The sequence below is a fragment of the Chromobacterium phragmitis genome (assembly GCF_003325475.1).
GTDB classification, from domain to species: Bacteria; Pseudomonadota; Gammaproteobacteria; order Burkholderiales; family Chromobacteriaceae; genus Chromobacterium; species Chromobacterium phragmitis.
On the sequence record NZ_CP029495.1, the window covers coordinates 3,035,896 to 3,093,345 of the forward strand.

Sequence of the window (57,450 nt, forward strand, 5' to 3'; positions counted from 1 at the left end):
ACCAGCGCCACGTTGCGGACGCGCAGCTATCAGGAGTACGCGGCTGAGCTGGCGGCTACGGCGGAGGCGGATATCGACTACCAGGGGCTGGCGCTGTGCGGACCGGCCAAGCGGGTGCGGCAACTGACCGGCAGCCTGGGTTTGCTGCGGTGAGGGGGGCGATATGATCTGGAGCTTCATTGCCGCCACCATTTTGGTCACGCTGTTGCCTGGGCCATCTTTATTGCTGATCGTCGGCGCAGCGATCCAGCGGGGATGGCGCGCCGGGGCCGCCGTTTCCCTGGGCGTTGTGCTGGCGGACGCCATCTTGTTGCTGGCGGTGCTGGGAGGATTGGGGGCGCTGGCGCGCGCCGAGCCGTTGGCGCTGTCGATTTTGAAATGGCTGGGCGCGGGATATCTTCTGTATTTGGGGGGAGCGCAGTTGTGCTTGGCTGGAGGCGGTGCGGCGGCCGACGAGGCGGGCGGTTTCCGCCGAGGCGTGGCGACCACGCTGCTCAATCCTAAGATCATCGGTTTTTTGGCGGTGTATTTTCCGCAGTTCATCCGACCGGATCAGGATGTGTGGCGGCAGATGCTGTGGCTGGGGCCATTATTTCTAGCGACGGTGCTGGCGGTGTTTCTGTTGTGCGCGGCCGCTGCGAAGATGCTGGCAGGCGTCTTGGGCGGGGCCGGCGGCGCTTGGCTGGAACGTGGATGCGGCTGCTGCTTGATCGCTTGCGGAATCTACTCCGCCATCGCCTGAGGCCGTGGGAGGTTGCGGTCAGGCAGGGCGCCGCTCGCAAGCATGTTCCAGCCAGCGCCAGAGTTCCGGGGCGTTGAAATCGGGGATTGCCGAGTCGGCGCCGGCTTCGAACAGCGCGGCGGGCGGCAGCGTGCCGGCGAGGGCGAAGGTGTGCAGGCCGGCCTGCTTGGCCGAGCGGATGCCGGATGGCGAGTCTTCGAAGGCGCAGGCGCGGGCGGCATCGCCGCCCAGGCGGGCCAGGCCGGCAAGATAAGGCAGCGGGTGGGGTTTGCCGTAAGCCAGTTCATCGCCTATCACCAGCGCATCCACCAGGGAGGCCAGGCCCAGGCGCTCCAGCATCAGCTCCGCGTTGGCGCGGGGCGCGTTGGTGACCACGGCTATGGCTGCGCCGCGGGACTGTGCCCAGTCGAACAGCCGCGGCGCTCCGGGTGTCGCTTCCACTTGGCCGAGCGTGGCGCGGAACAGCGCTTCCTTGCGCTCGGCTAGCTCGCGGTGCCGTTCCGGAAGGTGGGGCAGCAGCGCGCGCATGATGGCTTCATTGCTGGAGCCATGCACGTGCAGGAGATAGCTGTCGTGGTCCAGCTCGCGGCCATGTTCGGCCAGCAGGGCGCGGAAGGCGCGGAAATGGAGTGCGTCGGTGTTGGCCAGGGTGCCGTCCAGATCGAACAGCAGGGTGAAATCGGCTTGCGGCATGGCGGGCTCTTTCTTGATCCGCCGCCATGGTAGGCGGGCTGCTAGCCGGCTGGCAATCCATTTGGTCAAAACTTTGGCGGCCGCGAGGGCGCGACGCGCGGCCTGGAGAGATGGGTTCGACGCGTCAGCGCGGGGAGGGGGGCGTGACGCCCAGCCGATAGATGGTGGTGCTGCGGTAGGGGTGCTCCGGGCGCAATACGGCGCTTGGGAAGTGGGCGACATTCGGTGCGTTGGGGAAATGCTGGGTTTCCAGGCAGAAGCCGTCGGACTGCCGGTAGGCTCGGCCGGACGCGCCGCGGTAGCGGCCGGTGAGCACGTTGCCGCTGTGCAGTTGCAGTCCGGGCTCGGTGGTGAGCACGTCCAGCCGCCGTCCGCAGCCATCCTCCGCCACGCGTGCGGCCAGGCGCGGATAGGGTTCCGCGCCGTCGCGAGACAATACGTAGCAGTGGTCATAGCCGCGTCCCAGGCGAATCTGCGTATCGTCGGCGCGGATGTCCTGTCCCAGAGGCTTGGGCTCGCGGAAATCGAACACCGTTCCCTGGACCGCGCGGACTTCTCCGGTGGGAATCAATTCTTCCGTCACCGGAAGAAAGTGGTCGGCCAGGATGGCCAGCCGGTGCCCCAGCGCGCTGCCGCTGCCCTCGCCGGCCAAGTTGAAATAGGCGTGGTTGGTGGTATTGAATACCGTGGGGCGGTCGCAGCTGGCTTCGTAGCTGATCACCAGGTCGCCGGGTGGCCGCAGCGCGTAGCTGACGGTGAATATCAGCTTTCCGGGGAAGCCTTGATCGCCGTCAGGGCTGTCCAGCCGCAGCACCACCTCGGGCCGGTCCGGCAGGTCGATCACAGCCGCGACTTGCCACAGGCGGCGATCGAAGCCTTCCGGTCCGCCGTGTATCGCGTGGCTGCCTTCGTTCAGGTCCACCTGATGCCAGCGGCCGTCCAGCTGGAAGCGGCCGTTTTCGATGCGGTTGGCGTAGCGGCCCATGGTGGCGCCCAGCCTGCCGCCGGCCTGACGATAGTCGTCAAGCCGGGTGTAGCCCAGCACCACGGAGTCGAAGCGGCCCTCGCGGTCCGGGCAGCGCAGCGATTGCAATGTCGCGCCCCAGGCCAGGATGGCGGCGCTGAAGCCGTTGCCTAGCGCCAGCTCTAGCCGTTCGACGGTTTCGCCGCCGGGCAGGGTGCCGAATGCGGAGCGGGTGATCATCGTATAGCCTCCGTGCGGGTGCCGCGCGCGGCGCGCATGCGCATCAGCGCGTCGAAGCGTTGCAGAATGGCGGGCCGCTCCCGGCTGGCCCGCTCGGAGTTGATGGCGAATAGTCCAGCTTCGCGCTCTTCGCGCAGCAGCAGCTTGGCGTGATGGCGGTACAGCGAGGAGGCCTCGTCCGACATCACCCACTCCAGCACCCGCCGCGCCAGCGCCTGCTGCTTGCTGGCGGCCAGGATGCCGTAGACTTCGGCCTCGGCGCCTATGGCCTCGTGAGGCAGGGCCAGTTCCAGCGCCGGGTTGTCGCGGAGGCGGCGTCGAGCGGAGACGCGCACGGTGATGCCCAGCGCCGCTTCGCCTTCGCCGACGCGCGCCGCCGGCTCCCAGGCGGAGCCGGGGTAGTCGAGCACATTGCGGTCTATTTCCACCATCAGCCGCCAGCCGTCTTCGGAACCGTAGTATTGCAGGATGGTGGTCAGCGCCAGATAGCCTGCGCCGGAGCGGCGCGGGTCGGGAAACAGCAATGCGCCTTTCAGCGCCGGAGCGGCCAGATCGGTCCAGCGCGAGGGCAGGCCGATGCCGCGGGAACGCAGCAGCGCGGGGTCGGCGACAAAGGCCAGCGAGAAACCGGTGGGGCGGCAGAAGCCGTCGGCGTCGCAGCCTGCGCCGCGCGGCGGCGGGGCGATGCGGGGGGCGATGCCGGGGCTTTGGGCGGCGGTATCGGCCCAGCCCAGCACCAGATCGCCTTCCGCGCCGGCCAGCAGAAATGCCGTGAGGCTGGAGGTGGGCATGCGCCACACGTCGATGGCAACGTCCGGCATCAGGTGGCTTAGCGCTTCCAGATAGTCCGCGAGTTCGTAGGGCTCGAAGGCGCTGAAGGCTATCAGACGTCCAGCGGCGCCGCTGCCGGTGGCGGCATCGATGAGGACGGCGTCCGCGGGCAGGCCGGGGGGAGGGATGGCGGGGCTCATGCGCCGGACTCCTCTGCCACTGCGCGCAGCGCCAATCCATCCAGCCGGCTCCATAGGGCCGGGACGGTGAAGTCGGCGATCACTTCGTCCGCGCCAGCCTCCCGCAAGACGGCTGCAGGCAAGGCCGAACCGACGCCATAGGTGTGGATGCCCGCGCCGCTGGCGGCGCGCACGCCGGACAGCGAGTCTTCGAATGCCAGCGCGCGCTCGGCCCGGCCGCCCAGCCGCTGGAGTCCGGTCAGATAAGGCAGCGGATCCGGCTTGCCGCGGGGCAACTCTTCGCCTATCACCAGCGCGTCTATGCGCCCCAGCAGCTCAAGCCCGGCCAGCATGCGTTCCGCATTGGTGCGCGGCGCATTGGTGACCACAGCGATGGGGACTTTGCGCGCCTCCGCCCATTCGAACAGCGCCAATACCCCGGGCGTGGGTTCCAGCGTGCCGATGGCGGCGCGGAACAGCTCCTCCTTGCGTTCCGCCAGGCGGCGATGGCTGTCGCGCGACAGGTCGGGAAACAGTTCGCGCATGATCGCGTCGTTGGAGGCGCCCATGATGCGCTCTTTATAAATCTGCATGGTGATGCTGCGTTTGTGATCGGCCAGCAGCGTCTGATAAGCCCCGAAGTGCAGGATGTCGGTGTCTACCAGCGTGCCGTCCAGATCGAACAGCAGCGAGAAGTCGGCTTGGCTCATCGTTTTCCTTTCTTATGCCAGTCTCAGGCCTTGTGCGGCAGGGCGTGCCGGTAGCCGGCCGCAAGGCAGGCGGCGGCCATCAGCAGAGGCAGGATGGTCAGCATGCCTATGGCATTGATCAGCCCCGCCACCTGGCCGATATAGCCCAAAACGATGGGTATCGCCAAGAGGGATATGCCAACGGCCTGAGTGGCGCCGACTGAAATCAGCTGGACATAGCCCGGCTCCAGACGAACGGCGTTGCTGATCAAAAGCGGAAAGAAATTGCCCAGGCACATGCCGGCCAATGCCAGCGCGGCTATGGTGACCGTGGGCACGCTGCTGGCCCACAGCGTGAAGATGGCGCCGCTGCCCAGCAGCGTGGCAGCCAGCAGCATGGCGCGGCCATCGAATTTGGCCAGCAGCCGGCTGGACACGACGCGGCCGAACACGGTGCCGCCGAAAAATACCGACATCAGGCTGACGGCCGGCGCAGGCCCCAGGCCCAGCCTGCCCTCCAGAAACTGGGCTCCCCAGAAGCCTATGCCCCATTCCGCGCCTATGCCCAGCAGAACGGAAGCCCAGCATATGGCCACAGCCAGCGGCACGCCGTCGCGGGAGGCTGCGCCGTCGCGGCGGGACTGGCGGGCAGGGCGGGCCTCGGGCGGGGGCAGCAGCATGACCAGCGCCAACGCCAGCGCGGCGGCCAGCAACGTCGCACGCCAGGGCAGGCCAAGCGTGGCCAACTGGCCAACCAGCAATGGGCCGGACAGCACGCCGGCGCCGGCGAAGATGAAGGCCTCCACCAGCGCGATGTCGCGGTGTTCAGCCTGGTGCCAGGCCAGGCCTGCCTGCACCGCAGACTGCAGCGCGCCGCCGGTCAGCCCCATGGCTGCCGCGGCGGCCAGCGTGCCGGCGAAGCCTCGCGCTTGGGTGATGGAGAGCACGGCCAAGACCATGGCGATGGCCGAACCCCGCAGTAACGGTCCCAGGCGCAATCGGGATAGCAGCCAGCCGCCAAAAAGACCGGATGCCACCAAGCCGGCGGCGTAGCAACTGAAGTGCCAGCCCACCTGGATCGGATCATAGCGGAACTCTCCTCGTAAAAAGGGGAGAGTGGAACCCAGCACCGATTGCTGGAAACCGAATACGGCCAGCACCAGATACAGGAACCAGGTGGGGCCGTCTCGGCGGAAGGGCGGAGCATGGTCCGGCATGGCGTTCTCCTGAGCGTGACCGGGCGGCCGCTAGTCCAGCAGCCTGTGCAGCTGCGCGTATTGCAGCAGCATGATGGTCTTGCCGTCGGCGATGTCGCCGCCGTCCACCATCGCCAGAGCCTGGCTCAGCGGCAGCTCCAGCACTTCCAGCTCCTCGCCGTCGGCCTCCACGCCGCCGCCATTTCCAATCTTGTCGCGCGGATGGTACTCGCCGACGAAGAAGAACAGCTTTTCCGTGACCGAGCCTGGGCTCATGAAGGCTTCGAACACTTTGCGGACGTTGTCTATCCGGTAACCGGTCTCTTCCTCGGTTTCGCGGCGGATGCAGGTTTCCGCGTCATCCTGGTCCAGCAGGCCGGCGCAGGTTTCTATCAACATGCCGTCATGGCCGTTGACGAATGCGGGAAAACGGAACTGGCGGGTCAGGATGACGGTGCGGCGCGCGCGGTTGTACAGCAGGATAGTCGCGCCGTTGCCGCGGTCATAGGTTTCGCGCGACAGCGTTTGCCAGCTGCCGTCGCGTCGCTGGTAGTCGAAGGTGGTCTTGCGCAGCACGTGCCAGTCGTCGGACAGCACTTCCACGCGTTGGATACGAACCCGTTCTTGGGTGGCGGCGACATCGCTCATGGGTCTTCCTTTTATTGATTGATCAATCGGTCTGCGTTGGGCGCGACGGTCAGCAGCCGCGCCAGCATGGCGGGGTCGCGCTGTTCGGGCGCGGTCATGATGGCGGTATCCAGCGCGCGGTCGCAACCGCAGCGGCAGCCGCCGGCATGGCGGTTCATTTTTTGCACCGCGTCCTCCACCAGTTTGCGAGCGCTGTCGCCGATTTCGGCCATCCGCTCCGCTACCAGCGCAGCGTTGACCGGCTGCTGCGATTCGAGCCAGCAGTCGTAGTCGGTGGGGATGGCCACCAGCGCGTAGCAGAGCTCGGCCTCGCGGGCGAGTTTGGCTTCCGGCATCGCCGTCATGCCTATCACGGTGCCGCCCCATTGGCGGTAAAGACGGGATTCGGCGCGGGTGGAGAACTGCGGCCCCTCCATCACTACATAGGTGCCGCCGTTTTGCGCCGGCACGCCCATGGTTGCGGCGCTGTCGGCCAGCGTCTCGCGCATGCGGCCGCAGACAGGGTCGCCGAAAGGCACGTGGCCGACCAAGCCGGGGCCGAAGAAGGTTTTGTCGCGCATCAGCGTGCGGTCGATGAATTGGTCGATCAGCACGAAATGGCCGGGCGGCACATCTTCGCTCAGGCTGCCCACCGCGCTCATCGACAGGATCTGGGTGCAGCCCACGCTGCGCAGCGCGGCGATGTTGGCTTTGGCGTTGATCGCAGCGGGCGGTATGGTGTGGCCGGGACCATGCCGCTGCAGGAAGGCCACCGGCACGCCGCACAGATAGCCTGTGATCACTGGCGATGACGGCGCGCCGAAAGCGGTGGCGCAATGATGGGCGCGCGAGTCGGTGAGGCCTAGCAGCCGTTGGAAGCCGCTGCCGCCAATGATGCCGATGCGCGCCGAGTGAATTTCATTCATGACGTAGTCCTTGGGTGGGGAGTCGGCCGGCCAGCGGCGCGGCCACCAGCCGTTCGCGCAGCTCGGATAGGGCCGACGGCGCGTGGCCGCTGCGGAACAACAGACCCTCGCTGGCTTGGTCGGTGTAGCGAGGGTCGTGGATTTTCAGGTGCCGGTCTATCGCCGGCAGGTAGTTCCAGCGCACGCCGGGATACAGCGAGTGGGCGAGGTGGTAGGCGTCAGAGGTGGGGGCGATGAACACCCGGACCAGCCAGCCGCCGATGCCGGAGTAATCGGTGGGGCGACCCATCAAATACTCCAGCTCCAGCCGCTCCAGCGGGAAGCCGGGCACGAACCAGCGATGCTCGGCCAGCAACGACACCCAGGCGAACACGGCGTATGAGGTGAACAGCGGCAGCAGCCAGCCGAAGGCGACTCCGGGCCAGCCGCCGGCCCAGTAGAGCAGGACGCAGACGGCGAGCAGCGCGATGCAGCGGGCGAGCGCAGTCGCTCGCGAGTGGTTGAGCAGGCTGTTGCGGGTCATGGTGACGAGGTTGTTCCAGAATCCGGCGGGGCTCAGTGGATAAAACAGCCGGGCGAGAAAGGCGAAGTCGGACAGGCCGGATGCGTAGCCGCCGGCGAATACCCGCGCGCGGTTGGGGTCCAGCTCCGGATGGTTGGGCTTGCGGTGATGGTCGCCGTGGGTTTTGTGCCGGCTGTGCATGTCGCGTTTGAACACCGGGAATTGGTAGAAGATGTCGCTCAGCCACCATTGCCAGGCATGGGATGGACATAGCGCGAAATGGACGGCGTTGTGGCCGAACTCCTGCAGCGCGCGCATGCGGCCGCCGCTCCACAGCGTCACCAGCGCCCAACCGACGGCGGAATCGGCCAGGGCGGCCGCCATCACTGCCGCTACGATGTCCAGCCAGGTCCAGACGAAGGGCAGCGGCGCGAGCCAATTGTCGAGTGGACGGTAGTAGGTTTCCGGATTGTCGTTGACGCGAGGCAGCAGCCGCAGCCTGCGCATCACCGGTCCGCTGTCGCGGTAATAGATATAGACGATGCCGCGCATCGCCAGCGAGGCTGCCAGCATCGCCAGCAGGAAATCGAGGGAATTCATGAGGGTTCTCCCGCCTCGGCCGGCGCGGACAATGCCTGTACTAGCGCCGCCAGACTGGCGAAGACAGGCACGCCGCCTTCGTCGAGCCGCGCGCGGTCCTGGTGGCCGGTCTCCACCAGCAGCGCGCGCCAGCCCACATGCCGCGCCACCTCGCAGTCGTGCAGCGTGTCGCCGATGAACAGCGTATCTGCCGGCGGCAGCGCCAGCCGAGCTTGCAATGCCAGGGCTTCATCCCGTTTGCCCGAAGCGTGGGTGTGGTCCAGGCCGACCACGTGTTGGAAGCTGCCAAGCAGTCGCTTGGCGTCCAGCGTGCGCAACAGCACGCTGTTTTGCGATGCCGACAGCACCGATGCGCCGATGCCGCGGGCCGCGGCGAGCTCAAGAAGCTCCGCGACGCTGTCTTGCATGGGACAGCGCGCGACATAGGCGTCGAAATGCTCGAGGTAGACGGCGACGATGTCGGCGAACGGATGGCGATTGAAGTCGAAACCCAGTCGAGCGTAGAACTCGACGATCGGGAAGCCGAACTCGCGCCGGTAGCGCTCGCGTGTGACCGGCTCTGCGCCGAAGCGCGCGCAGCAGCGGTTCACCGAAGCCACTGCCAGATCAATGTCGTCGATCAGGGTGCCGTTCCAGTCGAACACCAGATGGCTGACCCCGTCCAGCCACGCCGCGCTCATGGGCGGTCTCCGTCGGGCAACAGCGAGCCGAGCAGGATGCGCGCGGCGATGGGCGGCGCGTACAGCCGGGATGGGCTGGCGATCAGGTTGCTGACGCCGATCTGGGCTTCCAGCGCGCCGCGGTGGTAGGCGGACAGACGCGTCAGGCCGGCGCCGTACCAGTGCAGGAAACGGGTTCGCCAGTCGCGTTCGCCCTCGGTTTCCGGAAAGCGCAGGTCTTCGGTGACCGCCATCTGCCAGGCGGGGTCCAGCACCCGGCACAGCTTTTCCTGCAACTCTTGGAAGCCGAGTCCGCCGGCCAGCAGCGCGTCCAGGTTCTGGCCCAGGCATTCGGCCTCCAGCGCGCACAGCGTCATGCCCTGGCTGTACAGCGGATTCATGCTGCCCAGCGCGTCGCCTACCGCCAGCAGGCCGTCCGGCCAGCGCGGCAGCTGGTCGTAATGGCGGCGCAGGCTGCCGGGCATGCGGAAGACGGATACGTCTGACAGCGGCTCGGCATCGCGTATCACTTGATGGATGTCCGGCATCGGCAGCGCGGCCAAGGCTTTCAGAAAGGCGTCGGGGTCGCGGTCCGGATAGTGGCCGAACCAGCCGCCGGTAGTCACCATCCAGCGGTCGCCTTCTATCGGGCTGATCACGCCCATCGCGCGCTGATGCGGCGGCGTGGCCAGCACCAGCAGCACCTTCCATTGCCCGGCGAACTCCGGGCGGCGGCGATAGATGCGCGAGGCGTAGCCTAGGTCGGTTTTCACCATGCTCTTTTCCACCGCGCCGCAGCCGGCCGTTTCCAGCCATCCGGGCAGACGGGTGCCGCGGCCGCTGGCGTCCACCAGCGCGTCGGCCTCCAGCTGCCAGGCGTGGTCGTCGTTGCGCAGGCGCGCGCCGCCGATAGCCAGGGCGTCGCCGTCGCGGCGAAGGTCCAACCCTTCAACCTGGGTATGCGACAGCACGGTCACTTGAGGCAGCCGCGAAACGCGGCGGCGCAAATGGGTATCGATCAGCCGGCGGCTGCAGTAATGAGCGTGGATGCCGCAGCGGTAGCGGTTTTTCCAGCGTTCCGCCTGGTACCACTTGACGTCGTGGCCCAGGTCGGCAACCAGCGCGCCAGCCTGCTCCAGTTCCGACAGGAAGCCGGGGAAGGTGGCCTCCATGATTTCCTTGCCCCGCTGCAGCAGCAGATGGACATGGTGTTCCTGCGGCACGCTGTGGCGCCCGCCGGTTTCGTCGTGAAAGTCGCTCTTTTCCACGATGGTCACCCGCGGATAACGGCGAGCCAGCACGGCTGCCGCCAGGCAGCCGGCTACGCTGCCGCCCAGTACCACCGCGTGGCGGCCTTCAGTTCGGGACGTAGTCATTCAATGTCCTCGCGATGTAGTCGAGGTCGCTGTTGTCCAAATCCGGATGCAGCGGCACCGTGGTCAGCGAGCGCAGCAGGCGGGCGGCGTTTGGACATTCGCGCCGGTAAGGCGCCAGCAGCGGCAGCTGGTACAGCGGCTGGTTGTCGTATTTGCCGATGTCGGACGGGATGCCGCGCGCCATTTGGTAACGCACCAATCGGCGGCCGTCATGACCCACTGCCTGCAGCAGCAGCGCGTAGCCGTTGGCTTCGCCGCCGGCAGGCTGCGGCAGTTCCCGGAACGCCGGGTTGTCCAGCGCGGAGAGCAGCCGTTCGCGGTTGCGCTGGCGGATGTCCAGATGGGAGAGCAGGCGACGGCTGCGCGATAGGCCCAGCGCGGCCTGCAGGCCGCCCAGCTTCAGATTGACGCCCACGCTTTCCCCGGTCAGATCGCCGAAGCGGGTGTAGGCGCGGATGCGCTCGGCCCGCTTGGCGGACGTGGTCATCACGAAGCCGCCCTCGCCGGTGGACATGAACTTGCAATCGTGGGTGCTGAAGCAGCAGATTTCGCCGACGCGAGCCAGCCACTTTCCGTTCAGGCGGGTCAAATGGCAGTGGGCCAGATCCTGGATCAGCGTGATGCCGCGTTCTCGCAGCAAAGTCCACGTCTGGTCCGAGCGCACCGGGTAGCCCCACATCGGCACTTCGATCGCGGCGCGGGTGCGCGGACCCAGGCAACGCAATAAATCATCCGGATCCAGGCCGAAACTATCCGGTGCCACGTCGCAGAATACAGGTACCAGACCCTGCGCCAGGATGGGCAGCACCGTGCAGATCGGGCAGGTCGGCGCCAGCACCACTTCGTCTCCAGGCTCGAAATCGATTCCGGCAAGCGCGGCATGGACCGAGGCGGCGCCGGAGGATACGGCGATCACATGCGGCACGCCGTAGAGCGCGGCCAGCGCCGCCTCGTATTCTGAGACGATGCCGGCGGTGCCGGACAGGCCGTTTCGCAGCGCGCGGGACAGCTCGACGATGTCGTCCGGCGCGTCGTGGATGCAGGTTTCCGGGATGCGCCGCGCTTCCAGCGAGAGCGCGCTCATGAGCGGACTCCTTCCTGCACCGCCTGCCACACTGCGGGGTCATCGAACAAGCGCTCCAGCATCCGGCGGAAGTTGTCGAACATGGGCAGCGCGTCCAGCCGCTCGCGGGGGAAAAAGCCGACCTCCACCGCTTCGCGGCCAGGCGGGCAGCGGCGTTCGGGCGTGGCACACAGGTAGATCAGGTCCAGGTGGTAGTGCGGGGTTTTCGGATCGGCGATGTACTCGCTCAGCATCCGGTAGGGGAGGCTCATCGCGGCGACGTCGGCCTCCCGGTCATCCAGCTCGGCGTCGCGCGCGCCCAGCATTCTCGCGTGGATGCCGGTTTCCTCGCGCACTTCGCGCAGCGCCGCCTCGTCCGGCGTCTCGTGTCGTTCCACATGGCCGCCCGGGTACAGCCAGACTCCCAGTTTGCGGTGGCGCAGCAGCAGCACTTCGCGGTGAGGATTGAGCACGAAGGCGGAGGCGGTGAAGTGCCGTTCCAGGCTGGCGCGCTGCATGTCGCGTTCGCTGATCATGGCGCCTGGTATCCATTGATGACTTCGGCCATGTAGTCCAGCTCTGCCTCGTTCAGCGCGGGATGGACCGGCAGCGTGGTCATGGCGGCCAGCAGCGCCTCGGCGTTGGGGCAGGCGCGGCGGTACTGCGTCAGCGCCGGGAAACGGTACAGCGCCTGGCAGCCGTAGCGCTTGATGTCGGAGGGGATGCCGCGCGCGTCCAGATAATCGATGAAGGCTCGGTTGTCGGCGAAATCCAGCTCCAGGTTCAGGAAGTAATAGTTGGGGTTGCCGCCGTCGATGATCCGCTTTTCCCGCACTTGCGGGTGGCGCAGGCGTTGCAGCAGATGGCGGGCATTGGCGCGGCGGCGGTCTATTTGTTCGGTCAGCGCGGCCAGGCGGCTGCGGCCCAGCGCCGCCGGCAGCGCGGCCAGCTTGTAGTTGAGTCCGAAATCGCTGCCGTTGAGATTGCCGAAGCGGCTGTAGGAGCGGCAGCGCTCGGCCAGCTCCGCGTCGTCCGTCAGCACGAAACCGCCTTCGCCGGTGGCCAGCGGCTTGCGCTCGTGGGTGCTGAAGCAGGACAGGTGGCCGTATGACGACAGGTGGCGGCCGCGCAGCGTGCTGCCGTGCGAGTGGGCCAAGTCCAGGATCAGCTTCAATTCCAGCGAATCGGCCAGTTCCCGCAGCGAATCGACCTCGGTGGGATAGCCCCACATCGGGATGTCGATCAGCGCAGCGGCGCGTCCGGAGACGCGGTCGCGCACCGAGTCCGGATCGGCGCCGAAGCCGTGCTCGCGGGTATCGACGAAAACCGGGTTGGCGCCGGCGGCGATGACCGGGAAAACGGTGCACAGCGGGCAGCTTGGCGTCAGCAGCACGTCGTCGCCGGGCCTCACGCCGGCTGCGAACAGCGCCACGCTGAGCGCGGCGCCGCCGGAGGATACGGCGATGGCTTCGCGGGCATCGAACCAGCCGGCCAGCGCCCGCTCGTACTCGACGACGGTGTCGCTGGTGCCGGACAGCGCGCCTTGCAGCGCCTGCTGCAAGGCCGGGAGGTCATCGGGGCATTGCGGCCGGTACTTGTCCGAGATGGCGATATCGGCGGCGTGGGATAGGGTGACAGTCATGTGGTTCCCCTTGGGTTCACAGCGGCATGGAGACTAGGCCGGTGCGTATCCGGTTGTGCGCGTTCTGCAGTCCCTGGGCCACGGCATCGGCGGCGCAGATTTCCTCGATCACGCGATAGGTGGGCAGCAGGCTGGCGAAGTCGGCCTCGAAGCGGCGGCGCTCGCGTATCGCCTGGAAAAAGTGGTGCAGCTCGCCGTGGTAGCCGCTGCGCTCGTAGCCGGAGTCCAGCGGCCCTGGCTGCCAGGCGCCGCGCCAGCGTTTGGCGGCGCCGGTAGCGCGGGTGGAGTGTTCCGGCTCGTGCAGCGTGATGTTCCACAGATTGTCCAGTTCCACCAGCGTGGAGCTGGAGCCGACCAGCTTCATGTCGAACTCGAAGTAGGGGAAGCTGGTGCCGGCCAGCAGGCTGGCGGTGGCGCCGGAGGAAAAGGCCATGTCTGCCTTGACGATCAGCGCGTCGCCGTGGCGCTGCACGCTGGATTGCGCGCGGCGCAGCTCGCCGTCGCCGAAGGTGATGGCCAGATCTATCGTGTGGATGGCCTGGGCCAGCAGGAAGGAGCGCAGCGTTGAGTCCAGCCCCCACAGCGGCGCGCGCGGCTTGTTGGCGTAGTGGTTGAGCTGGATGTGCAGCGTTTCGCCGAACTCCTCGGCCTGCGTCATTTCGCGCAATTGGCGCACCGGACGCGCGAACTTGAAATTCATGCCTACGCCGGTCGCCACCTGGCTGAGACGGGCGGCGTCGATCAATGTCTCCAGTTCCTCCAGCGTCGAGCAGGGCGGTTTTTCGACGAATACGTTGACTCCTTTCCCCATCGCCAGCAGCCCCATTTCGAAGTGCAGCTGGGGCGGCCCCGCCATCACGACCGCGTCCAGCGGGACGCGGTTCAGCAGCTCGGGCACGTTGTCCAGCACCGGAATGTCGGAAATGAAGCGATGGACGCGGCGCGCCCGTTCCAGATCGCTGTCGCAGGCGGCGACGATCCGGATGTCCTGCATCTGCAGCAGGGACGGCAGCAGGTTTTCCTGCATTTGCGCGCCGATGCCGACAAGGCCGACTCTGATCAAACTCATTGCGAATCTCCATGGCGGACGCCGCGTCTTGGACGCGGAGCGGCGCCTTGCTCGGGATGGATGAAAAAACTCAGCCCTGCGCAGGGTAAGCGCATGGCCGATTCATGCCCCAAAAAGGAAAAGACACGGCAGTTAGCGAGTTATTGTCGTGGGCATCGGATTCGCGGGACGCGACGCCCGGTGCGGGCGGGTAGGCTCTGGCGGCTTTGAGGAGACGGTTCGGGACCAGTTATGCGGCGAGTATGTGCCGCGCCGCACAACGGAGGGCGGAATACTGATAGAAAAGACAGGTCTGTTTGGGGTAGAACGGTCAGGGGGGAATGGTCTTGGCGGCGGAGGATGCTGTCCGGACGGGGCTCGCGCGGTGTGGCCACGCGCGCCACACGCAAAAAAACCGCCGGCCAAACCGGCGGTTCTCGGAGGGCGCTGCGCGGAGGATCAGGCTGCGTCGTCCACCCAGCGGATGGCCTGGGTCGGCACGACCTTGCTTTCCACCTTGATCTGCAGCGCGAGGCCGCCGCAGGAGGTTTCGCGGTACTTGGCGTCCATGTCCTTGCCGGTTTCGTACATGGCGGCGATCACCTTGTCCAGCGACACCTTGGGGCTGCTGACGCGGTGCATGGCCATGCGGGCGGCGTTGATGGCCTTGACCGCGGCGATGGCGTTGCGCTCGATGCATGGAATTTGCACCTGGCCGGCCACCGGGTCGCAAGTCAGGCCCAGGTTGTGCTCCATGGCGATTTCAGCGGCCATGCACACTTGCGACGGGCTGCCGCCCATCAACTCGGTCAAACCGGCCGCGGCCATGGAACAGGCCACGCCCACTTCGCCCTGGCAGCCCACTTCGGCGCCGGAGATGGACGCGTTCAGCTTGAACAGGCAGCCGATGGCGCCGGAGGACAGGAAGAAGCGCAGGCAGCTGTCGTCGTCCAGCGGCTGGATGAAGTGGTTGTAATAGGCCAGCACCGCCGGCACGATGCCGCAGGCGCCGTTGGTCGGGGCGGTGACCACGCGGCCGCCGGCCGCGTTTTCCTCGGACATGGCCATCGCGTACATATTGACCCAGTCCATCACGCTCATCGGGTCTTTGGCCACGGTCAGCGAGCTGGTCAGCATCCGGTGCAGCGCCGGGGCGCGGCGCGGAATGCGCATCGGGCCGGGCAGATTGCCCTCGGTGCGCATGCCGCGCTCGATGCTGCTCTTCATCACTTCCCACACGCGGCGGAAGTGCGCTTGCACCTCGCCCGCTTCGTGGAAGGCCTTTTCGTTTTCCATCACCAGCGCGGCGATGGACAGGCCGGTTTCTTCGCACATGTCCATCAATTGCTGGGCGGTGACGAAGTGGTACGGCACCGGGGTGTCGCTGCAGCTCGATTGGTTGAAGTGCTCCTCGTCGACGATGAAGCCGCCGCCGATCGAGTAGTAAGTCTTGGTCAGCACTTTTTCATCGCCGATGTAGGCGTGGATCTGCATGCCGTTTTCGTGCAGCGGCAGATTGGCGGTGTGGAAGTCCATGCCGAAAGCCACGCGCTGGTGGGTGCGGCCCAGCGTCAGCTGGCTGGTTTTTTCCACATCGGCCATCAGGTTGGCGGTGGCGTCCGGGTCCACGGTGTCCGGCAGGTTGCCGGCCAGGCCCAGGATGATGGCCTGGTCGGTGCAGTGGCCCTTGCCGGTCAAGGCCAGGGAGCCGAAGCAGTCCACATGGACGCGGTCGACTTGGTTGAATTTGCCGGTTTCCTTGAGCGCGCCAAGGAACTGGTGGCCAGCCTTCATCGGGCCGACGGTGTGGGAACTGGAGGGGCCTACGCCGATTTTGTAGATGTCGCTCATGCTGAACATGATGCTACCTCTTTGAAGCTAGTGCGGAAGGAGAACAGGCCGGCGGCTGCGAGCGCGCGATTGGGAGAGGTCTGGGAGGGCCCGGTTTTGCCGGGCCGCTCTGTTTCAGCGCTGGAATCCGCGGTCTGAGGACAGAGTCCCAATCCCCCTGCCCGGCAAGGGCGGGGGGCCTGTTGGCTTACGATCAGGCGATCAGATCGTAGAAGATGGCGGAGATGGCGATCAGGCCGATCAGCGTCACGAAGATGTTGCTGGCGGCGCCGGAGTACTTCTTCATCGCCGGCACTTTCTGGATGGCGTACATCGGCATCAGGAACAGCAGCATCGCGATCACCGGGCCGCCCAGGGTTTCAATCATACCCAGGATGGACGGGTTGATGGTGGCGATGATCCAGCAGGTCACGATCATGAAGATGGCGGTGTAGCGGTCCAGCTTGGAAGACTCAATGGTCTTGCCGTTCTGGCGCAGCTGCTTGATCACCAGGCCGTTGAAGCCTTCCTTGGCGCCCAGGTAGTGGCCCAGGAAAGACTTGCTGATGGCAACCATGGCGATGATCGGGGCAACCCATTCCATCACCGGGTTTTGGAAGTGGTTGGCCAGGTAGGACAGGATGGAAATGTTCTGGGCCTTGGCGGCGGCCAGGTCGGCCGGGCTCAGGCTGAACACGCAGCTGAACACGAAGAACATCACGGTCAGCACCATCATGGTGTGGGCGCGGATCAGCACGCGGCTGGATGCCGGCTCGGCGTCGTCGCCGTGCAGCTTGCGCTGGTCAACGGAGAAGGACGAGATGATGGGCGAGTGGTTGAAGGAGAACACCATCACCGGGATGGCCAGCCAGAGCGTCTTGTAGAAGGCGCCGCTGGACAGGGCGTCGCCCAGGCTGCCGGCGTGGCGGATGGCGGTGTCGCTCCATTGCGGGATCAGGTACAGCGCCAGCAGCATCAGCACCACCACGAACGGGTAAACCAGGATGCTCATCGCCTTGACGATCATCTGGCCGCCCAGGCGCACGATGGACATCAGGCCCAGGATCAGCGCCAGCGAGAACACGGCGCGGGTGGCGATGCCGGTGCCCACGTCGATGTGCAGCTGGTTGTTGAGGAAGGACAGCACCGTGTTGGTGATGGCCACGCTGTACATCAACAGAATCGGGTAGATCGCGAAGAAGTAGAGCAGGGTGATGATCTTGCCGGCGCCGAGGCCGAAGTGTTCTTCCACCACTTCGGTGATGTCCGCGCCTTCCTTGCTGCCGGACAACACGAAGCGGGTCAGGCCGCGGTGGGCGAAGAAGGTCAGCGGCAGGGCCAGGATGGCCATCAGCATCAGAGGCCACAGGCCGCCGATGCCGGCGTTGATCGGAAGGAACAGGACGCCGGCGCCGATGGCGGTGCCATAGAGGCCGAGCATCCAGGTGGTGTCGTGCTTGGTCCATCCGGACGAGCCGGAACGGGGAGCGGTAGAGGCGATTGCTTGAGACATGATGAGGTGCCTTTTACAAAACGAAATATTCGCAATTACTTGGGTCCGATGCCCTGCGTCGTTGTCAGTGGATTCAGGCCATCGGGAGAAAGCTGTTCTGGCCGGCGCGTTCCCGAGCGGTGGTAGCGTTGCCGGCTGACTTGCTGCTCATCGTAAGTGCTTTGTAGTCGGAAAGGTACACATTTAAGAACATCAGTTGATTCTAATCAAGATAAATTTGTCACCAAATGAACAAATGAACACGATAAAATGGCGGAAATCGAAAACATTAAGTTATTTGTTTGTCTTTTTATTGAAATAAAATTGCTTGATATTAAAATCAGTGAATCTTTAAACCTGTATAGTTTTAAAATTCAAAATTTATTCTAATTTTTCAAATTTCTCATCGTTTGCAATTTATAGCTGGCATCTTTCTCGAGTTGGAGTAATTGCTCGACAACAATTGTGCGCGATTCTCGATCGCCGCGGCCGCTGTGAGAGTGCTCAAATCGTCAGCTTCTCACTGCGCGAATTTCTGATTGATGGTTGGCTGTTTGGGTTTGTTTTGATGTAACGTATTGATATTTAATATGTTTTTACTGTCTTCGGCTCGGGGCCGCATAGGTGGCGTAGCGGGTGTCATTGCCGGTTCGCTTGTGGTTATAATTGTTCGAAATAGCATGGTCTACATGCGATAGACGTGCAAAATATTTTCGAAACTGAAAATTAATTATCAAAAATGAACATTCAAATTTTCGATTTAAGTGACTGCGCTGACGGTGGCCGCGAAAAACCAAGGCCTGGCGCGACAAGCGCGCCTTTCGGTTGGCTTGAGCGGGAGCGCTTGGCAGGGAGGTGGCAGGTTTTGGCTTTGTGAATGGCTTTCAAGATCAAAGCATTGGGCGATCTCGCCGCTGGTGGTCGATGCTGGGGCGGAGGCTTGGACTGGCGGGGCCGGCATGGCGGGCGGGCTGGTTCGCGATGGGATATTGTATTGATTGTTATCAAACACAAATTTCCTAAAACGAACATAAAATTTTCGTGAAGTCGCACCGGATGCGAAGCGCAAGCCTCGAACCGAACCGCGCCAGCTTACCCACTATTGAAGAGACAACACGAAATGAGCCACTCCTCTACTCTCGCCTACGTGGTCGACGAGGCCGCCAGCAAACAGAAGGTGCTGCTGTCCGAGCCCGGCCGCTACCTGCTCAGCGCGGCCATGGCCGGCGCGCTGATCGCCGTCGTCCTCGCCGTCAGCCTGAAGCTGGGCCAGGTATTCTTCGCCGCCGGGGATTCCGGCTATTACATCGCCACCTCCGGTTTCTTCGGCGTGGCGCTGGTCAGCATCATCGTCTGCAAGGTGGAGCTGTTCACCAGCAACGTGATGTATTTCACCGTCGGCCGCCTCAGCGGCCAGTGCCGAACCTGCAACCTGCTGCGCAGCTGGACGATGGTGTATGTCGGCAACCTGATCGGCGTGTTGCTGTTCGTCGCGGTGCTGGCCGGCGCCGGCGGCATGGGGGCTTTGCCGGCCGGCCACCTGTTGTTCAACGTGGTGGAGCACAAGGTGCACGCGTCGTCGATGGAGATCTTCTGGAAGGGCGTGCTGTGCAACTGGGTGATCTGCCTGGCGGTGTGGGTGCCGATGCGCCTGGCCAACGAGGCTGCCCGCTTGTTGATCATCATGTTGCTGGTGTTCGTGTTCTTTTTCTCCGGCTTCGAGCACAGCATCGCCAACATGGCATTTTTCGCGCTGGCCAAGCTGCAGGGCATGGCCGGGCTGGAGTGGGCGGATATCCTGCATAATATGGTGCCGGCCACGCTGGGCAATATCGTAGGCGGCGCCGTGGGCGTGGGCCTGGTGGTGTTCTGCCTGGAACGACACACGCTGGCCAAGGTCTGACTGTCAGGCGAACGCGCCGCGCGTTCGCTTTTCATCTGATTCAATGATGTTCGATTGTGAATGTAGTCGGCGCGGTACACGCGGTACGGCGCCGATTTTGTTGTAAACTATTGAAATGACAGGGCTGTTGAACGCATTCGGTTTTGTGCGGCGCACGATGGAAAGTGGCGGCAAGCCAGTCTCCAGTTGATGAATATCAAACAAGATTTTCGAATCCGAATGTACCATTTGTTCAATATCCAACACTTACTGGACTGAGCCAAGAAGGAGGCCCCAGATGGACGCCATCACTCAAAACGCTACCCAAGCCAACCCCTGGCGTGATTTCGCCGCCGGCGAATGGCAGAGCAAAGTCGATGTCCGCAACTTCATTCAGCTGAACTATCAGCCGTACGAAGGCGACGACAGCTTCCTGGCTGGCGCCACCGATCGCACCAAGAAGCTGTGGGACACTCTGGGCGAACTGCTGAAGCAGGAACGCGCCAAGGGCGTGCTGGACGTTTCCGCCGACCGCGGCTCCTCCATCACCGCGCACGACGCAGGCTACATCGACCAGGCCAATGAAGTGATCGTCGGCCTGCAGACCGACGCGCCGCTGAAGCGCGCCATCATGCCGAACGGCGGCCTGCGCATGGTCGAAAACGGTCTGGAAGCCTTCGGCTTCAAGCTGGACCCGATGATCAAGGAAGTGTGGGAAAAGTATCGCAAGAGCCATAACCAGGGCGTGTTCGATGTCTACACCCCGGAAATCATGGCTTGCCGCAAGTCCGGCGTGATCACCGGCCTGCCTGACGCCTACGGCCGCGGCCGCATCATCGGCGACTACCGCCGCGTGGCCCTGTACGGCACCGACTTCCTGCGCGCCGAGCGCCAGCAAGTGTTCCATGAACTGGACAATGTCGCCTTCACCGACGAAGTGATGCGTCAGCGCGAAGAGCTGTCCGAACAATTCCGCGCGCTGGACGAGCTGAAGCAGATGGCAGCCAAGTACGGCTACGACATCAGCCGCCCGGCCGCCAACGCCCGCGAAGCGGTGCAATGGGTGTACTTCGCCTACCTGGCCGCCGTGAAGGAACAAAACGGCGCCGCCATGTCCTTCGGCCGCGTGTCCACCTTCCTGGACGTGTACATCGAGCGCGACATCGCCGCCGGCGAGCTGAGCGAAGAGCAAGCCCAGGAAATGATCGACGATCTGGTGATCAAGCTGCGCATCGTCCGCTTCCTGCGCACTCCGGAATACGATCAACTGTTCTCCGGCGATCCGACCTGGGTGACCGAATCCATCGGCGGCATGGGCCAAGATGGCCGCACTCTGGTGACCAAGAACAGCTTCCGTTTCCTGAACACCCTGTACAACCTGGGCCCGGCGCCGGAACCGAACCTGACCGTGCTGTGGTCCACCCGCTTCCCGCAAGGCTTCAAGAACTTCTGCGCCAAGGTGTCCATCGACACCAGCGCCATCCAGTACGAAAACGACGATCTGATGCTGCCTTACTGGGGCGACGACTACGGCATCGCCTGCTGCGTGTCGGCGATGAAGATCGGCAAGCAGATGCAGTTCTTCGGCGCCCGCGCCAACCTGGCCAAGGCCATGCTGTACGCGATCAACGGCGGCCGCGACGAGAAATCCGGCGCGCTGGTGGCCAAGGGCTTCGAGCCGATCACCGGCGACGTGCTGACCTACGAAGAGCTGATGCCCAAGTTCGAGAAGATGATGGACTGGCTGGCCGCCACCTACGTCAAGGCGCTGAACTGCATCCACTACATGCACGACAAGTACGCCTACGAACGCATCGAAATGGCGCTGCACGACCGCGACATCGTCCGCACCATGGCTTGCGGCATCGCCGGCCTGTCCGTGGCCGCCGACTCGCTGTCCGCAGTCAAGTTCGCCAAGGTCCACATCATCCGCAATGAAGATGGCCTGGCGGTCGACTACAAGATCGAAGGCGACTACCCGGCTTACGGCAACAACGACGACCGCGTGGACGACATCGCCGTGTGGCTGACCCAGTCCTTCATGGACAAGATCAAGGCCCAGCCGTACTTCTACCGCGATTCCAAGCCGACCCAGTCGGTGCTGACCATCACTTCCAACGTGGTGTACGGCAAGAAGACCGGCAACACCCCGGACGGCCGCCGCGCCGGCGAACCGTTCTCCCCGGGCGCCAACCCGATGAACGGCCGCGACGTGAAGGGCTTTGTCGCCGCGGGCGCCTCGGTGGCCAAGCTGCCGTACGACTCGGCTCTGGACGGCATCAGCTGGACCGCTTCCGCCACGCCTGACGCGCTGGGCCACACCGCGGAAGAGCGCATCCTGAACCTGGCCAACTGCCTGGATGGCTTCTGCTCCGCGCACCCCACCGAGTTCAGCAGCGCCAACTGCACGCCGTTCGATTGCGAAGGCGGCGAGCGCAACATCGCCGGCGGCGGCTTCCACGTCAACGTCAACGTGTTCAAGCGCGAAACCCTGCTCGACGCGATGGAGCATCCGGAACTGTACCCGCAGCTGACCATCCGCGTGTCGGGCTACGCCGTGAACTTCATCAAGCTGACCCGCGAGCAGCAGATGGACGTGATCAACCGCACCTTCCACGGCAAGATGTAAGCTGAATTAGCCTCAAGCAGCAATGGGCGGGGCTTCCTCCTGGAACGCCCCGCCTTTTTCATGGATACACCGGAGATACGGCAATGACCCCACCCATCGCCGCAGACTACACCGCTCAAGCTGTCAGCACCGACACCCTAGGCTATTTGCATTCCACCGAAAGCGGCGCTGGCGTCGACGGCCCCGGCATGCGTTTCGTGTTCTTCACCTCGGGCTGTCAATTCCGCTGCCTGTACTGTCACAACCCCGACACCTGGAAGCTGCACAACGGCCGCCAGGTGACGGTGGAGCAGGCGCTGTCCGAAGTGGCGCCCTACGCGCGGTTTCTCAAGTTCGCCGGCGGCGTCACCATTTCCGGCGGCGAGCCGCTGATGCAGCACGAGTTTGTCGGCGAGCTGTTCCATGCGATCAAGCAGCGCTTCGGCCTGCATACCGCGCTGGACACCCAGGGTTTCCTGCACGAGCGGGTGTCCGACGAGTGGTTCGGCGACGTGGACCTGGTGATGCTGGACATCAAGCATTCCGACCCCGACAAATACCAGGCGTTGACTGGCCAGCCGCTGCAGCCGACGCTGGACTTCGCCCAGCGCCTGAAGCGGCTGGGCAAGAAAATGTGGATACGCTACGTGTTGGTGCCGGGGCTGACCGATGGCGACGCCGACATCGAGCGCCTGGCCGATTTCATCGCCGGGCTGGGCGATGTAGTGGAGCGGGTAGAAGTGCTGCCTTTCCACCAGTTGGGCAAGGACAAATGGGCGCAGCTGGGCATGGCGTACCAACTGGACGACACGCCTATTCCCACCGCCGAGCAGGCCGCGCATGCGCGCGAGCTGTTCGCCAGCCGGGGCATGAAAGTCACTTGAGCGCCTCTCCGTTCTCCCAAGCCGCCGCCGCGTTTCGCGCCGGCGGTTTTTTCATGCGCGCGGGCGTTTTAGGGGCGGGGTTGATCGGGAATGGGAAAAAGAAAGGAACGAAATGAGCAGCATCCTGGAAATCTGCGCCGGCTCGCTGGCGTCCTGTCTCGCCGCGCAAGCCGGCGGCGCCGACCGGGTGGAGCTGTGCGACAACCTGGGGGAGGGCGGCACCACGCCGTCCTATGGCGTGTTGGCGACGGCGCGCGACAAGATGGAGATCAAGCTGCACGCCATCATTCGCCCGCGCGGAGGCGACTTCCTGTACACGGAACTGGAGTTCGAGGCGATGGCGCATGATGTCGAAGCGTGTCGCCGCCTGGGGCTGGATGGCGTGGTGCTGGGCCTGCTGACCGCCGATGGCGACGTGGACCTGGCGCGGACGCGCCGGCTGGTGGCGCTGGCCGGACCGATGGCGGTGACTTTCCACCGCGCGTTCGACATGGCGCGCGAGCCGGCGCAGGCGCTGGAGGACGTGATCGCAGCCGGCTGCGTCCGGTTGCTGAGCTCCGGCCAGGCGGCGACGGCGCCGCAGGGGGCCGCTTTGTTGGCAGCGCTGCGCGGGCAAGCGGGTGAGCGCCTGGCGGTGATGCCTGGGGCGGGCGTGCGGGCGGAGAACATCGCCGAGCTGGCCGCCGTGAGCGGCTGCCGCGAATTCCACGCCTCGGCGCGCGGCGCGGCGGCGAGCGCGATGCGCTACCGGCGCGATGGCGTCAGCATGGGAGCGGCCGGCGATGAATTCGCGCGCGAGGAAACGCTGGCGGCCAAGGTGAGGGCATTGCGCGCCGCGCTCGATGGGGTCTGAGCGCGGGTCAGGCGGAGGCCGAGTCGGCGCCGTCGGCCATCCAGCGCAGGCGCTGCCGCAGCTCGCTGGCCGGCGCCGGCATCGCCAGGTAATAGCCTTGCAGCAGCAGGTCTGGATAGTGTTTGCGCAGGTAGGTGAAATCGTCCGGGTTCTGTACGCCTTCCGCCACCATGCGCAGTCCCAGCTGGCGGCCCATGTCAACCGTGGCCTTCAGGATGCTCCAGCTGCGGCGGTCGCGGTGGATGTCGTGAATCAAGGTGCGGTCCAGCTTCAATTCGGTCAGCGGCAGATCTCGCACGTGCTCCAGCGTGGTGTGGCCTGTGCCGTAGTCGTCCAGCGACAGCTCGAAGCCGCGCATGCGCATGCGCAGCAGCGAGGCCAGCGTGTTGCCCAGGTTGTTGAAGGCCAGCGTCTCGGTGATTTCCAGCACGATGCGAGAGGGCTCGATGCGGCGCGTCTCCATTTCCTGCAGCAGCCAGTCGAAGAAATCGCCGTCGTGCAGCAGACTGCGCGACAGGTTCAGCGAGACCCGCAAGCCGCGGGTCCAGGGCTGGCGGTCCAGCAAGTCCAGCGAGGTCTGCACCATGCGGCGCGTCAGCAGCATGATGGCGTCGTCATGCTCCAGTCTGCCAATGAAGAACTGGGGCCCCAGCAGGCCGTGAGCCGGGTGCTGCCAGCGCGCCAGCGCCTCCAGTTGCACAGCCTGGCGGCTGTACTGGTCGAAGATGGGCTGGTAGTAGGCGCAAAACTGGTTGTGGGCGAGACCGGACATGATGTCGGCCAGCGTGATGTGGATTTCCGGCCCTGTGCCGCCGGTTTGGCGCTCCAGCATCAGACGCAACTGGGCCAGCAGTTCATTCGGGTCCACCGGTTTGGCGCAGTGGCCGACATGGGAAAATCCCAACTCTTCCGCCGCCCGGGTGCAGCCGGACAGTAGCTCGGGCACATCGCCGCTGAGAAACATCAGCGCCGGCAGCGTCACTAGCCGGGACATCGCCTGCACCAGCGCGATGCCATCCATGCCGGGCATGTTGACGTCGGTGATCACCAGATCCAGCTGGGTGATCTGTTGCGCCAGTTGCAAGGCCCAGCGGCCATCCGAGGCTTCATGAACCTCAACGCCGGGAAGGCGGCGGCATAGCTTGGCCAGCAGTTGGCGCTGGCTAGGGCTATCCTCTGCGATCAGGATATGGTGAGGCATCGCGGCTCCATCCGGTTGGGACCTGCCGACGAGGCGCGAGCCTCCGCGTCGGCCTGCTCTGGCCCAGGCGCTGCTTTCGCCTGGCTTGCCGGCGGGAAAATCGCGTTTGGCGGCAAGCGTCTGTTTTTATTTATAAGACGTTTAGCAGGTTTCTCGCGATCTTTTTATTCAAACGTTATCAAAGTCCCGCGATGTATTTAATCATCGCGTTTGTCTTGAATCTGTGGCACATTTTCTTAACAAATGGCATAAGCATGGTAGGTCCGTTCTCTGGGAGGTGTGTGATGAGTGTGATTTTCCGATCCCGCAACGCGTTGCTTGGCGGTGGCCTATGGTTGATCTGCCTGCCGGTTCTGGCCGGCCAGGCGGCGGTAGCCGCCCCAGATCAGTACGGCGCCGATGTGGCGGCCCGTATTCTGAAGGCGGGCGGCAACGCGGTGGACGCGGCGGTGGCCACCGCCTTCACGCTGGCCGTCACCTACCCCGAGGCGGGCAATATCGGCGGCGGCGGCTTCATGACCCTCTACCAGGCGGGCAAACCGTATTTTCTCGACTACCGCGAGGCGGCACCCAAGGCGGCCAGCCGCGACATGTATCTGGACAAGAGCGGCAAGGTGGTGCCGGAAATGAGCCTGGTGGGCGCGCGCGCCGCCGGCGTGCCAGGCACGGTGATGGGCTTGTGGCAGGCGCACCAGCGTTTCGGCAAGCTGCAGTGGAAGCAACTGCTGGAGCCGGCGATAGGCTATGCCGAGCAAGGCTTCGTCGTGGCGCCGCGCCAGTACCAGTACCGCGACGAGGCGGTGAAGCTGTTCGAGGGGAAAACCAATTTCGCCCAGTACTTCGGCAAGATGAAGGGCGGCGAAACCTTCCGCCAGCCGGAGCTGGCGGCCACTTTGAAGCGCATCGCCCGCTTTGGCGCGGCTGAATTCTACCAAGGCGAAACCGCCAAGCTGCTGGTGGCGCAGATGCGGCGCGACAACGGTCTGATCAGCGCCGACGATCTGAACGACTACCGCGCCAAATGGCGGGAGCCGGTTCGCATCGATTGGCGCGACAGGGTGGTGTACACCGCGCCGCCGCCCAGTTCCGGCGGAGTGGCGCTGGCGCAGCTGCTGACCATCAAGCAGGAGCGCGCGTCGGATTTCACCGGCGTGGCGCTCAATTCCGCCCGCTACATCCATCTGCTGGCGGAAATCGAGAAGCGGGTGTTCGCCGACCGCGCCGACTATCTGGGCGACCCGGACTACGTCAAGACGCCGGTGGCGCAGCTGACCGACCCGGCCTATCTGAAACGCCGCGCGGCCGAGATCAACCCGACGGCCATCTCGCCGACGCCGGACATCAAGCCGGGGCTGGACCCGCGGCAGACCACCCACTTCTCCATTGTCGACCGCTGGGGCAACGCGGTGGCCAACACCTATACGCTGAATTTCGATTTCGGCAGCGGCGTGGTGGTCAAGGGCGCGGGCTTCCTGCTCAACGACGAAATGGACGACTTCAGCGCCAAGCCGGGCGTGGCCAACGCCTTCGGCGTGGTGGGCAAGGACGCCAACGCCATCGCGCCGGGCAAGCGCATGCTGTCGTCGATGTCGCCCACCATCGTCACCCGCGACGGCAAGGTGGAACTGGTGATCGGCACGCCCGGCGGCTCGCGCATCTTCACCTCCATCTTCCAGGTGCTGAACAATCTGTACGACTACAAGCTGCCGCTGAAGGACGCGGTGGCGGCGCAGCGCGTCCATCACCAGCTGCTGCCCAAGGACACCATTTTCTACGACCAGTACGCGCCGCTGGCCGGGCAGGCAGCCCAGGACCTGAAGGCGATGGGCTACACGCTGAAGGATCAGGGCTGGCGGATGGGCGACATCCAGGCGGTGAGGGTGAGCGGCGACAAGACCGAAACCGCATCCGATCCGCGAGGCCGCGGCGTGGGCATCGTGGTGGCGGAGTGAGATTCGGGCGCGCCCGCGCGATCAGCCGCGGGCGCGATGATTGACGACAACGACAAGAAAGAAAAGCAATATGCAGTACACAACCGTGCTGAGCGATGTGGCGGACGACACGGTCCGCGCGGCGATAGGCGTGCCCTTGCGGGCGTATAACGAGAGCCGGATGGGCGAACTGGACTATCGCCCGCTGGTTATCAGCGTGCAGAACGAGTCCGGAGAGATCGAGGGCGGTTTGTGGGGCTACACCTGTTTCGGCTGGCTATACACCCAGCTGTTGGCCGCGCCGACGGCGGCCAAGGGGCAGGGCCTGGGGCAGCGGCTGATGGAAGAAGCCGAGGCCGAAGCCAGGGCGCGCGGCTGCGTCGGCGCCTGGGTGGATACCCACAGCTTCCAGGCGCCCGGCTTTTACGAAAAACAGGGCTACCAGCGCTTCGGCGAACTGGACGACTACCCTCCCGGCCACAGCCGAATTTTCTACCGGAAGTCGCTGAAGGATTGATAGGGGGGCGGGCGATGTTGTTGGGCCGCTCCTGTCTGGTTATTAGTCTGATTCCAAACTAAAACGCTATGTACAACTACCGATATATAGGGAGCCTAGCGTGATATCCCTTCTCGCCCAATTCAGCATCCGCGCCAAGATTTTCGGCCTGATCGTGCTTGGCGTGCTGGCTTCGCTCATCATTGGCGCCAATGGCATTTTCGGCGCGTCCAGCATGTTCGACCTGACCCGCGGCATGCATGACAACGCGCTGGCGCCTGTGTATCTGCTGGGGCAGGCCAGCAAAATGGCGACCTATGTCAGCCGCTCAGACTATCGCTACATCTCCGAAACCGAGAAGACGGTGATGGATCAGGTCCTGGCCAAGCGCGGCGAGCAGGAGGCGGAAACCAGGCGCTACCTTGACTTGTATCGAAAGACGGATCTGACCCCGCCCGAAGTGGATGGCCTGAAGCGCTTCGACGCCGCCTGGGCGGCGATGGAGGTGCCGTGCAAGCAAATGAGGGAATTCAGCTATGCCGACACCGGCAATGGCGAGGGCAACAAGAAGGCGCTGGATGTGATGGCCAAACAGTGCAGGCCGGCGTTCCAGGCGGCGGATGACATTTTGAAGGACCTGTCGGCGATCAATCTGAAACTGGCCGACCAGGCGCTGGACAACGCCCAAGCCAAGTACCAGGCGCTGCGCACCATGTCCATCGCGGTGCTGGCGATCGGCCTGGCGGCGCTGGCCGCGCTGGGGCTGGCCATCCAGGCCGGCATTGTCGGCAGCCTGAAGGAAGCCTGCCGGGCGATGGAGAAGATGGGGGCCGGCGACCTGACCGGCGAGATCAGGGTAAGCGGCAAGGATGAAGTCGCCGACATGATGCGCTCGCTGTCCGATACCCAGCAGCGCTTGCGCAGCACCGTGGGCGAGATCGTGCGTTCCGCCGCCAGCGTGGCGGCCACTTCGGAACAACTGGCGGCCTCCACCGAGCAGGTCAGCGCCAGCATAGGCCAGCAGGTGAACGCCACCTCCAGCGCGGCGGCGTCGCTGGAAGAGCTGACGGTGAGCATAGACCTGTGCGCCAGCAACGCCGGCCAGGCCAACGAGCAGGCGGCGGAAGCCGGCCTGCAGGCCAAGGCCGGCAACAAGGACGTGCAGGACTCCACCACCCGGGTGAAGCGTGTCAACGAGAGCGTGACCAGCTCGGCCGACAGCCTGGAGTCGCTGTCCGACCAGGCGCAGCAAATCGGCAGCATCGCCACCGTGATCAAGGACGTGGCCGATCAAACCAACCTCTTGGCGCTGAACGCGGCGATCGAGGCGGCGCGGGCCGGCGAGCAGGGCCGCGGCTTCGCGGTGGTGGCGGACGAGGTGCGCAAGCTGGCCGAGCGCACCACCAGCTCGGCCCAGGAAATCACCAATATGATAGGCAAGATCCAGGACGGCGCGCGCGAGGCGGTGAGCGGCATGCGCAGCAGCCGGCAGATCGTCGCCGACGTGGTGGTGGCGGCGGAAAACGCGTCGGCCACCATCAGCACGGTGGAAGAGCGCGCGGCCGGCGTGGTGTCGGCGATCAACGAGATCGCGATGGCGGTGGGCGAGCAGCGCCAGGCTAGCACCGATCTGGCGGGGCGAGTGGAGGCCATCGCCGCGATGTCCAAGGAAAACGGCGTGGCGGTGGATGTGTTCTCGCAGGCGACGCGAGAGCTGGCGGTGGTGGCGGAAAAGCTGCAGCAGACCACGCTGGCCTTCCGCATGGATTGACGCCTACATCCGCTGGAACAGGTGGGCGTAGCCGCGGCTCACCTCCAGCGGGCGGGCGTGGCCGCGCAGCCGCAGCAGGAGGCCGCGCTCGTCGCGCCGCACCTCTTCGATGGCGGCCACCCGCACCAGGGTGGAGCGGTGCACCTGCCAGAATTCGTCCGGGTCCAGCTGCGCCAGCAGCTCCTTGATCGGCGTGCGGATCAGGGCTTCGCCGGCGGCGGTCTGCACCCGGGTGTATTTTTCGTCGGACTGGAAGAACAACACCTCCTCGATGGCGATCATCCGCACTGCGTTGCCCGCCGACGCGCGTATCCAGCGCAAGTAGGCCGGTTTTTCCAGCCGGCTGCTCAACTGCCGCAGCGCGGCCTGCCAGTCCGGCGCGGTCTCCGGCGCGCGTTGCATCCAGCGCTGGCGGGTGCGCGCCAGCCGTTCATCGTCCACCGGCTTGAGCAGGTAGTCGATGGCGCCTTCCTCAAACGCCTGGATCGCGTATTGGTCATAGGCGGTGACGAACACCACCGGGCACTGCCCGTCCAGCTCCATCGCCGCGGCGATGCCGGTCTTGACCGGCATGGTGATGTCGAGGAAGGCCAGGTCCGGCTGGTGTTGGCGGGAGAGCGCCACCGCCTGGCCGCCGTCGCGGGCCTCGGCGACGATGTCCAGCTCCGGCCAGACTCTCTGCAGCGCCGCGCGCAGCTGTTCGCGCATCAGGCGTTCGTCGTCGGCTATCAGGGCGGTAAGCGTGGGCATGGCTCTCTTTCAGGTCAGGGCGAAGGGCAGGGCGATGACGGCGAGCGTGCCGCCGGACGCCGGCGCCTCCAGGGTCAGCTCGGCTTGCTGGCCGTACAGCAGAGACAGCCGCTCGCGGATGTTGGCCAGGCCCATGCCTTGGCCGGGTTGCTCTGGAAAGCCGGCGCCGTCGTCGCGCACTTCCAGCCTGAGTTTGCCGTCCAGCACTTTGGCGCCGATGTTGATCGCGCCGCCGTCCGCCATCGGCTCCAGGCCGTGCTTGACGGCGTTTTCCACCAGCGTCTGCAGCATCATCACCGGGAAGCGCGCCGGCAGCAAGGCGTCCGGCACGGCGATAGTCACCCGCAGCCTCTCCTCCATCCGCAGCTGCATGATGTCCAGATAGGCGCGGGACAGCTCCAGCTGCATGCCCAGGCTGGTTTCGCCCGGCGAGTCGCGCCATTCCGGCAGCGAGGAGCGCAGGTAGCGGATCAGCGCCTTCTGCATCGCCAGCGCCCTGGCGGGCGAGTCCTCCATCAACTGGCACACCGAGGACAGGGTGTTGAACAGAAAATGGGGCTCGATCTGCGCCTGCAGCGCGCCCATCCGCGCTTCCGCCAATTGGCGGCGCAGCGCTTCCAGCTCCGCTTGCCGCTCGGCCTCCTCGCCGCGGGCGCGGGCCTGGCTCGCCGCCTGGTCGGCCTGATACTTGCCGCCGGCCAGTATCTTCACCAAGCCGGAGACCAGCACCGCGGCCAAGGCCAGCAGCGCCAGGCCCAGGATCGCGCCCAGCAGCAGCGCCAGCAATGCGGCCAGCGCCAGCCGGCCCCAGCCCATGCGCGCCACCTTGTCGACGAATAGCCACCAGTAGCGCTCCAGCGCGCGCAGCAGCCGGTCGGCGTCGCTGGGCGAGGCGACGCGGCGTGGATCATTCATGGGCGGATTCCTTTTCCGGTGCCGGCAGCGCCAGGCGGCGCGGCCGAACGAAGAATTTGGCGGCGGCGGATCCCAGGATCAGCCAGATCAGCAGTCCCGGCAACAGCAGCAGGCCGCAAACCAGGATGGCCAGCAGCGACAGCAGCGCGAAGCGGCCCCAGCCGACATCGGCCAGCCAGTCCAGATACTGCCGCCAGTAAACCGGTATTTTACGGCCAAGCGCGCGCAGGTCGTCCAGCGCCGATGGTGTGGTGTCGCGAGTCATGCCTTTCTCCTTGCGTTGGGGTGTGGGCTGACTGTAGCGGCCGCGATATTCCGCTGACAGCGGAATGCGACGAAACGCCGAATGCCGGTCATGAAACGCGGCAGGCGGGGACGAGCGGGACAAAAAACGGGGATGCCCGTTGCCGAGCGTCCCCGTCCCGTGTTTTTACAGGCCTAATGCTCGCTCCAGCGCGCGCATTTCTTCGCGCCAGGTTTGCTGCAGTTGCGGTTTCTGATGCTTGGGCTTGCGCGAAAGATCGGCGTTCAGCAGCGTTTCCAGCTCGCACAGCCTCTGCCATTGCGCGTCCTCGCCGCCGGCGCCTCCCGCCGATGCGTGGCGATCCGCCGGCCGCTCAGACGGCGCGGCGGCGGGCGCCGGCGCGGAGAACAGCGCGGCATACGCCGCGTCCGCGTCCGGCCACTCGGTCAGCCGGCCGTCGCGCAGCACCCAGAATCGGTTGCAGGCGGCCTCGATCAGCTCGCGGTCGTGCGAGACCAGCAAGGCGCCGCCGGGGAAGGCGGCCAGCGCCTCGGCCAGCTCGCGCTTGCCGTCCAGATCCAGGTGGTTGGTGGGCTCGTCCAGCCATAGCAGGTGGTGGCTGGCCAGCGACAGCGCCAGAAACAGCAGCCGCGCGCGTTCGCCGCCGCTGAGCGATTCCACTTTCTGGCCATGGCGCGGGTAGGCGAAGCCGGCGGCGATCAAGGCCTGCCGGCGCGCGGTTTCCGGCAGCGGCGACAGCGGATAGAGCGCGTCGATCAGCGTCGCCTCGTCGGCCAGCTGCCGTAGCGACTGGTCGTAATAGGCGATGCGGGCCGCCGGATGCCAGCGCCAGCCGGCGCGCGGCTCGCCGGTCTGGATGTCGGCCCAGCACTGGCGCAGCAGCGACGATTTGCCGGCGCCGTTGGCGCCCAGCAGCGCCACCCGGTCGCCGGGCCGCAGCCACAGCCCGGCGGCGGCGAACAGCGGCGGCAGGCCGGGCGCGGCCGACACCGGCAGCGACTCGAAGGCCAGCAGGCTGTCGGCCGACAGCGCCTGGCCTTGCAGGCTGAGCCGCCACGGGCTGCCGCGGCTGACGAAAGTCTGCTCGTCCTTCAGCCGGTCGACGCGCTTTTCCATCGACTTGGCCTTGCGTACCAGTTTTTCGTTGTCATGCTCGCGGCCCCAGATCGCCAGCCGCTTGCTGCTGGCGGCCAGGCGGTCTATCTCTTTTTGCTCGCCGGCGCGGCGCGCGCGCGCGGCTTCGTCGGCCTCGGCCAGCTCGGCCAGCGCCTGGCTGCACGGCAGATCGAAACGGTACAGCCGCGCGTCGCGCATCACCCAGCTGCGGCGGGTGGCGTTGTCCAGCAGCCTGGCGTCGTGGGACACCAGGATGAAGCCGCCCGGCCAGCGGGAAAGGAAATCCTCCAGCCATAGCAGCGACGGCAGGTCCAGGTGGTTGCTGGGCTCGTCCAGCAGCAGCAGATTGGGCTGGCGCAGCACGGCGCGGCCCAGCAACAGCCGGGTATGCTGGCCGCCGCTGAGGCCGGAGACCGGCGTGTCGGCTTGGGCTTCCAGCTCCAGATCGGCCAGCAGGCTGTCCACCCGCCAATGCTGGTCGGGCTCCACCGCCTCTTGCAGCGCCTGGCGGGCGCTCAATGCATACAGGCGTTCGGGCAGATGCTGTTCGACATGCTGCAGCCGGCAGGCGGCCGCGTATTGGATTTCGCCGCTATTGGGTTCCAGCTGGCCGGACAGCAGTTTCAGCAGCGTGCTCTTGCCGCAGCCGTTGTGGCCGATCAGGCCGATGCGGTCGCCTAGTTTGACGGTGAAGGAAAGGTCCTGGAACAACGGGCCGTGGCCGGCGTCCAGTTGGACGGACAAGGCGGAAATCAGGGTTGTCATGCTTGTGCTCTCGCTTGCTCGGGACGTAACAGTCCCTGTCAACAGGAGCGCTGGCGACAACGGGGATGAGTCGAGAAAGGACTCTGTAAAGAAGGGAGTGTGGCTTTGCTCGAACCCGCTTATCGCAGCGCGATGGTACGCAGGCAAGAGCTTTCAAATGTGCCGTACAGGCGAGCCAGCAGGATGGGGCGCGCAGAGAAAACCATATTTACCTCCTTTCTGTCGTGAGGTGGACGAATGAGCGGCAGTATAAGCCAGCGCGGGGAGGGCCGCCAGCGGCCGCCGCCCGCGCGCCCGAGGCTTCACTTCTGCCGGGTGACCCAGCTGCGCAAGGACACGCCGCCGGCGATGCCGCGGCATTGCGGCGCGTTTTCCTCCGACATCAGCTGGAATGCCTTGCCGGTCCAGGCCCAACTGGCGCCGCCGCCGCAATCGCCGATGCCGCGGCCCTTGGCGTAGCTGGACAGCTCTCCTTTGTCGAAGGAGGCGTTGACCAGGAAGCCTTCTTCGCCGTCGCTGTTGAGCAGTTTGGCTTTGCGGGGGCGGAAGGGCGGAGCGTCGTTGCTGATCCAGGCCTTGGAGCCGTTCTGGTAGGCGCCGCGGCCGCATTGGAGCAGCACCAGCAACTGGCTGGCGCTCAGCCGGTAGAGATCGGCTGTCGGTTGTTCCCCTTCCGGCTGCTCCTGCCAGCATTCCTCATCCATGGCGCGCAGCGGCTTTAGAATGGCGGGCAGCAGCGCCTGATCTCCGGGCCTGGCGGCGGCGGGCGGCGCCGGCATCAGCAGCGGCGCGGCCTGGGCGGCAGGGACGGTGGATTCCGGCTTGCCGCCTTTTTTCACCAGCGCGCCCGGAGTGCCTATCCGGCCCTGCAGATCGTCCATTTTCAGCAGCGCGGCCTTCAGGCCGGCCAGCGATAGCGTCCATTGCCGCTTGCCGTCGCTGAGCGCCACCTCATCGGCGTCCAGCATCGCCGGCAGCAGTTGCGTTGTTTGCGCCGGGCTGAAGGCGTGTTCCGGGCTGAGGCCGGACCATTTGATCTTGCCCACCTTCAGCGTGAGCTTGCCGACCTTGTCTCCATCCGAGGCATCGACAAAGAGCTGGGCGCTCAGCTTGCCGCCGGGGCCGGCTTCGCGGGTCAGCAGCAGGCTGACCGGGTTGTCGCCCTCCTCGGCCTGGGTGCCGTTGGCGTCGCAATGGCGGATGTTGTCGCAAGCGATGGCCCAGTCTTTGAATTGGTAAATCTTGGCCGAGGCGGGCAGGGCCGCCGCCAGCAGCGCGGCTGCGAGCAGGGTGCGTTTCATGTGGATTCCTTGTTTTGCATTGCCTGGATGGTGGGCGCGTGTCGTGTGCCGCAGAACGCGGGCTATCCGCCGAACAGCCCCGGCGGCGCGCTGCGCTCAAGCTCGAAACGCAGCAGCGCGGCCTTCAGCGGCAGGCCGCCGGCATAGCCGGTGAGGCTACCGTCCGTGCCCAATACCCGGTGGCAGGGCACGATCAGTGCGATGGGATTGGTGGCGTTGGCCCGGCCCACGGCGCGCGCGCCGTCCGGATTGCCCAGCGCGCGCGCCAGTTCGCCGTAGCTGACGGTATGGCCATAGGGGATCTCGCACAACGCCGCCCATACCTGTTGCTGGAACGGCGTGCCTTGCGGTGCCAGCGGCAGATCGAAGGCTTGGCGTTCGCCGGCCTGGTATTCCGCCAACTGGCGCGCCACCTCGGCCAGCGCCGCGTCGTCGCGCGGGCAGGCGTGAGCGGCCAGCTGTTCGGGCGTGGGGTTGAACAGCAAGCGCAGCAGCGCGCCGCGGATGTCCAGCCAGGCGGCCACCGGGCCGAAACGGGTATCGATCAGGCCGTGGCAGGCGGCAGTGGTCATGGGGCTTACCTTGAAGCAGGGCGGGATGGCGCGATTGTAGCGCCATCCCAACAGGGATTCGATATGGATCAGGCGGCCGACGGCAGCGCCAGCTTCGCGTTCACCATCGTCTCATCCGGCGCGTAAGCGCCAGCATGGCCAGCGGTGCAGGCGGCGGTGGCGGCGGCGAAGCGCAGGTGCTCCGCCATCGTCCGGGCCGGGTGTTTCAGCAGGCTGGCGATCAGGCCGCCGATGGAGGCGTCGCCGCAGCCTATGGTGTCCGTCACCTGAGCCGGCAGCGCGGCTTGTTCCAGCGTGCCGTCCGGGCTGATCAGGCTCATGCCGTCCGCGCCGCGGGTGAACAGGATGGCGGCCTGGGGCGCGAGGCGGCGCAGCGCTTCCAGCGCACAGTCTTGATCCCGCGCGGGAAACAGCTGCTGCAAATCCTCGTCCGAGGCCTTGATGTAGCTGGCCAGGCCAGCCAGCGCCTCGAAGCGGCGGCGGTAGCCGGCTTCGCTCATCGCGCTGCGCATATTGGGGTCGAAAGCAATGGCCACGCCGCGCGCGGCCAATTCATGCGCCAATTCCAGCAGCCGGTCGGCCAGCGGCGGTCTGGCCAGGCTGATGCTGCCGAAGTAGGCGATGCGCAGCGCGTCCAGCCCATCCGGCGGCAGCCGTGCCAAGTCGAAATGCAGGTCGGCGCTATTGTCGCCGACGAAAAAATACGAAGGCGGCTGGCTGGACGGCACCATCGCCAGCAGCGGCGGATAGGGCAGGGTCTGGAGGAAGCGGATGTCCAGGCCTGCGGCGGCGGACGCGTCCAGCAGCTGGCGCCCCAGCAGATCGTCGCTGACCGCGCCGGCGAATGCGGCGCCCACCCCCAGCCTGCCCACCACCCTGGCCACATTCCAGCCGGCCCCGCCCGGGCGGGACTGCCAAACATCGTTTTCCTGGCGGATGAAATCGGTCAGGGCTTCGCCAAAGGCGATGAACTGTGGGGGAGTCATCTTCTATGCTTCTCCAGGGCGCGCGCGATGTGTGTTGAGAGTCAAGACAGTGATGCGTCTAGACCCAGCTGGCGCGCATATTAAGTCAAAAGGCTGGTCCAAATCGTATCGGATATGATGGTGAATGCTTGAAGCGTCATTGTCCAGCTTGTCTTCGGCATATCGCATTGTTTTGGGTCAGGCTTTGGATGTTAGCCAGGGGCGACTGGGATGCTGTATTGGGCTTGAGAATAGGCAGTGGGAGGATTGAGGCGCGCCGCCCGCGGGAATGGTGAACGGCGCAGAGAGGGCTTACAGCAGTTGCTTGCGTAGGCTGGCGGGGATGGCGTTGTTCTTCAGGAAGTCCTTGCCTTCGGCTTTCAGCCATTCCCTCAGCGTGCGGGTATTGCCGTGCAGATCGCGCACTGCCGGCGCATCGGGCGACGCGCCCTGCTTGAGCAAAGCCTGGACGCAGTCGGGGTTCTTTTCCTGCAGTGCGGTGTACAGCGGATTGCCAAACGTCGACAAACCTTGTTGTTCCGGCATGCCGTTGATGTCGAGTCCGGCTTGCTTCAGCAGGACGATGCGCGCTTCCGCATCCGGGTCTGGCGCATTGGCGCGCGTCTTGAAGTAGCGGGTGCAGACGAAATGCATGGCGTTCTGGCCATTATTGTTCGGCTTTTTCACATCCGCTTTCGCGTCCAGCATCAGCTTGACGATGCCGAGATTGCTGGCACCGATCGATGTCAGCGGCCAGTCGCCATAATGATTGCGAGCGTTGGCATCCGCGCCTGCCTGCAGTAGGCTTTTGGCGTTTTCCAGATCCGGCGGGTACATCTGCACCACGCCGCTCGCCGTCATTAAGGCCGTGGTGCCGTCGTCCGCCGTTTTGACATTGGGACTCGCGCCATGAGCCAGCAAATCCTTGATGATGGCGCGGCGGGCTTCCCGTTCTTTCGGGGATATCTCCGGTGGCAACATCGCGTACATCATCGGCGGCATATTCATCTGAATGGAAACCGGTAGCGTCAGATCTGGCTTGGTTTCCAGAAACTTGTGAGTCAGCGTCGCGTCGTTGAAGTAGATGGATAGGCCTAGCGGGGTAGGAATCTCCATTGCTTCTTCTGCATCCATCGGGAAGGCGAAATGAGGTTTGGCACCTTGGGCGAGCAACTTGTCTATCGTCTGCATCTTCTTAGTCGAAGGCTTGTCGATATAAGTTGCTGTGGCATCCAGCAGTTTGTCTTCCAGAGACTTGGCATGGACAGAAATGGAGAATGCCAGTATGGCTGAGGCTGTGAGCGAAAGTAGGAATTTTTTCATTATGGAACTGTTTTCGTTTTTTAGGGACGGTGAAGTGATAATGGCTGCTTTTTGTCCTTAGTTAGTCGTTTGGCTGGTATTTATGGTTTTCAGGAGTTGATGGTAATGAATTCTTTATTGCAAATAATGTTTTCCATTGCCTTGCAAATATCGGATCCAATTTCGCAAAAGAAGTCATCATATCCGCCATAAATCGCACCATCATTAGACATGAGATAGGTTAGGTGTCTGGAATATCCTTGCCCTATTGGAAGTAATTTCTTTCCAATTAGAGGTTCGTAAACTTCAATAGCCCAAAGGCGATCAAAGCCTTTTGTGGCCAGTATGGAGTCAAAACATGACTCATCTTCGGATTCTCCACTTTTGGACGGGTGTTTAAAAGTGATTCCATCCAAGTTTTGTATGAAATCTAGTGCCTCTTGGAAAATATTATAACCTTCATTTTTCCAAGTTAAGACAATGTTTTGTATTGGAACTTTCCTGTCAGGGTGCCAACCATTTTTTATAAGCTCACTCTCTACTGTAGGTATAAAGCAGTAGTTCATTGTTTTTTTCCTGTTTTCACTTTGTCATATTTGAACGTGACAGAGCAGTTGGAACAGCATGGCATTGCGCTACCGTCTTTTGTTCTTACTGTTGCCATGTCTAGATCACTTCTTGATGATCCATCTTTTAGCGCTTGGTTCATTGCATCGACTTCTGCACAATTGTTTGTTGGCCAAGGCTCAAGACTTGTTTTTGGCAGAGTTGAGGCAAGCCTAGCGTCAATATTGGTTGGCTTAACTCCGCTTGTTCCGGTATAAACTTTCCCAGTTCTTCTATTAACTACGGCGCAAGTGGCTGTAGGTAGCCTACCACCATTATTTCTAATTCTTTCAGCTGCTTTTTGAGCTTCATCTAGCGCATCTGGACAAGACTTTCGAGTTAAACCCGTTGGGTCAATCCATAGCGTTGGATTCGGTGCGTATGCATGTGTGTTAATTCCTCCATGAAGTCCAATCGGATCCCGCGAAATAAACCTGCCGATTTCAGGATCGTAGTAACGATAGCGGTTGTAGTGCAGCCCGGACTCGTCGTCATGATACTGCCCTTGGAAGCGGAAGGGGTTGCGGATGCCGGCTTTTGAGGCGGCGTCGGCGATGACTTCGCGCGCCTGGCCCCAGGCTTGGTAGTCCATTTCCAGCGCCAGCGCGCCATGCTCGTCGGTCAGCGCCTGCGGCGTGCCCAGGTGGTCGGTGTGGTAGTAGTACACCGCCTTCGGTTCTTGCGGCTCAGGTCCGGCCTGACGCAGCGGGTCCTTGTCCGGGTCGTAGGGGTTGTGCTGGCTCCAGGCCGGCACTTTGACGCCGCGAATGGCGTCGGTGTGCACCTGGGCCAGCGGCACGAAGCTGTCCGGCTCGAACAGGTAGTGCACCGCTTCTTCGTCGCGGGTTTCGAAGGCCAGCACGTCGCCGTCCCAGCCGTATAGCGTGGCCTGGCCCTGGCTGATCTTGGCGATGCGGCGGCCCAGCGGGTCGTAGTGGTAGTCGGTGCGCTGGCCGTCCGGCGCGGTGAGGCGGGACAGGCGGTTGTGGCTGTCCCATTCCAGCTGGGTGAGGCTGCCGTTGACGCGTTTCTCCACCAGATTGCCGCGGCTGTCGTAGCGGTAGTGGCGGCCGGCGTACTGGCTGAGCAGGTTGCCGAGCAGGCTGTCGTCCTGATGGCCGTCGGCGGCCGGGGCGTTGTCCAGCAGGTTGCCGGCCGGATCGAAGCGGAAGCTTTCCACGCCCTTGGGGGTGGCGGCTTCCAGCAAGCGGCCGACCGGATCATAGCGGTAGTTCAGCTGGCCGCTGCGATTGTCGGCGATGCCGGTCAGTTGGCCGGCGGCGTCGTACTGGTACTGTCGGCTCCACTGGGTGGCGCCCATCAGCCGCTGGCTGGACAGGCGGCCGGCCTTGTCGTAGGCCAGGGTCTGCTGCAGCGCATTGCCCAGCACGCGCTGGGTTTCGCGGTGCAGCTTGTCGCGCTCCAGGTTGAAGATGTCGCGCTGGCCGAACCGCAGGCCATAAATTACGATAGATTACTGGGGTAAACAGCTTGTAAAAAGATGATTTATTCCATTTTTGTAGTTTTATGGTTTTGGCAGGGTAATATTATGTTTCTCAAGTATTATGATTATCTTTTCAATAAATTGAATGGGTAAGTCGGATGGAGCGCCATATAGGTCCACTATTCCGACCTCTACAGTGTAGTCTACCAGGTGAAGAAAGTCATTTTTAATATCCTTGCTTGGAAGGGCTTCGAGTTCTTTTGGAATTGGGTCTCCTCGGCCATTGAGTGGAAGCAAGGCTCCCTCGTGTTCCCATTGGGCTATATTTTGCGCATTTTCTATTGAATTTAAATGCGCAATCAATAGGTCTATGCTTGGATGTTGTAATGAATTTTCTTGGCAAAAAATGGATAGGCACTTTGCAGCATATAATTGCTTTTTCTTGCTGGGTAAGTTCTTAATTTTGGTGAGTAAAATTTTTTTATCCATGATGATTACACTTCTCAATTAATTCAAGGTTGAATTTCTTAAGTAAGGGATTGCATACGGAACATGGCGGTTTAGATGTCCCATGTATGCCACTGGTACTACCTTTGCCTCGTACATTGGCAACAGTTATGGTTGCCCCGTCTAAGTTTACTCCTTTGTTACGGGCTCTGGAAATGGCATTGACTTCCGCGCATTGAGCATCAAAGTCATTGGGAGGAATATCTTGGAGAGCACGCTTAACTTCATCATTTTCTACTCCTCCCTGATTTCTTCCAACTATGACTCTTCCATCCGATGTCTTAATGACAGCAACAGTATCGGGACGCTGAGATGCGGGTAGGCTCTGCGCTCGATCGGCTAGTCGAGCTGCGGGTGTTTTACTTGCTAATCCAAGTGGGTCTACCCACTCAACTGGGTTTGATGCATAGCTGTGGGTATTAATCCCACCCATCAACCCAATCGGATCCCGCGAAATAAACCGCCCGATCTCCGGATCATAGTAGCGATGACGGTTGTAGTGCAGCCCAGACTCGTCGTCATGATACTGCCCCTGGAAGCGGAATGGGTTGCGGATGCCGGCTTTACCTGCGGCGTCGGCGATGACTTCGCGCGCCTGGCCCCAAGCCTGGTAATCCATTTCCAGCGCCAGCCGGCCTTGTTCGTCGGTCAGCGCTTGCGGGGTGCCCAGGTGGTCGGTGTGGTAGTAGTACACCGCCTTCGGCGCTTTCGGCTCAGGTCCGGTCTGACGCAGCGGGTCCTTGTCCGGGTCGTAGGGATTGTGCTGGCTCCAGGCCGGTACCTTGACGCCGCGGATGGCGTCGGTGTGCACCTGGGCCAGCGGCACGAAGCTGTCCGGCTCGAACAGGTAGTGCACCGCTGCCTCGTCGCGGGTTTCGAAGGCCAGCACGTCGCCGTCCCAGCCGTACAGCGTGGCCTGGCCCTGGCTGATCTTGGCGATGCGGCGGCCCAGCGGGTCGTAGTGGTAGTCGGTGCGCTGGCCGTCCGGCGCGGTGAGGCGGGACAGGCGGTTGTGGCTGTCCCATTCCAGCTGGGTGAGGCTGCCGTTGACGCGTTTCTCCACCAGATTGCCGCGGCTGTCGTAGCGGTAGTGGCGGCCGGCGTACTGGCTGAGCAGGTTGCCGAGCAGGCTGTCGTCCTGATGGCCGTCGGCGGCCCGCGCGTTGTCCAGCAGGTTGCCGGCCGGGTCGAAACGGAAGCTTTCCACGCCTTTGGGGGTGGCGGCTTCCAGCAAGCGACCTACTGGATCGTAACGGTAGTTGAGGGCGCCGCTGCGGCTGTCGGCGATGCCGGTGAGCTGGCCGGCGGCGTCGTACTGGTACTGTCGGCTCCACTGGGTGGCGCCCATCAGCCGCTGGCTGGATAGGCGGCCGGCCTTGTCGTAGGCCAGGGTCTGTTGCAGCGCATTGCCCAGCACGCGCTGGGTTTCGCGGTGCAGCTTGTCGCGCTCCAGGTTGAAGATGTCGCGCTGGCCGAACAGCAGGCCGTGCACGTGGCCGCTGCCGTAGTTGAGCACGTTCACGCGGTGGCCGTCCGGCCGGACGGTGGCGATGCGGTTGCCCAGCTTGTCGTATTCGTGCTGCCAGCGATAGGTTTCCTTGACGCCGGCGACGTGGTAGCCGTGGTGTTCTTCTGAAACGTTGCCGACGGCGTCGTACACCCTGCGCAGGCTGGCATAGCGGTTCTTGGCCTGGAACAGGCGGCCGGCCCGAAGCTTTCCTTGCTGTTCGGCGCGCTGCGCTCGATCAGGCGGCCGGCGCGGTCGTAGCGGTAATCGGTGGTGACGTCGCCTTCCACTTGCTGCGCCAGGCGGCCGGCGTTGTCGTAGACATAGCGGGTCTGGTGGCCGTTGCGGAACGGGGGCTAGCTTTTTTGCAGGCGAGCTGCAAGCTGTTCGATCATTCCAACCAGCATGGTGCGATCTTCGTCCGCCAGTTTGGCCAGCAGATCGGTTATATACATGGCCTGATCTGTTGGACGATAGCTAGCTTCTTGTACCAAATCGGCTGTGGAGCATCCGAAAATTTCCGACAGCTGCATCATGCGCGTGATGGTTGGGATGACCACTCCACGCTCCATCCTAGACATGGCTTCCAAGCCAATTCCAAGCTTTTCTGCCACCTCCTCCTGTCTGAGCCCGATAGATGTCCGGCGTTTGGCAATGGCTTTGCCAACAGACTTGGCGAGTGCGTCTTCATTCTGCATCTAGTGTCCTCCATTCGACCTATATGGTCGAATGGCACCCCATTGACATGAAGGACCGTCAGGGTTGATACTCAACTTTATAAGTTGTTTGTCGGCATGATGGGTTGATCTTGCGATGAGGGCGGGGAAGAAAAGTTGATGCGTGTCCATGAGACTTGTTCTTATCGATGGAGGTATCGCGATGACGAAGATGAAATGTCCGGAGTGCAATGGTAGTGGGGAAGTTCCTTGCGACTTGGCTTTTGCTACGGAGAAACACCCAGTGTACTGTCCTGTATGCCAAGGTGATCCAGAAGTGAGGATTGATTGCCAGTTATGCGAAGGGGAGGGGAGTGTAGATATTTGATCTGATAAAGAAGATAGGCCTGCCGATTTTAAATTATTGGCAGGCCTAACTAATTGTGCTTTATTTAGAGCCGCTAACAAAACCTCTTGATGCCAGATGCGTATGCCCTCACCTGGCGAAGATGCAACGAAAAGTCATCAGCCAGAAGCTCTGGAAGTCATTGCAGCCGCTACTCTCTCCGCCGCCGCGTTCCCGCCGGGGTGGGAGGCCGCGGCTGGATGATTTTGCTGCCCTCAACGGCATCTTGTTTGTTCTCACTACCGGCATTCCTTGGGAGGACCTCCCGCAGGAACTCGGTTTTGGCAGCGGGATGACCTGCTGGCGAAGGCTGCGGGATTGGCAAGCGCAAGGCATTTGGGACCGCCTACACCTGGCTCTGCTGATACAACTGCGCCAACACGATCAAATTGATTGGAGCCGGGCCAGCATTGATGGGGCTAGCGTTGCCAGCCCCCGGGGGGCCAAGAGACCGGCCCCAACCCCACCGATCGAGGTAAATGCGGCAGCAAACGGCACATCATCGTAGATCGCCGAGGTTTGCCATTGGCGCTGAGCATTACCGGCGCCAATCGGCACGACTCCATGGTCTTCGAAACTTTGGTCGATGCGATTCCTGCCGTTCCTGGCTTGCCAGGACGGCCCAGACAAAAGCCTTACAAGCTGCATGCTGACAAAGGCTATGACTACCGCCGTTGTCGTGCACACCTGAGCCGACGCGGAATCTTGGTGCGAATTGCTCGGCGCGGGGTGGAAAGCAGCGAGAGACTAGGTCGCCACCGCTGGGTGGTAGAACGTACCCATTCTTGGCTAGCTGGCTTCGGCAAGTTGCGCATCCGCTTCGAACGGCGGCTGGATACGCATTACGCCTTGCTCAAGCTGGCTTTCTCATTGATATGTCTGCGATTTGTCGACAGGTTTTGTTAGCGGGTCTTAATGTGGTAAAGAAATTTTTCCATGTTGTGTGTAGCTTTTGCGATAAAGTAATTATGGATGCAATATGCTATCCATAAAGATATTCGAAAAGATTTGAACAGTAATCATGTCCAATAATAGGGGTAATTTTATTGAAAAAGTCTTGCAAAAATAAATCTTTTACAGTCCCATCATCATTGAATACATCAAATATTTGATATTTGCCGTAAACAATATCAATTGTTTCAGAAAGAGAATTTATAAAATCAGCCAGTGAGTCTGAGATTTTAACTGTTGAGCCCGGCTCGTATTGAGCTAGAATTGTAGTAGTTTCCTCGGATATTTCGGCAATAATAGGCTTTCCGCCGCCGATGTCATCCATGATAACAATTCTATTGCTAGGCCAATTGATTATTGCTTCTGTATTTCCTGATTTGTTTTTTTTGATGGCATAGCCGATTTGTGCATCATTTAGCTTTTCTAGGGGGTGAAAAGTCAGTGGTGTTAAACCTGTTTCAATTTCCACATCAACTGGATTAAAGTTATCGTATAGTTCTACTAGTTCTTTATTTGGTGATGTCGTAAATGGCCAATTTTGAATGGTTTGATTGCCAGTGGTGAAGTGACCATTTAGTGAATATTTTTTATGTAGGGAGATGATTTTTTTCATCTCGGTCGCGATGTTTGTCATGTCGGCCTCGGTTTAAGTTTTCAATTTGGAAGTTAGGTGTGATTAACTATAGTGGACAGCCATCTTGTCCCATTTGGGATGCTGTTGCTTTTCTATCAATTAATCGGCCTTTTCCTGGCGTATCGTAATTTCCTCGGTGTCCCTGATTTCCCATCAAGTGCTCATCAAACCCACTCGGGTGAGAGCCATTTTGTAGAAATACGATGTTCCGAGGGTCACCTTTCCATGCAGTGCCGAGCTCGCCATTTCCTTTCACACTGTTGATGTGATGGCCCGTATAGCCTGCTTTAGACATTATTGAAGACAGTTGCGCATTATTTTTTGTGTTCAAAATTGTTTCACGCTCACTTGCACTCCATTCTCGGCTACCGCCACCAGCTGCTACTAGTTCACGCTCTTCCCCCCAAGCACGATGAATTGCTGTGGCTCGTCCCCCTGGGCAAGGTTTGACACTACTTCTAGGTTTGTAGCGAACAAGCTGTGTAGGAGAGAGTCCTAATGGATCAATCCATATAACAGGGTTTAATGTATAACTATGGGTGTTGATTCCACCCACCAACCCAATAGGATCCCGTGAAATAAACCGCCCGATCTCCGGATCATAGTAGCGATGACGGTTGTAGTGCAGCCCGGACTCGTCGTCATGATACTGCCCTTGGAAGCGGAAGGGGTTGCGGATGCCGGCTTTTGAGGCGGCGTCGGCGATGACTTCGCGCGCCTGGCCCCAAGCCTGGTAATCCATTTCCAGCGCCAGCCGGCCTTGTTCGTCGGTCAGCGCTTGCGGGGTGCCCAGGTGGGCGGTGTGGTAGTAGTACACCGCCTTCGGTTCTTGCGGCTCAGGTCCGGCCTGACGCAGCGGGTCCTTGTCCGGGTCGTAGGGATTGTGCTGGCTCCAGGCCGGTACCTTGACGCCGCGGATGGCGTCGGTGTGCACCTGGGCCAGCGGCACGAAGCTGTCCGGCTCGAACAGGTAGTGCACCGCTGCCTCGTCGCGGGTTTCGAAGGCCAGCACGTCGCCGTCCCAGCCGTACAGCGTGGCCTGGCCCTGGCTGATCTTGGCGATGCGGCGGCCCAGCGGGTCGTAGTGGTAGTCGGTGCGCTGGCCGTCCGGCGCGGTGAGGCGGGACAGGCGGTTGTGGCTGTCCCATTCCAGCTGGGTGAGGCTGCCGTTGACGCGTTTCTCCACCAGATTGCCGCGGCTGTCGTAGCGGTAGTGGCGGCCGGCGTACTGGCTGAGCAGGTTGCCGAGCAGGCTGTCGTCCTGATGGCCGTCGGCGGCCGGGGCGTTGTCCAGCAGGTTGCCGGCCGGATCGAAGCGGAAGCTTTCCACGCCCTTGGGGGTGGCGGCTTCCAGCAAGCGGCCGACCGGATCATAGCGGTAGTTCAGCTGGCCGCTGCGATTGTCGGCGATGCCGGTCAGTTGGCCGGCGGCGTCGTACTGGTACTGTCGGCTCCACTGGGTGGCGCCCATCAGCCGCTGGCTGGAGAGGCGGCCGGCCTTGTCGTAGGCCAGGGTCTGCTGCAGCGCATTGCCCTGCACGCGCTGGGTTTCGCGGTTTTGAAATAATTTCGGTTGCTTCTTTTAATCTTCCTTCCAAACATCCTCAAACCCATGTGGATCCGTCATGAATTTATAGCCGGGCTCTAGGCAAAGAAATTTCATCACCTCTGGCAAGTATTCATTCAAATGAGAGGCATGCATTGGCTTGAAGAAATCTGGGGAGTCAGAGAATTCGCCGCAATAAAAAAACCACGAAATATTATCTCCCTCCCTTTTGAATACTCTAACGCCACGTATTGGTAGTTGGCCAATAGTTTCAAGAGCAATCGCGACCATTTCATTTTCATCCAAATCAATAACCTTGGACGAGTATTTTTTGCAAATTTCAATTTGCTCTTTGCTGCTTGTCATGTTTATATTCCTAGTTTTTTCTTCATGGCTCTTGTGAAGGCCGAAGCTCGGCCCCCTTGTTTTGAAGAGCATTTCAAACAGTGAGCCTGTACTGAAGCAGTGCTTGTTTGGTGAGTTACGTCATTTTTACCCGTTCTGTAGTATTCAACAGCTAACGGATCTACATGATCTGCAACTTGTGTTTTCCCTATGTTGCCACATACAACGCAAGGTTGACCTTGAACAATATTTTGTTGACTTGTGACTGGGCCTAGTGTTTTGTCGCGAACATATGGCTTTGTAATATTGGGGTTGGGCTGGAAAAGATTTCTATCGGGTATCCCGTAGTCGTCTGTTGGAACGACATTGCCTAGTCCATCAATAGTGGTCCCTGCTAGTCCTAATGGATCAATCCATTTTAGAGGATTGTTTGCATACTGATAAAGGTTTATACCGCCAGCTAATCCAATTATATCTTTAGAAATAAACCGCCCGATCTCCGGATCATAGTAGCGATGACGGTTGTAGTGCAGCCCGGACTCGTCGTCATGATACTGCCCTTGGAAGCGGAAGGGGTTGCGGATGCCGGCTTTGCCTGCGGCGTCGGCGATGACTTCGCGCGCCTGGCCCCAGGCCTTGTAGTCCATTTCCAGCGCCAGCGCGCCTTGTTCGTCGGTCAGCGCCTGCGGGGTGCCTAGGTGGTCGGTGTGGTAGTAGTACACCGCCTTGGGGGCCTCGGGCTCCGGCGAGGGCTGACGCAACGGGTCCTTGTCCGGGTCGTAGGGGTTATGCTGGCTCCAGGCCGGTACCTTGACGCCGCGGATGGCGTCGGTGTGCACCTGGGCCAGCGGCACGAAGCTGTCCGGCTCGAACAGATAATGCACCGCTTTCTCGTCGCGGGTTTCAAAGGCCAGCACGTCGCCATCCCAGCCAGCCGTACCGTGTGGCCTGGCCCTGGCTGACCTTGGCGCAGCGGGTCCTTGTCCGGGTCGTAGGGGTTGTGCTGGCTCCAGGCCGGCACTTTGACGCCGCGGATGGCGTTGGTGTGCACCTAGGCTAGCGGCACAAAGCTGTCCGGCTCGAACAGGTAGTGCACCGCTGCCTCGTCGCGGGTTTCGAAGGCCAGCACGTCGCCGTCCCAGCCGTAGAGTGTGGTCTGGCTAACCAAACTGTTAATTGTCCTGAAGCCTAAGCAGAAACCTTTTCTAAATGTAAGAGGCGCTTGAAGGATAGGAGATGATAGTGAAAATAACCGCTCTTAAAGTGATTCCGCAAGCTTCCATTTTTTCCCATCAGTAGAGAAATGTAATTTTTCAATCAACCATTTTGAGTCGTTTTCTTGAAGAGTATATCTGAAAAAATTTTCAAATCCACTGTTTTGTTTTGTTATGACGTAATTGTGTGTAGACGATATTTCTTCAATAATGGTTTGTTCGTAAGCCGGGGGGCGACCCACCGCCATAGTAGTTAAAGCGGCGTCGGCAATTTTATTTTGCTCGCCATCTTTGACATACTTCTCAAATATGATGCGCAGTCTTTCTCTTGCTATCTTTTTTGATTTTTCACGCTCGGTGGGATCAGTTTTATAAGCTTCACTTCTCTGTTCTTTGTAGAAGCTTATTTCCCAGTCGAGCATCTCTTTTAAATATTGTCCTATGGTTTCTTGGGGGGTCATTTTTTTTCTCCGCAACAACATTTTAAAGGATTGTCAAAGACTCTCGTAGTGGTTTTGCCATTTATTCTTGTTTGGTATAAAACAGAATGAGGCCTAGTGGAGCCCTTGTCATACTGTGGAACGACTCTGACAATTACATTGTCACCAGCTTTAACTTTTTCTGCAATTTGAGCTTCGTGAGTTCTATATTGGCCACGGTTAATGCCCAGAGTTTGGGGGAATACTCCATCATCACCACCAGAACCTCCTAGTCTATTCGCAATGGCATGGCCAGCATCATCGTGCGGGCAACCTAAACTACGGGCGAATGCTCTAGAGGAGGTGCTAGTCTTTGTGCCTGTATTCAAATCCTCGGGTCTAATTTTAGCAGTGGCACTTCTAATTTCACCGTTGGGGCCATATTTATACTTGTACTTGGCACCTGCTGCCCACAGACCTAGGGGATCAACCCATTGTATTGAGTTAGGTGCATAGTTATGTGTATTTATCCCACCCATCAACCCAATCGGATCCCGCGAAATAAACCGCCCGATCTCCGGATCGTAGTAACGATAACGGTTGTAGTGCAGCCCGGACTCGTCGTCATGATACTGCCCCTGAAAGCGGAAGGGGTTGCGGATGCCGGCTTTTGAGGCGGCGTCGGCGATGACTTCGCGCGCCTGGCCCCAGGCTTGGTAGTCCATTTCCAGCGCCAGCGCGCCATGCTCGTCGGTCAGCGCCTGCGGCGTGCCCAGGTGGTCGGTGTGGTAGTAGTACACCGCCTTCGGTTCTTGCGGCTCAGGTCCGGCCTGACGCAGCGGGTCCTTGTCCGGGTCGTAGGGATTGTGCTGGCTCCAGGCCGGTACCTTGACGCCGCGGATGGCGTCGGTGTGCACCTGGGCCAGCGGCACGAAGCTGTCCGGCTCGAACAGGTAGTGCACCGCTGCCTCGTCGCGGGTTTCGAAGGCCAGCACGTCGCCGTCCCAGCCGTACAGCGTGGCCTGGCCCTGGCTGATCTTGGCGATGCGGCGGCCCAGCGGGTCGTAATGGTAGTCGGTGCGCTGGCCGTCCGGCGCGGTGAGGCGGGACAGGCGGTTGTGGCTGTCCCATTCCAGCTGGGTGAGGCTGCCGTTTACGCGTTTCTCTACCAGATTGCCGCGGCTGTCGTAGCGGTAGTGGCGGCCGGCGTACTGGCTGAGCAGGTTGCCGAGCAGGCTGTCGCTCTGATGGCCGTCGGAGGTCGGGGCGTTGTCCAGCAGGTTGCCGGCGGGGTCGAAGCGGAAGCTTTCCACACCCTTGGGGGTGGCGGCCTCCAGCAGACGGCCCACCGGGTCATAGCGGTAATTCAGTTGGCCGCTGCGATTGTCGGCGATGCCGGTCAGCTGGCCGGCGGCGTCGTACTGGTACTGTCGGCTCCACTGGGTGGCGCCCATCAGCCGCTGGCTGGATAGGCGGCCGGCCTTGTCGTAGGCCAGAGTCTGCTGCAACGCATTGCCCAGCACGCGCTGGGTTTCGCGGTGCAGCTTGTCGCGTTCCAGGTTGAAGATGTCGCGCTGGCCGAACAGCAGGCCGTGCACGTGGCCACTGCCGTAGTTGAGCACGTCCACGCGGTGGCCATCCGGACGGACGGTGGCGATGCGGTTGCCCAGCTTGTCGTACTCATGCTGCCAGCGGTAGGTTTCCTTGACGCCGGCGACGTGGTAGCCGTGGTGTTCCTCTGAAACGTTGCCGACGGCGTCGTACACCCAGCGCAGGCTGGCGTAGCGGTTCTTGGCCTGGAACAGTCGGCCGGCCGGGTCGTAGCCGAAGCTTTCCTTGCTGTTCGGCGCGCTGCGCTCGATCAGGCGGCCGGCGCGGTCGTAGCGGTAATCGGTGGCGATGTCGCCTTCCACCTGCTGCGCCAGGCGGCCGGCGTTGTCGTAGACATAGCGGGTGGCGCTGCCGTCGAAGCCGGTTTCGGCCGTCAGGCGGCCGCCGTCGTCGTAGTCGAAGCGGTAGTAGCGGTGGTTCTCGTTGCGCAGCGCGGTGAGGCGGCCTAGCTTGTCGTACTGGTAGCCCAGGCTGTGGCCGTTGGCGTCGGTGCGCTTTTGCAGCCGGCCGGCCTTGTCGTATTCGTAATGGGTGCCGCGGCCCAGCGGGTCGGTGATTTTCAGCAGGCGGGCTTCGGCGTCGTGTTCCAGCTGGGTGGCCTGTCCGTCCGGCTGGACGATGGCTTGCAGCGTGCCGTTGGCGGCGTACTGATAGCGGGTGGCGTTGCCCATCGCATCGATGATCAGCAGCGGGCGGCCGCGTTCGTCGTACTGCCACTGGGTGGCGCTGCCGGAGCAGTCGGTATAGCTCTCCAGCAGGCCGTCCGGGCGGTAGGCTATCTTCTTGGCGCCGCCCTTGGCGTCGGTGATGGCTACCGGCAGGCCTTGCTCGTTGTACGCGTACTTGGTCTTGTGGCCGAGCGGGTCGGTTTCCTCTATCAGCTGGCCCTTGTCGTCGTAGGCGCGCAGCCATTTCTCGCCCATCGGGTCAATGATTTCGATTAGATTGTCCTGCTCGTCGTAGGTGAAGTGCACTTCGCTGCCGTCGGCGCGTTCGTGCCAGATCAGGTTGCCGTTGGCGTCGTAGTCATAGCTGTCTTGCGTGCCGTCCGGGCGAATATGGCTGAGCAGCTTCTTGTCGTCATCGAATTCAAACCACTCTTCTTTGTGGTCCGGATAGACGATGCGGTAGTTGTAGCCTTTTTCGTCGAAATAGTATTCGGTGGTGCGGCCATAGGCATCGGTGACATAGGTGAGATCGATGTTCTCGTCCCAGGCCAGGCGCACGTCCAGGCTGCCGTCGTCGGCGTATTCGCGAATGGCGCGGGCGTCCAGATGCGTGCCATCCCATTCCAGCGTGATGCCGCGGCCGGTGCGGTCGGTGTAGCGGGTGATCAGGTGATGCTGGTACTGGTAGCTCCAGCTTTCGCCGTTTTCATCGGTGGCGGCCAGCAGGTCGCCGGCATCGCCGCCCAGCTGCGGGATATCGCTGTAACGGTATTCGGCCAGCGTGCGTTGCGGCAGGCCGGTTTCCAGATTCTGCAGGGTAACGCGGGTGACGCGGCCAATGGCGTCGTGATTCAGGTCCACTGCGTAGCCGGCGCTGCTGACCAGCTGGCTGAGGCGGCCATCGCGGAAGTTCATCGCAATGCTGTTGCCGGCGCGGTCCTTGATCAGCGCCAGTCGGAAGCTGTCGCCGTGGCGCTCGTACAGCTGGATCAAGTCATGGCCAAAGGTCTGCGACAGCAGGGTGTCGGATAGGCGGGTGAGCGTAAAGCCCTCGATGCCGTCCTTGTGCGACTCGCCTTCCGGCAGCAGCGGATAGTCCAGCGTGCGGCCGCTGTCGTCGTGGAATTTCAGCTGCCCGCCTTCAATATCGAAGCGGGCGGCATAGGCAAGACTCCAGCGCGCGCCGAACTCGCCTTTTTGATCGTTGCCGCCAAAGTTGGAACGATATTGCCGTGTCCAAACAATAGGAAGAACACCCGGAAGGCTGAAGTCGGTGTGTTGTAGCGACTCGTCGCCAAAAGCGTATCCGATGGAGGCCTGGGTGCTAGCGCAAGCACATTTGGGCCCAGGCTTGGCGAGCTGCTTTAGCTTGGCGGCAACTTCCTTCACGGTCTGTTCGACCTTTTTCTTGGCGGTATTCACCGCCTTGGTCGCCACCGCCGCCGCTTTTTTCGGCAGGTGATTGAGGAAGGCTTTCAACAGCTTGTCCAGCAACGGCTTCAGGTGGCTGCTGTACATCTTCATCAGCATGTCCACCAGCATGCCCGCCCATTTGGCCATGGCCGCACCCAGGCGTTGCATCAGGCGCGCGGAAACTGTGCCTTTCAGGATGGAGTCGATCTGCTTGGCGGCGGCCACCGTCATGCCGGCGGCCGCTTCGGTGCCGGCATCGGCAGCGGCCTGGTTCAGCGAATGCAGGTGGGCGCTGACCGTGCCCCAAAAACCTTGGTCATTGGTTTTATTGAGGTTGTACCGGACGGGCGCATGCTTGACGTTCTTTTGCACATAGGCGCCGAACTTGCCGGTGCCCAGGCTGGTCAGCAGTTCGCCCATGCCGGCGATGATGGTGGCGCCTTTGGCGCCGCAGACTTTCAGCTCGTTCTGGATCTTGCCGTCTACATACTTTACCCATTCCGCCGGCGAGTTGCGGTAACTGGCCGGCAGCATGGTCACCAGCTTGGCCGCCAGGCCCGCTTCGATCTCGCCCTTGGCCCAGTCTTTGCCGGCGCGGCGCAGGCTGGTGGCGCACAACTTAAGCGTGGGCCGCGCGCCCATCTTGAACAGGCCGCCGGCCGCGGGGATCACGCCGATCAGGTCCACGCCCAGGAACAGCCAGTCGAAGACATCGACCTCCTGATTGGCGCGGGACTTGTTGGACATGTCGACGATGTCGACGATGACGTCGCCGATGGAAATCAGGTTGCCCACCACCGGCACTGCGGACGCGATGGTTTTCAGGCTCTCCACCGACAGATGGCCGTCGCTGATGCTGCGCAGCCATTTATCGAAGTCTTGGCCGGTTTGCTGCAGCGCCTGGGCTGCGGCTTGAGGCGTGGCGGGAATAACGGCTACGGGGCGTGCGAGGGCTGCGGTCGTCATGATGGCGAGTATCTTTTACAGTATTTTCTTGAGCAGATTGGCTGCGTTCGGGACGGTGGCGGCGGAAGAAGCCAGTTGCTTCACATCGCGCGCCTGCTGCAGCATGGCCTGCGCCTGGCCGGCCACTTGCTTGGCCTGGTCCAGCGTATTCTTGGCTTGGGACAGTTGGCCGGCGGCCGCGGCGACGCCGGGCGGCAAGGTCTTGCCCACCAGGCTGGAGAGCTGGCTCATCGCCTGCTTCTTCACCGCCTCTCCGCCCACCAGCTGTTTCACCGCTTCTTCCGGCTGTGGCACAAAGGGGAAGATGTCGGCCTTGTCCTTGTTCGGCCGGCCCAGGAAGTCGACCTGGGCGGGGCCCACCGGCAAGCCGTGCACCATCGCCTTGCCGGCCTCGTCCAGCACGCCCTTGTGTTTGACGCCCAGCGCGTCGGTGACGACGAACTTGCCCTGGTTCATCGAGACGCCGTTGGCGAACTCGTGGATGACCTGCAGATTGCCGGTGCCGGGCTTGGCGAATGCCGGGGTGGGGGTGCTGAGGCTGGCCGGGCCGCTCAGGCTATGGCTGGCGCCCTTGACGCTCACTTCGCTGGGGCAGTGGATTTCGATATTGCCGCCGGCGATGCGGATGTAGCCGCCGCCGCTGGTGAGCAGCACTTCCTGGCTGGCGGCGATCTGCACCTTGCCCTTGGCGGAGGTGATGGTCAGCTCCTTATCCGCCGTCAGCTCCATCGCGTCGCTCTGCGCCTGCACCTGCACCTTGCCCTTCGCCGCGATCAGCTTCAGCGCCACCTTGTCTTTCACCCCCGACACGAACAGGCTGATGTGCTGGCCGACGTTGTGCAGCCAGCGTCGGCCGGTCGCGTGGTTGGCGTCGCGCTGGGCGACCAGATTCAGGTTCTGGCCAGCGCTGAGGGTTTGGCTTTGCTCGGTCAGGGAGGCGATGCCTGCGGGTGCGGACAGGATCAGCAGCGGCTGCTGGCCGGCTTGGTCTTTCGCGGTTTTGCCGTCCTTGTCGGTGTTCGATCCCGCTTCCCAGGCCTTCAGCGCGTCGGCGTGGTGTTGCAGGTGGCCATCGCTCTTCTTGCCGGCCTTGACGTTGTCCGGGCCGATCTCGTCGGGGCCGGTCTCCATGGCGTCGGCCAGCTGGCCGGTGGCGGTTTCGGCCAGCGCTTGGCTGAGGGAGAGCGCGGCGTCGAGCTGGCTTTGCGCGTGTTCTCTGGCGAGCTGTTTGCCGCCGGCGCCGTTCTGCGCTTCGGTGGACAGCAGCAGGCCGTGGGCGGCGCGGATGGCGCCATGATTGTCGGTGCGCAGCTCGAAGCCGTCGCCGCGCGGCTGGGCCTTGCCGTTGCTGCGCGGATGGGCGAGGTAGCCCTGGTTGAGCTGGGTTTTGCCCGGTTCGCTGGACAGCTTGGCGCGCACTTCGCCGGGGGTGTCGTCGAACAGCAGCTCGTTGTAGCCGCCGCCCTGATGTTCTTTGGATTTGATGCCGGACAGGGTCTTGTTGGCGGGCAGGCTGCCGGCGCCGCTGAAGTCGGGCGTGGGGTGGCTGCCGTTGTACAGCACGCCGGTGATCAGCGGGCGGTCGATGTCGCCTTCGATGAAGTCGACCAGCACTTCCTGGCCGATGCGCGGGATGAACTGGTGGCCCCAGCCGGCGCCGGCTGATGGCATGGCGACGCGCAGCCAGCAGGAGGATTTGTCGTCGAGGCCGGCGCCGATGGCGGGGTGTTCTTCCGGCCGCTGCCAGTGGAACTGCACCTTGATCCGGCCCTGGGCGTCGGTGTGGACTTCTTCGCCGGCCGGGCCGACCACGGTGGCGGTCTGCACGCCGCGCGATTTCGGTTTGGCGTGTTCTGTACCGGCGTAGGCCGGGGTCAGCGGGATGCCGCGGCGCTGGGCCTGGATCTGGGTGCTAAATGGGGCGTCGGCGGGTTCGCCGGCCGGCAGGATGGCTTTCAGGTCGGTCGGCAGGTTGTTGCGCGCCTGGAGGCGTTGGCCGGTGACGACGAATTCGCGCTGCTCGTGGCTGTCGCCGTCGTGCGCCGGGTGGTCGTCCAGGCGGAACCATTGGCCGGCGGTGAGGCCACGGATGGAGCCGGCGCCTTCGAATTGCTTGGCCAGCCGGTCGTGCGCCTGCTGCCGCAGCCGGGCGTAGTGGCTGAGCTGCTCGGCGTCGCCGGCGTAGTAAAGACTTTGCGGGTCGTAGTCCTGCAGGCTGGATTGCAGCGCCTGGCCGCCCTGGCCCTGGTCGATCTGGCTGCTGTCGCCGGTGTGCTGGGTGGACACCGGCTGGTAGTCGAAGGTGGCCAGCGCCACGTTGCCGGGGACGATCCGGCGGCTGGCGCTCCAGTCGGTGAGGCCGTCCTCTTCTTCGGTGGCGTCGCTGCGGTGGAAGCGCACTCGCTCCACTTCGGCCGGCGGCAGGCTGTAGACGTCGTCGAACACCGCCAGCTTGACCTGGGGGCTGTCTCCGTCCAGGTGCTCGAAGCGCCAGGCGTAGCCCTCTTCATGCAGCAGGCGGACGATGAAGCTGAAGTCGTCTTCGCGATATTGTAAGCAATAACTGCGGGGCTGGGCCGGCCCCACCTTGAACTCGAGGGCTTGCGCGCGGGCGAACACCGGGTTGGCCGCCTGATGCTCGTGGACGATCTGCTGGACGATGTCCGGCACCGTCATGTCCTGGAACACGCGGGAGGTGCGGCGATGGCGCAGCAGCGCGATCGGCGGCTCGATGGTCAGCTGGTACTGGGAAAAGCCGCCGTCGGAGCCCAGCAGCCTGGCCTGGCTGACCACGCCGCAGCGCAGGCTCTCGCGGCCGGCGGGGTCGGCGATGCCGATGCGGGCGGATTGGCCGAGCAGGGTCTTGAGCTCGATGGCGCCGTCGGGAGACAAGCAGGTCACGACATGGCGATAGGCCTGTGACACCCCTTCCTCGCCGTCCAGGCTTTGCGGCAGCAGCTGCTCGGCGGCGACGTGCCCGCCGCCCAGCTCCAGCGTGAGCAGGCGTTGGTCCTGGTTGAAGGCGGAGGCGAAACTGGCGAGGAGTGAGCTAAGGTCCATCGATTATCCAAAAGAAAAATACCCTCATAAAGAGGGTTGATAAGTGTGAAAATCGAAATGAAGCAAGATTTTATGTTCAAGGCATTGCGTCAACAAGACGAACATTCCCATTTGCTGGATGGACCTGAACTAAAGGACAGGTATGAGCAAAAAGTAGAGACGGCGGATCGCGCCTGGGAAAAGCGCGCGCCGGGGAGATCGGCGCGCGTAGGGGAGTGGGGATTATGACTGCAGTTGGCGGTTCAAATCCACCGTTTTGTCAAACGCCGCCGCCAGCGCCTGCTCGACGGACTCCTGGCTGCCAGTCGGCGCCAGCTTGATCAGGTCGCGGTAATCGGCGGTATAGCTTTGCAGGACTTCGGCGCGCTTGTCGCCGGTTTCCGCCAGCGCCTGGTACACGGAGAGGCTTTCGTTCACAGAATGGCCGCCGTCGAATACCAGGAAGGCCAGAGTGTTGAGATAGGCCTGCTCCGGGGAGAAACCGTCAAGCTCGCCCGCCAGGTGCTGATTCAGGTGAACCATGATGTTGGTGGAGCCGGATGCGCCGGTCACCACCGACTGGCCCTGTGACAGCGCGTTGCGCTCGAACGCGGTCTCCTTGCCCGGCGTCAGGATGCGGCCGGCGGCGACGTTGCGCCCGCTCAGGAAACCGTCGTGGCGTTGCTGTTCCACCTGCTGATGCGGCAGCAGGGTGCCGTAGCCGCGGGTTTGCTGCTCCTTCAGCGTGACCTTGATCGAGCGGTCTTCATTCTCGCTGACCACCTCGCTGGTGGAGCGCGCCTTGGTGATGTGGTCGGTGTAGAAGCGGTCGCCGGCGCGTTTCCAGTCAGCCATGTTCAGGCCCATGCCTTCGGTAATCGCCATCTTCACCGCCAGGAACGGCACCTTGATCATGTCGAAGCCATTGTCCACCTTGCCCATCATCGCCTGGAAGTTGGCGTGGCTGGGCTGGGCCAGGAAGCGGGTAAGCTCCGGCACTTCGCTGAACCAGGGGCGGGTGTCCTTGGAAATGGCCTTGGCGAAGGCTTCCATCTTGCTGTCCAGCCGCTTGGCGCGATCGGCGTCGTTTATGGGCAACTGCTCGAAGTAGCTGTCGAACGCTTTCACCAGCGCGTCGCCGATTTGGGCGGAGGTGGACAAGGCGGCGTCGGAGGGCCGTTCCACCAGCGCGTGGGCGAATTCGGAATCGAAGTAACGGCCGAACAGATTATCCAGATATTGCCCGGTGGTTTTTTCCTTGCGGGCGTCGGCCAGCAAGGATTCCGCCAGCCCGGCCAGATGCGGTTGGCCGCTCAGTTGGCGCACGGCATCCTGATACAGCTCGATGCTTTGCTGGGTGTTGACCTGGCCGCTCAGCCACAGGCCTTGCGCGCGATCGGCCAGCGACAGGGCGGTGGCGCCGCCGTCCTGGCGCAGCGCGTCGACGAAGGCGACCAGGCTGGCGTTTTCGGTTTTGGGCGCGGTGCGCTCGCCGGCGGCGTTCAGCCGGGTGAGCGAGGTGGTTTGCCGGTTTTGCAACTGTTCGATCTCTCCTGCGCCAAGCTCGGTTTTCAGGCCCATCACTCGGCCGATGCCGTCGAAGGCCACTTTATCGGCGAACTGGCTGGCGACGGCGGGCGGCAGCGAAATGCCGTGCAAGCCGGCCGCCTTGGCGCGCTCCGCCTGCAAGTGGGAGATGACTTGGGCGATTTCGCGGCGCAAGCCGGCCGCATGCTGGCCGCGGTTGGCGAACTCCTTGGGCTTGTCCTGCTGCCAGCGCTCCAGCGACTGATCCAACTGGCGCAGGCTGCTTTCGTCGGCGCGGGCGATGACGGACTGGAACGCGTCGCGCACTTGGCTCAAGGCCTGGCTGGGCCGGTCGATGGAAATGCCGGCGAATTTACGGCCAGTGGAGGCGAGGAAGGCCTGATCGTCCGGCTTCAGCAGCGTGAGCGGCAGTGCCGACAGATTGGCTTCCAGCCTGCCCGCCAGCTGGGAAGGCTGCGGGAACAGCGCGCTTTGCAGCTGCGGCAGCCAGGATTGGCCGCGGCCATCCAGCGCAGACGATGCGCCTTGATGGAAGGCGGCGGCTTCCGGCGTGGCTTGGCGGATGGTTTGTTGATCGGCCTGGACCAGAAACTCGCGGCCGGCTACGGCGAAACGGCCTTCGGCCAGAATCTGGCTGCGCGCGCCGGCGTCGGCGCGCTGGAAGGATTGCAGGGAGCTGAATTCGATCACGGTGAAGACTCCGATGGTTTGTATTGTTCGAGGTGGAAGGCGGCCAGCCAGGGCCGCGCCTTAGCGGGCGTGGGTTTCGCGCCAGTCGCGCACCCACTCGGCCAGTTGGGCCAGCGTGGTTTCCAACTGGGCGGCGGTGTCTGGCGATTGGTCCAGATGCGCGTAGGCCACCACGCCCATTTCCGGGTGCCAGCCCAAGCCCGGCTGGTCGTCCAGCATGGGGTTGAGCGCGGCGGACAGGCTGGCTTCCAGCCAGGCGCGGGAAGGATGGTCGGGCAACTGCGGCTGGACTTGAACGATGACGGTGACGCGCTGGCGCTGCGGAACGTTGCGCAGGGTGACGGGCAGATCGCCATCCAGCAGCAGGTGGCAAAGCCCCTGCGAGTCGAAGCGCAGCTCGGGCAGTCGGTTGCGCTGGCAGAACTCCGCCAGCGCGATGTCGGCGTAACCGTTGGACATGGGGC

The 57,450-nt window shown here is 62.8% G+C and carries 50 protein-coding genes (1 of these 50 only partly in view); 11 read left to right on the plus strand and 39 right to left on the minus strand.

Annotated elements, in window-relative coordinates:
- Together DK842_RS14535 and DK842_RS14540 are read left to right on the plus strand one after the other, a co-directional pair.
- Positions 1-153, plus strand: partial view of a DUF2000 domain-containing protein gene (locus tag DK842_RS14535; protein ID WP_114062080.1) — the final stretch only. It extends 261 nt beyond the left edge of the window; only the last 153 of its 414 coding nucleotides appear in the window; the start codon falls outside the window, past its left edge; it ends in the stop codon at positions 151-153.
- 10 nt (positions 154-163) lie between these two features.
- A complete protein-coding gene (locus DK842_RS14540; RefSeq protein ID WP_114062081.1) occupies positions 164-742 on the plus strand; it encodes a LysE family translocator in 579 nt (192 codons plus the stop codon).
- 18 nt (positions 743-760) lie between these two features.
- Here the strand turns inward: DK842_RS14540 and DK842_RS14545 are convergent, their stop codons facing one another.
- From DK842_RS14545 to DK842_RS14620, 16 genes are all read right to left on the minus strand, one after another.
- Positions 761-1,435: an HAD family hydrolase gene (locus tag DK842_RS14545; protein WP_114062082.1), complete on the minus strand. Its 675-nt coding sequence runs from the start codon at positions 1,433-1,435 to the stop codon at positions 761-763.
- Positions 1,436-1,559: 124 nt separating this feature from the next.
- On the minus strand, positions 1,560-2,639 hold the full coding sequence (locus tag DK842_RS14550) for an aldose epimerase family protein (RefSeq protein ID WP_114062083.1): 1,080 nt from the start codon (positions 2,637-2,639) through the stop codon (positions 1,560-1,562).
- Positions 2,636-3,610, minus strand: a complete 975-nt coding sequence (locus tag DK842_RS14555) for an ABC transporter substrate-binding protein (protein WP_168194890.1) — start codon at positions 3,608-3,610, stop codon at positions 2,636-2,638. Before DK842_RS14555 ends, DK842_RS14550 begins: the two co-directional genes overlap by 4 nt.
- On the minus strand, positions 3,607-4,299 hold the full coding sequence (locus DK842_RS14560; RefSeq protein ID WP_114062085.1) for an HAD family hydrolase: 693 nt from the start codon (positions 4,297-4,299) through the stop codon (positions 3,607-3,609). Before DK842_RS14560 ends, DK842_RS14555 begins: the two co-directional genes overlap by 4 nt.
- Before the next feature lie 23 nt (positions 4,300-4,322).
- Positions 4,323-5,495 (minus strand): MFS transporter, encoded by a 1,173-nt coding sequence (locus DK842_RS14565; RefSeq protein ID WP_114062086.1) that lies wholly within the window; start codon positions 5,493-5,495, stop codon positions 4,323-4,325.
- A gap of 30 nt (positions 5,496-5,525) precedes the next feature.
- Entirely contained in the window at positions 5,526-6,122 is a 597-nt protein-coding gene (nudK, locus tag DK842_RS14570; RefSeq protein ID WP_114062087.1) for a GDP-mannose pyrophosphatase NudK, read from the minus strand.
- An 11-nt stretch (positions 6,123-6,133) separates the two neighbouring features.
- Positions 6,134-7,027, minus strand: a complete 894-nt coding sequence (gene mtnP / locus DK842_RS14575) for an S-methyl-5'-thioadenosine phosphorylase (protein ID WP_114062088.1) — start codon at positions 7,025-7,027, stop codon at positions 6,134-6,136.
- A complete protein-coding gene (locus DK842_RS14580; protein ID WP_114062089.1) occupies positions 7,020-8,129 on the minus strand; it encodes a fatty acid desaturase family protein in 1,110 nt (369 codons plus the stop codon). Before DK842_RS14580 ends, mtnP begins: the two co-directional genes overlap by 8 nt.
- Positions 8,126-8,809 (minus strand): HAD family hydrolase, encoded by a 684-nt coding sequence (locus DK842_RS14585; protein ID WP_114062090.1) that lies wholly within the window; start codon positions 8,807-8,809, stop codon positions 8,126-8,128. The genes DK842_RS14580 and DK842_RS14585 overlap by 4 nt, the downstream gene beginning before the upstream one ends.
- Positions 8,806-10,164: an NAD(P)/FAD-dependent oxidoreductase gene (locus DK842_RS14590; RefSeq protein WP_114062091.1), complete on the minus strand. Its 1,359-nt coding sequence runs from the start codon at positions 10,162-10,164 to the stop codon at positions 8,806-8,808. Before DK842_RS14590 ends, DK842_RS14585 begins: the two co-directional genes overlap by 4 nt.
- Entirely contained in the window at positions 10,145-11,248 is a 1,104-nt protein-coding gene (locus DK842_RS14595) for a DegT/DnrJ/EryC1/StrS family aminotransferase (RefSeq protein ID WP_114062092.1), read from the minus strand. Before DK842_RS14595 ends, DK842_RS14590 begins: the two co-directional genes overlap by 20 nt.
- Positions 11,245-11,763, minus strand: a complete 519-nt coding sequence (locus DK842_RS14600) for an NUDIX hydrolase (protein WP_114062093.1) — start codon at positions 11,761-11,763, stop codon at positions 11,245-11,247. Before DK842_RS14600 ends, DK842_RS14595 begins: the two co-directional genes overlap by 4 nt.
- On the minus strand, positions 11,760-12,869 hold the full coding sequence (locus DK842_RS14605; RefSeq protein ID WP_114062094.1) for a DegT/DnrJ/EryC1/StrS family aminotransferase: 1,110 nt from the start codon (positions 12,867-12,869) through the stop codon (positions 11,760-11,762). The genes DK842_RS14600 and DK842_RS14605 overlap by 4 nt, the downstream gene beginning before the upstream one ends.
- A gap of 16 nt (positions 12,870-12,885) precedes the next feature.
- Entirely contained in the window at positions 12,886-13,938 is a 1,053-nt protein-coding gene (locus tag DK842_RS14610; protein WP_114062095.1) for a Gfo/Idh/MocA family protein, read from the minus strand.
- 438 nt (positions 13,939-14,376) lie between these two features.
- Positions 14,377-15,777, minus strand: a complete 1,401-nt coding sequence (locus DK842_RS14615; protein ID WP_114062096.1) for an L-serine ammonia-lyase — start codon at positions 15,775-15,777, stop codon at positions 14,377-14,379.
- A 184-nt stretch (positions 15,778-15,961) separates the two neighbouring features.
- Positions 15,962-17,260, minus strand: coding sequence for an HAAAP family serine/threonine permease (locus tag DK842_RS14620; RefSeq protein WP_114062097.1), 1,299 nt, complete (start codon positions 17,258-17,260; stop codon positions 15,962-15,964).
- Between the two features lie 1,099 nt (positions 17,261-18,359).
- On the opposite strand from DK842_RS14620, the gene DK842_RS14625 reads away from it, so the two are divergent.
- From DK842_RS14625 to DK842_RS14640, 4 genes are all read left to right on the plus strand, one after another.
- Positions 18,360-19,142 (plus strand): formate transporter FocA, encoded by a 783-nt coding sequence (locus DK842_RS14625; RefSeq protein ID WP_114062098.1) that lies wholly within the window; start codon positions 18,360-18,362, stop codon positions 19,140-19,142.
- A gap of 277 nt (positions 19,143-19,419) precedes the next feature.
- Positions 19,420-21,750 carry a formate C-acetyltransferase gene (pflB, locus tag DK842_RS14630; RefSeq protein WP_114062099.1) on the plus strand — a complete coding sequence of 777 codons (2,331 nt, stop codon included), beginning with the start codon at positions 19,420-19,422 and terminating at the stop codon, positions 21,748-21,750.
- An 83-nt stretch (positions 21,751-21,833) separates the two neighbouring features.
- The gene (pflA, locus tag DK842_RS14635) at positions 21,834-22,613 is read left to right on the plus strand and encodes a pyruvate formate-lyase-activating protein (RefSeq protein WP_114062100.1); all 780 of its coding nucleotides are present in this window, start codon (positions 21,834-21,836) and stop codon (positions 22,611-22,613) included.
- 112 nt (positions 22,614-22,725) lie between these two features.
- A complete protein-coding gene (locus DK842_RS14640; RefSeq protein WP_114062101.1) occupies positions 22,726-23,466 on the plus strand; it encodes a copper homeostasis protein CutC in 741 nt (246 codons plus the stop codon).
- Positions 23,467-23,473: 7 nt separating this feature from the next.
- Here DK842_RS14640 and DK842_RS14645 read toward each other — a convergent pair whose 3' ends face one another.
- Positions 23,474-24,667 carry an EAL domain-containing response regulator gene (locus tag DK842_RS14645; protein WP_114062102.1) on the minus strand — a complete coding sequence of 398 codons (1,194 nt, stop codon included), beginning with the start codon at positions 24,665-24,667 and terminating at the stop codon, positions 23,474-23,476.
- A gap of 284 nt (positions 24,668-24,951) precedes the next feature.
- On the opposite strand from DK842_RS14645, the gene ggt reads away from it, so the two are divergent.
- The 3 genes from ggt to DK842_RS14660 all read left to right on the plus strand — a co-directional run bounded on the left by ggt (position 24,952) and on the right by DK842_RS14660 (position 28,865).
- On the plus strand, positions 24,952-26,619 hold the full coding sequence (ggt, locus tag DK842_RS14650; RefSeq protein WP_114062103.1) for a gamma-glutamyltransferase: 1,668 nt from the start codon (positions 24,952-24,954) through the stop codon (positions 26,617-26,619).
- A 70-nt stretch (positions 26,620-26,689) separates the two neighbouring features.
- The gene (locus DK842_RS14655) at positions 26,690-27,115 is read left to right on the plus strand and encodes a GNAT family N-acetyltransferase (protein ID WP_114062104.1); all 426 of its coding nucleotides are present in this window, start codon (positions 26,690-26,692) and stop codon (positions 27,113-27,115) included.
- Between the two features lie 100 nt (positions 27,116-27,215).
- Positions 27,216-28,865 (plus strand): methyl-accepting chemotaxis protein, encoded by a 1,650-nt coding sequence (locus DK842_RS14660; protein ID WP_114062105.1) that lies wholly within the window; start codon positions 27,216-27,218, stop codon positions 28,863-28,865.
- 3 nt (positions 28,866-28,868) lie between these two features.
- On the opposite strand, the gene DK842_RS14665 is transcribed toward DK842_RS14660, so the two are convergent.
- From DK842_RS14665 to DK842_RS14730, 13 genes are all read right to left on the minus strand, one after another.
- Entirely contained in the window at positions 28,869-29,615 is a 747-nt protein-coding gene (locus tag DK842_RS14665) for a LytR/AlgR family response regulator transcription factor (RefSeq protein WP_114062106.1), read from the minus strand.
- A 9-nt stretch (positions 29,616-29,624) separates the two neighbouring features.
- The gene (locus DK842_RS14670) at positions 29,625-30,530 is read right to left on the minus strand and encodes a sensor histidine kinase (protein ID WP_114062107.1); all 906 of its coding nucleotides are present in this window, start codon (positions 30,528-30,530) and stop codon (positions 29,625-29,627) included.
- A complete protein-coding gene (locus tag DK842_RS14675; RefSeq protein ID WP_114062108.1) occupies positions 30,523-30,795 on the minus strand; it encodes a hypothetical protein in 273 nt (90 codons plus the stop codon). The genes DK842_RS14670 and DK842_RS14675 overlap by 8 nt, the downstream gene beginning before the upstream one ends.
- Positions 30,796-30,960: 165 nt before the next feature.
- A complete protein-coding gene (locus DK842_RS14680) occupies positions 30,961-32,676 on the minus strand; it encodes an ABC-F family ATP-binding cassette domain-containing protein (RefSeq protein ID WP_114062109.1) in 1,716 nt (571 codons plus the stop codon).
- Positions 32,677-32,978: 302 nt separating this feature from the next.
- On the minus strand, positions 32,979-33,977 hold the full coding sequence (locus DK842_RS14685; protein WP_114062110.1) for a DUF1176 domain-containing protein: 999 nt from the start codon (positions 33,975-33,977) through the stop codon (positions 32,979-32,981).
- 62 nt (positions 33,978-34,039) lie between these two features.
- Positions 34,040-34,549 (minus strand): methylated-DNA--[protein]-cysteine S-methyltransferase, encoded by a 510-nt coding sequence (locus DK842_RS14690; RefSeq protein ID WP_114062111.1) that lies wholly within the window; start codon positions 34,547-34,549, stop codon positions 34,040-34,042.
- A 68-nt stretch (positions 34,550-34,617) separates the two neighbouring features.
- Positions 34,618-35,535: a carbohydrate kinase family protein gene (locus DK842_RS14695; protein WP_114062112.1), complete on the minus strand. Its 918-nt coding sequence runs from the start codon at positions 35,533-35,535 to the stop codon at positions 34,618-34,620.
- A 291-nt stretch (positions 35,536-35,826) separates the two neighbouring features.
- Complete coding sequence (locus DK842_RS14700) at positions 35,827-36,837, minus strand: ankyrin repeat domain-containing protein (RefSeq protein ID WP_145964043.1); 1,011 nt, start codon at positions 36,835-36,837, stop codon at positions 35,827-35,829.
- Positions 36,838-36,926: 89 nt separating this feature from the next.
- Complete coding sequence (locus tag DK842_RS14705) at positions 36,927-37,382, minus strand: SUKH-3 domain-containing protein (protein WP_114062114.1); 456 nt, start codon at positions 37,380-37,382, stop codon at positions 36,927-36,929.
- On the minus strand, positions 37,379-38,812 hold the full coding sequence (locus tag DK842_RS14710; RefSeq protein ID WP_114062115.1) for an RHS repeat-associated core domain-containing protein: 1,434 nt from the start codon (positions 38,810-38,812) through the stop codon (positions 37,379-37,381). The genes DK842_RS14705 and DK842_RS14710 overlap by 4 nt, the downstream gene beginning before the upstream one ends.
- A 135-nt stretch (positions 38,813-38,947) precedes the next feature.
- A complete protein-coding gene (locus DK842_RS14715; RefSeq protein WP_114062116.1) occupies positions 38,948-39,355 on the minus strand; it encodes a hypothetical protein in 408 nt (135 codons plus the stop codon).
- Positions 39,348-41,033 (minus strand): RHS repeat-associated core domain-containing protein, encoded by a 1,686-nt coding sequence (locus DK842_RS14720; RefSeq protein WP_114062117.1) that lies wholly within the window; start codon positions 41,031-41,033, stop codon positions 39,348-39,350. The genes DK842_RS14715 and DK842_RS14720 overlap by 8 nt, the downstream gene beginning before the upstream one ends.
- A gap of 203 nt (positions 41,034-41,236) precedes the next feature.
- Positions 41,237-41,578 (minus strand): helix-turn-helix domain-containing protein, encoded by a 342-nt coding sequence (locus tag DK842_RS14730; RefSeq protein ID WP_043581533.1) that lies wholly within the window; start codon positions 41,576-41,578, stop codon positions 41,237-41,239.
- Between the two features lie 467 nt (positions 41,579-42,045).
- Between DK842_RS14730 and DK842_RS14735 the strand changes: the two genes are divergently transcribed.
- A protein-coding gene (locus DK842_RS14735; protein ID WP_114060661.1) for an IS5 family transposase occupies positions 42,046-42,848 on the plus strand; the annotation gives its coding sequence in 2 pieces (ribosomal slippage) (positions 42,046-42,373 and positions 42,373-42,848; 804 coding nt in all).
- 76 nt (positions 42,849-42,924) lie between these two features.
- Here the strand turns inward: DK842_RS14735 and DK842_RS23055 are convergent.
- The 7 genes from DK842_RS23055 to DK842_RS14765 form a co-directional block, all read right to left on the minus strand.
- A complete protein-coding gene (locus tag DK842_RS23055) occupies positions 42,925-43,506 on the minus strand; it encodes a hypothetical protein (RefSeq protein WP_145964044.1) in 582 nt (193 codons plus the stop codon).
- Between the two features lie 67 nt (positions 43,507-43,573).
- Positions 43,574-45,067 (minus strand): RHS repeat-associated core domain-containing protein, encoded by a 1,494-nt coding sequence (locus tag DK842_RS14740; RefSeq protein WP_114062119.1) that lies wholly within the window; start codon positions 45,065-45,067, stop codon positions 43,574-43,576.
- Between the two features lie 42 nt (positions 45,068-45,109).
- Positions 45,110-45,439, minus strand: a complete 330-nt coding sequence (locus tag DK842_RS14745; protein ID WP_114062120.1) for an immunity protein Imm33 domain-containing protein — start codon at positions 45,437-45,439, stop codon at positions 45,110-45,112.
- Between the two features lie 2 nt (positions 45,440-45,441).
- Complete coding sequence (locus DK842_RS14750) at positions 45,442-46,335, minus strand: RHS repeat domain-containing protein (protein ID WP_198414546.1); 894 nt, start codon at positions 46,333-46,335, stop codon at positions 45,442-45,444.
- A gap of 341 nt (positions 46,336-46,676) precedes the next feature.
- Entirely contained in the window at positions 46,677-47,093 is a 417-nt protein-coding gene (locus DK842_RS14755) for an NTF2 fold immunity protein (RefSeq protein ID WP_168194891.1), read from the minus strand.
- The gene (locus DK842_RS14760) at positions 47,090-51,709 is read right to left on the minus strand and encodes an RHS repeat-associated core domain-containing protein (protein ID WP_114062122.1); all 4,620 of its coding nucleotides are present in this window, start codon (positions 51,707-51,709) and stop codon (positions 47,090-47,092) included. Before DK842_RS14760 ends, DK842_RS14755 begins: the two co-directional genes overlap by 4 nt.
- A 15-nt stretch (positions 51,710-51,724) precedes the next feature.
- Positions 51,725-54,769, minus strand: coding sequence for a type VI secretion system Vgr family protein (locus tag DK842_RS14765; RefSeq protein ID WP_232538492.1), 3,045 nt, complete (start codon positions 54,767-54,769; stop codon positions 51,725-51,727).
- Positions 54,770-54,814: 45 nt separating this feature from the next.
- On the opposite strand from DK842_RS14765, the gene DK842_RS23060 reads away from it, so the two are divergent.
- Positions 54,815-54,997: a hypothetical protein gene (locus DK842_RS23060; protein ID WP_145964045.1), complete on the plus strand. Its 183-nt coding sequence runs from the start codon at positions 54,815-54,817 to the stop codon at positions 54,995-54,997.
- Here DK842_RS23060 and DK842_RS14770 read toward each other — a convergent pair.
- Complete coding sequence (locus DK842_RS14770; RefSeq protein WP_114062123.1) at positions 54,992-56,986, minus strand: RTX toxin; 1,995 nt, start codon at positions 56,984-56,986, stop codon at positions 54,992-54,994. The genes DK842_RS23060 and DK842_RS14770 overlap by 6 nt on opposite strands.
- Positions 56,987-57,046: 60 nt before the next feature.
- Complete coding sequence (locus tag DK842_RS14775; RefSeq protein WP_114062124.1) at positions 57,047-57,445, minus strand: CesT family type III secretion system chaperone; 399 nt, start codon at positions 57,443-57,445, stop codon at positions 57,047-57,049.
- Between the last annotated feature and the right edge of the window lie 5 nt (positions 57,446-57,450).

Coding starts and splice junctions, on each gene's coding strand:
- DK842_RS14540 (WP_114062081.1), top strand. CDS start 164: ATGATCTGGAGCTTCATTGCCGCCACCATTTTGGTCACGCTGTTGCCT.
- DK842_RS14545 (WP_114062082.1), bottom strand. CDS start 1,435: ATGCCGCAAGCCGATTTCACCCTGCTGTTCGATCTGGACGGCACCCTG.
- DK842_RS14550 (WP_114062083.1), bottom strand. CDS start 2,639: ATGATCACCCGCTCCGCATTCGGCACCCTGCCCGGCGGCGAAACCGTC.
- DK842_RS14555 (WP_168194890.1), bottom strand. CDS start 3,610: ATGAGCCCCGCCATCCCTCCCCCCGGCCTGCCCGCGGACGCCGTCCTC.
- DK842_RS14560 (WP_114062085.1), bottom strand. CDS start 4,299: ATGAGCCAAGCCGACTTCTCGCTGCTGTTCGATCTGGACGGCACGCTG.
- DK842_RS14565 (WP_114062086.1), bottom strand. CDS start 5,495: ATGCCGGACCATGCTCCGCCCTTCCGCCGAGACGGCCCCACCTGGTTC.
- nudK (WP_114062087.1), bottom strand. CDS start 6,122: ATGAGCGATGTCGCCGCCACCCAAGAACGGGTTCGTATCCAACGCGTG.
- mtnP (WP_114062088.1), bottom strand. CDS start 7,027: ATGAATGAAATTCACTCGGCGCGCATCGGCATCATTGGCGGCAGCGGC.
- DK842_RS14580 (WP_114062089.1), bottom strand. CDS start 8,129: ATGAATTCCCTCGATTTCCTGCTGGCGATGCTGGCAGCCTCGCTGGCG.
- DK842_RS14585 (WP_114062090.1), bottom strand. CDS start 8,809: ATGAGCGCGGCGTGGCTGGACGGGGTCAGCCATCTGGTGTTCGACTGG.
- DK842_RS14590 (WP_114062091.1), bottom strand. CDS start 10,164: ATGACTACGTCCCGAACTGAAGGCCGCCACGCGGTGGTACTGGGCGGC.
- DK842_RS14595 (WP_114062092.1), bottom strand. CDS start 11,248: ATGAGCGCGCTCTCGCTGGAAGCGCGGCGCATCCCGGAAACCTGCATC.
- DK842_RS14600 (WP_114062093.1), bottom strand. CDS start 11,763: ATGATCAGCGAACGCGACATGCAGCGCGCCAGCCTGGAACGGCACTTC.
- DK842_RS14605 (WP_114062094.1), bottom strand. CDS start 12,869: ATGACTGTCACCCTATCCCACGCCGCCGATATCGCCATCTCGGACAAG.
- DK842_RS14610 (WP_114062095.1), bottom strand. CDS start 13,938: ATGAGTTTGATCAGAGTCGGCCTTGTCGGCATCGGCGCGCAAATGCAG.
- DK842_RS14615 (WP_114062096.1), bottom strand. CDS start 15,777: ATGTTCAGCATGAGCGACATCTACAAAATCGGCGTAGGCCCCTCCAGT.
- DK842_RS14620 (WP_114062097.1), bottom strand. CDS start 17,260: ATGTCTCAAGCAATCGCCTCTACCGCTCCCCGTTCCGGCTCGTCCGGA.
- DK842_RS14625 (WP_114062098.1), top strand. CDS start 18,360: ATGAGCCACTCCTCTACTCTCGCCTACGTGGTCGACGAGGCCGCCAGC.
- pflB (WP_114062099.1), top strand. CDS start 19,420: ATGGACGCCATCACTCAAAACGCTACCCAAGCCAACCCCTGGCGTGAT.
- pflA (WP_114062100.1), top strand. CDS start 21,834: ATGACCCCACCCATCGCCGCAGACTACACCGCTCAAGCTGTCAGCACC.
- DK842_RS14640 (WP_114062101.1), top strand. CDS start 22,726: ATGAGCAGCATCCTGGAAATCTGCGCCGGCTCGCTGGCGTCCTGTCTC.
- DK842_RS14645 (WP_114062102.1), bottom strand. CDS start 24,667: ATGCCTCACCATATCCTGATCGCAGAGGATAGCCCTAGCCAGCGCCAA.
- ggt (WP_114062103.1), top strand. CDS start 24,952: ATGAGTGTGATTTTCCGATCCCGCAACGCGTTGCTTGGCGGTGGCCTA.
- DK842_RS14655 (WP_114062104.1), top strand. CDS start 26,690: ATGCAGTACACAACCGTGCTGAGCGATGTGGCGGACGACACGGTCCGC.
- DK842_RS14665 (WP_114062106.1), bottom strand. CDS start 29,615: ATGCCCACGCTTACCGCCCTGATAGCCGACGACGAACGCCTGATGCGC.
- DK842_RS14670 (WP_114062107.1), bottom strand. CDS start 30,530: ATGAATGATCCACGCCGCGTCGCCTCGCCCAGCGACGCCGACCGGCTG.
- DK842_RS14675 (WP_114062108.1), bottom strand. CDS start 30,795: ATGACTCGCGACACCACACCATCGGCGCTGGACGACCTGCGCGCGCTT.
- DK842_RS14680 (WP_114062109.1), bottom strand. CDS start 32,676: ATGACAACCCTGATTTCCGCCTTGTCCGTCCAACTGGACGCCGGCCAC.
- DK842_RS14685 (WP_114062110.1), bottom strand. CDS start 33,977: ATGAAACGCACCCTGCTCGCAGCCGCGCTGCTGGCGGCGGCCCTGCCC.
- DK842_RS14690 (WP_114062111.1), bottom strand. CDS start 34,549: ATGACCACTGCCGCCTGCCACGGCCTGATCGATACCCGTTTCGGCCCG.
- DK842_RS14695 (WP_114062112.1), bottom strand. CDS start 35,535: ATGACTCCCCCACAGTTCATCGCCTTTGGCGAAGCCCTGACCGATTTC.
- DK842_RS14700 (WP_145964043.1), bottom strand. CDS start 36,837: ATGAAAAAATTCCTACTTTCGCTCACAGCCTCAGCCATACTGGCATTC.
- DK842_RS14705 (WP_114062114.1), bottom strand. CDS start 37,382: ATGAACTACTGCTTTATACCTACAGTAGAGAGTGAGCTTATAAAAAAT.
- DK842_RS14715 (WP_114062116.1), bottom strand. CDS start 39,355: ATGGATAAAAAAATTTTACTCACCAAAATTAAGAACTTACCCAGCAAG.
- DK842_RS14730 (WP_043581533.1), bottom strand. CDS start 41,578: ATGCAGAATGAAGACGCACTCGCCAAGTCTGTTGGCAAAGCCATTGCC.
- DK842_RS23055 (WP_145964044.1), bottom strand. CDS start 43,506: ATGAAAAAAATCATCTCCCTACATAAAAAATATTCACTAAATGGTCAC.
- DK842_RS14745 (WP_114062120.1), bottom strand. CDS start 45,439: ATGACAAGCAGCAAAGAGCAAATTGAAATTTGCAAAAAATACTCGTCC.
- DK842_RS14755 (WP_168194891.1), bottom strand. CDS start 47,093: ATGACCCCCCAAGAAACCATAGGACAATATTTAAAAGAGATGCTCGAC.
- DK842_RS14760 (WP_114062122.1), bottom strand. CDS start 51,709: ATGACGACCGCAGCCCTCGCACGCCCCGTAGCCGTTATTCCCGCCACG.
- DK842_RS14765 (WP_232538492.1), bottom strand. CDS start 54,769: ATGGACCTTAGCTCACTCCTCGCCAGTTTCGCCTCCGCCTTCAACCAG.
- DK842_RS14775 (WP_114062124.1), bottom strand. CDS start 57,445: ATGTCCAACGGTTACGCCGACATCGCGCTGGCGGAGTTCTGCCAGCGC.